The organism is Pseudomonas bohemica (assembly GCF_002934685.1).
Lineage (GTDB): Bacteria > Pseudomonadota > Gammaproteobacteria > Pseudomonadales > Pseudomonadaceae > Aquipseudomonas > Aquipseudomonas bohemica.
In genome coordinates, this window is the sequence record NZ_NKHL01000092.1 from 1 (window position 1) to 57466 (window position 57466).

General features: G+C 60.0%; 51 protein-coding genes (1 of these 51 cut by a window edge). 22 read left to right on the forward strand and 29 right to left on the reverse strand.

Annotation, left to right across the window (positions count from 1 at the left end):
- Window positions 1-31 precede the first annotated feature (31 nt).
- Together CE491_RS06925 and CE491_RS06930 are read right to left on the reverse strand one after the other, a co-directional pair.
- Entirely contained in the window at window positions 32-2122 is a 2091-nt protein-coding gene (locus CE491_RS06925) for an FUSC family protein (RefSeq protein WP_110947659.1), read from the reverse strand.
- 5 nt (window positions 2123-2127) lie between these two features.
- Complete coding sequence (locus CE491_RS06930; RefSeq protein ID WP_110947610.1) at window positions 2128-2580, reverse strand: MarR family winged helix-turn-helix transcriptional regulator; 453 nt, start codon at window positions 2578-2580, stop codon at window positions 2128-2130.
- 558 nt (window positions 2581-3138) lie between these two features.
- Here CE491_RS06930 and CE491_RS06935 point away from each other — a divergent pair.
- Window positions 3139-3807, forward strand: a complete 669-nt coding sequence (locus tag CE491_RS06935) for a polysaccharide lyase family 7 protein (protein ID WP_110947611.1) — start codon at window positions 3139-3141, stop codon at window positions 3805-3807.
- Between the two features lie 75 nt (window positions 3808-3882).
- Here CE491_RS06935 and CE491_RS06940 read toward each other — a convergent pair whose 3' ends face one another.
- Together CE491_RS06940 and CE491_RS06945 are read right to left on the reverse strand one after the other, a co-directional pair.
- On the reverse strand, window positions 3883-5268 hold the full coding sequence (locus CE491_RS06940) for a heavy metal sensor histidine kinase (RefSeq protein WP_110947612.1): 1386 nt from the start codon (window positions 5266-5268) through the stop codon (window positions 3883-3885).
- Window positions 5241-5936, reverse strand: a complete 696-nt coding sequence (locus CE491_RS06945; RefSeq protein ID WP_110947613.1) for a heavy metal response regulator transcription factor — start codon at window positions 5934-5936, stop codon at window positions 5241-5243. Before CE491_RS06945 ends, CE491_RS06940 begins: the two co-directional genes overlap by 28 nt.
- A 299-nt stretch (window positions 5937-6235) precedes the next feature.
- Between CE491_RS06945 and CE491_RS06950 the strand changes: the two genes are divergently transcribed.
- The 3 genes from CE491_RS06950 (at window position 6236) to CE491_RS06960 (ending at window position 8439) form a co-directional block, all read left to right on the forward strand.
- The gene (locus CE491_RS06950) at window positions 6236-6841 is read left to right on the forward strand and encodes a hypothetical protein (RefSeq protein ID WP_110947660.1); all 606 of its coding nucleotides are present in this window, start codon (window positions 6236-6238) and stop codon (window positions 6839-6841) included.
- A 211-nt stretch (window positions 6842-7052) separates the two neighbouring features.
- Window positions 7053-7676 carry a cytochrome b/b6 domain-containing protein gene (locus CE491_RS06955; protein WP_110947614.1) on the forward strand — a complete coding sequence of 208 codons (624 nt, stop codon included), beginning with the start codon at window positions 7053-7055 and terminating at the stop codon, window positions 7674-7676.
- A complete protein-coding gene (locus CE491_RS06960; RefSeq protein WP_110947615.1) occupies window positions 7669-8439 on the forward strand; it encodes a molybdopterin-dependent oxidoreductase in 771 nt (256 codons plus the stop codon). The genes CE491_RS06955 and CE491_RS06960 overlap by 8 nt, the downstream gene beginning before the upstream one ends.
- A 336-nt stretch (window positions 8440-8775) precedes the next feature.
- Here the strand turns inward: CE491_RS06960 and CE491_RS06965 are convergent, their stop codons facing one another.
- Entirely contained in the window at window positions 8776-9720 is a 945-nt protein-coding gene (locus CE491_RS06965) for a hypothetical protein (protein ID WP_110947616.1), read from the reverse strand.
- A 413-nt stretch (window positions 9721-10133) separates the two neighbouring features.
- Here CE491_RS06965 and CE491_RS06970 point away from each other — a divergent pair, with 413 nt between their 5' ends.
- From CE491_RS06970 to CE491_RS06980, 3 genes are all read left to right on the forward strand, one after another.
- Window positions 10134-10610 carry a GNAT family N-acetyltransferase gene (locus tag CE491_RS06970; RefSeq protein WP_110947617.1) on the forward strand — a complete coding sequence of 159 codons (477 nt, stop codon included), beginning with the start codon at window positions 10134-10136 and terminating at the stop codon, window positions 10608-10610.
- Between the two features lie 294 nt (window positions 10611-10904).
- Window positions 10905-11243 (forward strand): DUF1652 domain-containing protein, encoded by a 339-nt coding sequence (locus CE491_RS06975; protein WP_324880243.1) that lies wholly within the window; start codon window positions 10905-10907, stop codon window positions 11241-11243.
- Window positions 11244-11649: 406 nt separating this feature from the next.
- Complete coding sequence (locus CE491_RS06980) at window positions 11650-12072, forward strand: hypothetical protein (protein ID WP_110947619.1); 423 nt, start codon at window positions 11650-11652, stop codon at window positions 12070-12072.
- Window positions 12073-12117: 45 nt separating this feature from the next.
- Here CE491_RS06980 and CE491_RS06985 read toward each other — a convergent pair whose 3' ends face one another.
- On the reverse strand, window positions 12118-12432 hold the full coding sequence (locus CE491_RS06985; RefSeq protein ID WP_110947620.1) for a hypothetical protein: 315 nt from the start codon (window positions 12430-12432) through the stop codon (window positions 12118-12120).
- A gap of 919 nt (window positions 12433-13351) precedes the next feature.
- Here CE491_RS06985 and CE491_RS06990 point away from each other — a divergent pair.
- Complete coding sequence (locus tag CE491_RS06990) at window positions 13352-14782, forward strand: pyridine nucleotide-disulfide oxidoreductase (RefSeq protein ID WP_110947621.1); 1431 nt, start codon at window positions 13352-13354, stop codon at window positions 14780-14782.
- 198 nt (window positions 14783-14980) lie between these two features.
- Window positions 14981-15922 carry a ketopantoate reductase family protein gene (locus CE491_RS06995; protein WP_110947622.1) on the forward strand — a complete coding sequence of 314 codons (942 nt, stop codon included), beginning with the start codon at window positions 14981-14983 and terminating at the stop codon, window positions 15920-15922.
- 166 nt (window positions 15923-16088) lie between these two features.
- Here CE491_RS06995 and CE491_RS07000 read toward each other — a convergent pair whose 3' ends face one another.
- Window positions 16089-17333: a M20/M25/M40 family metallo-hydrolase gene (locus CE491_RS07000; protein WP_110947623.1), complete on the reverse strand. Its 1245-nt coding sequence runs from the start codon at window positions 17331-17333 to the stop codon at window positions 16089-16091.
- Between the two features lie 180 nt (window positions 17334-17513).
- Here CE491_RS07000 and CE491_RS07005 point away from each other — a divergent pair, with 180 nt between their 5' ends.
- Complete coding sequence (locus CE491_RS07005; protein WP_110947624.1) at window positions 17514-17756, forward strand: DUF465 domain-containing protein; 243 nt, start codon at window positions 17514-17516, stop codon at window positions 17754-17756.
- 302 nt (window positions 17757-18058) lie between these two features.
- On the opposite strand, the gene csrA is transcribed toward CE491_RS07005, so the two are convergent.
- The 3 genes from csrA to CE491_RS07020 form a co-directional block, all read right to left on the reverse strand.
- Window positions 18059-18247: a carbon storage regulator CsrA gene (gene csrA / locus CE491_RS07010; RefSeq protein ID WP_062380972.1), complete on the reverse strand. Its 189-nt coding sequence runs from the start codon at window positions 18245-18247 to the stop codon at window positions 18059-18061.
- Window positions 18248-18762: 515 nt separating this feature from the next.
- Window positions 18763-20115, reverse strand: coding sequence for a GntP family permease (locus CE491_RS07015; RefSeq protein WP_110947625.1), 1353 nt, complete (start codon window positions 20113-20115; stop codon window positions 18763-18765).
- Window positions 20116-20230: 115 nt separating this feature from the next.
- Window positions 20231-20746, reverse strand: coding sequence for a gluconokinase (locus CE491_RS07020; protein WP_199885021.1), 516 nt, complete (start codon window positions 20744-20746; stop codon window positions 20231-20233).
- Window positions 20747-21018: 272 nt separating this feature from the next.
- On the opposite strand from CE491_RS07020, the gene gntR reads away from it, so the two are divergent.
- Window positions 21019-22035 carry an HTH-type transcriptional regulator GntR gene (gene gntR, locus CE491_RS07025; protein WP_110947627.1) on the forward strand — a complete coding sequence of 339 codons (1017 nt, stop codon included), beginning with the start codon at window positions 21019-21021 and terminating at the stop codon, window positions 22033-22035.
- A gap of 155 nt (window positions 22036-22190) precedes the next feature.
- Here the strand turns inward: gntR and CE491_RS07030 are convergent, their stop codons facing one another.
- The 5 genes from CE491_RS07030 to glcD all read right to left on the reverse strand — a co-directional run bounded on the left by CE491_RS07030 (window position 22191) and on the right by glcD (window position 28829).
- Complete coding sequence (locus tag CE491_RS07030) at window positions 22191-24368, reverse strand: malate synthase G (protein WP_110947628.1); 2178 nt, start codon at window positions 24366-24368, stop codon at window positions 22191-22193.
- A 186-nt stretch (window positions 24369-24554) separates the two neighbouring features.
- The gene (locus tag CE491_RS07035) at window positions 24555-24962 is read right to left on the reverse strand and encodes a heme-binding protein (protein WP_110947629.1); all 408 of its coding nucleotides are present in this window, start codon (window positions 24960-24962) and stop codon (window positions 24555-24557) included.
- A 43-nt stretch (window positions 24963-25005) separates the two neighbouring features.
- Window positions 25006-26229 (reverse strand): glycolate oxidase subunit GlcF, encoded by a 1224-nt coding sequence (glcF, locus tag CE491_RS07040; RefSeq protein WP_110947630.1) that lies wholly within the window; start codon window positions 26227-26229, stop codon window positions 25006-25008.
- A 3-nt stretch (window positions 26230-26232) separates the two neighbouring features.
- Window positions 26233-27330, reverse strand: a complete 1098-nt coding sequence (gene glcE, locus CE491_RS07045; protein ID WP_110947631.1) for a glycolate oxidase subunit GlcE — start codon at window positions 27328-27330, stop codon at window positions 26233-26235.
- The gene (glcD, locus tag CE491_RS07050; protein WP_110947632.1) at window positions 27330-28829 is read right to left on the reverse strand and encodes a glycolate oxidase subunit GlcD; all 1500 of its coding nucleotides are present in this window, start codon (window positions 28827-28829) and stop codon (window positions 27330-27332) included. The genes glcE and glcD overlap by 1 nt, the downstream gene beginning before the upstream one ends.
- 351 nt (window positions 28830-29180) lie before the next feature.
- Here glcD and glcC point away from each other — a divergent pair, with 351 nt between their 5' ends.
- From glcC to hppD, 3 genes are all read left to right on the forward strand, one after another.
- Window positions 29181-29954, forward strand: coding sequence for a transcriptional regulator GlcC (gene glcC, locus CE491_RS07055; protein ID WP_110947661.1), 774 nt, complete (start codon window positions 29181-29183; stop codon window positions 29952-29954).
- Between the two features lie 81 nt (window positions 29955-30035).
- Entirely contained in the window at window positions 30036-30668 is a 633-nt protein-coding gene (gene maiA, locus CE491_RS07060; RefSeq protein ID WP_110947633.1) for a maleylacetoacetate isomerase, read from the forward strand.
- Between the two features lie 141 nt (window positions 30669-30809).
- Entirely contained in the window at window positions 30810-31886 is a 1077-nt protein-coding gene (gene hppD / locus CE491_RS07065; RefSeq protein WP_110947634.1) for a 4-hydroxyphenylpyruvate dioxygenase, read from the forward strand.
- A 704-nt stretch (window positions 31887-32590) separates the two neighbouring features.
- On the opposite strand, the gene CE491_RS07070 is transcribed toward hppD, so the two are convergent.
- Complete coding sequence (locus CE491_RS07070; RefSeq protein WP_110947635.1) at window positions 32591-33379, reverse strand: IclR family transcriptional regulator; 789 nt, start codon at window positions 33377-33379, stop codon at window positions 32591-32593.
- A gap of 110 nt (window positions 33380-33489) precedes the next feature.
- Here CE491_RS07070 and hmgA point away from each other — a divergent pair, with 110 nt between their 5' ends.
- Window positions 33490-34806, forward strand: a complete 1317-nt coding sequence (gene hmgA / locus CE491_RS07075) for a homogentisate 1,2-dioxygenase (RefSeq protein WP_110947636.1) — start codon at window positions 33490-33492, stop codon at window positions 34804-34806.
- Complete coding sequence (gene fahA / locus CE491_RS07080) at window positions 34803-36101, forward strand: fumarylacetoacetase (protein WP_110947637.1); 1299 nt, start codon at window positions 34803-34805, stop codon at window positions 36099-36101. The genes hmgA and fahA overlap by 4 nt, the downstream gene beginning before the upstream one ends.
- Window positions 36102-36222: 121 nt before the next feature.
- Here the strand turns inward: fahA and CE491_RS07085 are convergent, their stop codons facing one another.
- From CE491_RS07085 to CE491_RS07100, 4 genes are all read right to left on the reverse strand, one after another.
- The gene (locus CE491_RS07085) at window positions 36223-37680 is read right to left on the reverse strand and encodes an N-acyl-D-amino-acid deacylase family protein (protein WP_110947638.1); all 1458 of its coding nucleotides are present in this window, start codon (window positions 37678-37680) and stop codon (window positions 36223-36225) included.
- A 3-nt stretch (window positions 37681-37683) separates the two neighbouring features.
- On the reverse strand, window positions 37684-38544 hold the full coding sequence (locus CE491_RS07090) for a MurR/RpiR family transcriptional regulator (protein WP_110947639.1): 861 nt from the start codon (window positions 38542-38544) through the stop codon (window positions 37684-37686).
- Window positions 38545-39894, reverse strand: a complete 1350-nt coding sequence (locus CE491_RS07095; RefSeq protein WP_110947640.1) for a GntT/GntP/DsdX family permease — start codon at window positions 39892-39894, stop codon at window positions 38545-38547.
- A 482-nt stretch (window positions 39895-40376) separates the two neighbouring features.
- Window positions 40377-41357, reverse strand: coding sequence for a GlxA family transcriptional regulator (locus tag CE491_RS07100; protein ID WP_199885019.1), 981 nt, complete (start codon window positions 41355-41357; stop codon window positions 40377-40379).
- Between the two features lie 127 nt (window positions 41358-41484).
- On the opposite strand from CE491_RS07100, the gene CE491_RS07105 reads away from it, so the two are divergent.
- The gene (locus CE491_RS07105; RefSeq protein WP_110947641.1) at window positions 41485-42162 is read left to right on the forward strand and encodes a DJ-1/PfpI family protein; all 678 of its coding nucleotides are present in this window, start codon (window positions 41485-41487) and stop codon (window positions 42160-42162) included.
- Here CE491_RS07105 and CE491_RS07110 read toward each other — a convergent pair.
- Window positions 42159-42788 (reverse strand): TetR/AcrR family transcriptional regulator, encoded by a 630-nt coding sequence (locus CE491_RS07110; protein ID WP_110947642.1) that lies wholly within the window; start codon window positions 42786-42788, stop codon window positions 42159-42161. The genes CE491_RS07105 and CE491_RS07110 overlap by 4 nt on opposite strands.
- Before the next feature lie 218 nt (window positions 42789-43006).
- Between CE491_RS07110 and CE491_RS07115 the strand changes: the two genes are divergently transcribed.
- Window positions 43007-44104 carry an MBL fold metallo-hydrolase gene (locus tag CE491_RS07115; RefSeq protein ID WP_110947643.1) on the forward strand — a complete coding sequence of 366 codons (1098 nt, stop codon included), beginning with the start codon at window positions 43007-43009 and terminating at the stop codon, window positions 44102-44104.
- A 127-nt stretch (window positions 44105-44231) separates the two neighbouring features.
- On the opposite strand, the gene CE491_RS30200 is transcribed toward CE491_RS07115, so the two are convergent.
- The 3 genes from CE491_RS30200 to CE491_RS07125 all read right to left on the reverse strand — a co-directional run bounded on the left by CE491_RS30200 (window position 44232) and on the right by CE491_RS07125 (window position 46684).
- Window positions 44232-44396 carry a hypothetical protein gene (locus CE491_RS30200; RefSeq protein WP_199885020.1) on the reverse strand — a complete coding sequence of 55 codons (165 nt, stop codon included), beginning with the start codon at window positions 44394-44396 and terminating at the stop codon, window positions 44232-44234.
- Window positions 44397-44433: 37 nt separating this feature from the next.
- The gene (locus tag CE491_RS07120; protein WP_110947644.1) at window positions 44434-45987 is read right to left on the reverse strand and encodes an apoptosis inducing factor family protein; all 1554 of its coding nucleotides are present in this window, start codon (window positions 45985-45987) and stop codon (window positions 44434-44436) included.
- A 208-nt stretch (window positions 45988-46195) separates the two neighbouring features.
- Entirely contained in the window at window positions 46196-46684 is a 489-nt protein-coding gene (locus CE491_RS07125) for a GFA family protein (RefSeq protein ID WP_110947645.1), read from the reverse strand.
- A 246-nt stretch (window positions 46685-46930) separates the two neighbouring features.
- Between CE491_RS07125 and CE491_RS07130 the strand changes: the two genes are divergently transcribed.
- A complete protein-coding gene (locus CE491_RS07130; RefSeq protein WP_110947646.1) occupies window positions 46931-48175 on the forward strand; it encodes a D-mannose isomerase in 1245 nt (414 codons plus the stop codon).
- A gap of 276 nt (window positions 48176-48451) precedes the next feature.
- On the opposite strand, the gene CE491_RS07135 is transcribed toward CE491_RS07130, so the two are convergent.
- Window positions 48452-49549 carry an AbrB family transcriptional regulator gene (locus CE491_RS07135; RefSeq protein WP_110947647.1) on the reverse strand — a complete coding sequence of 366 codons (1098 nt, stop codon included), beginning with the start codon at window positions 49547-49549 and terminating at the stop codon, window positions 48452-48454.
- Between the two features lie 104 nt (window positions 49550-49653).
- Between CE491_RS07135 and CE491_RS07140 the strand changes: the two genes are divergently transcribed.
- Complete coding sequence (locus CE491_RS07140) at window positions 49654-50556, forward strand: LysR family transcriptional regulator (protein WP_110947648.1); 903 nt, start codon at window positions 49654-49656, stop codon at window positions 50554-50556.
- An 82-nt stretch (window positions 50557-50638) separates the two neighbouring features.
- Window positions 50639-50860: a hypothetical protein gene (locus CE491_RS07145; protein WP_110947649.1), complete on the forward strand. Its 222-nt coding sequence runs from the start codon at window positions 50639-50641 to the stop codon at window positions 50858-50860.
- Window positions 50861-50982: 122 nt separating this feature from the next.
- Here the strand turns inward: CE491_RS07145 and CE491_RS07150 are convergent, their stop codons facing one another.
- On the reverse strand, window positions 50983-51489 hold the full coding sequence (locus CE491_RS07150) for a nucleoside 2-deoxyribosyltransferase (RefSeq protein ID WP_110947650.1): 507 nt from the start codon (window positions 51487-51489) through the stop codon (window positions 50983-50985).
- Between the two features lie 151 nt (window positions 51490-51640).
- On the opposite strand from CE491_RS07150, the gene CE491_RS07155 reads away from it, so the two are divergent.
- Complete coding sequence (locus CE491_RS07155) at window positions 51641-53311, forward strand: VRR-NUC domain-containing protein (RefSeq protein ID WP_110947651.1); 1671 nt, start codon at window positions 51641-51643, stop codon at window positions 53309-53311.
- A 134-nt stretch (window positions 53312-53445) separates the two neighbouring features.
- On the opposite strand, the gene CE491_RS07160 is transcribed toward CE491_RS07155, so the two are convergent.
- The 3 genes in view from CE491_RS07160 to mfd are tightly spaced (at most 13 nt apart) and all read right to left on the reverse strand, a layout consistent with a single transcriptional unit that may run on beyond the window.
- Entirely contained in the window at window positions 53446-56148 is a 2703-nt protein-coding gene (locus CE491_RS07160; RefSeq protein ID WP_110947652.1) for a DEAD/DEAH box helicase, read from the reverse strand.
- Window positions 56149-56161: 13 nt separating this feature from the next.
- Window positions 56162-56698 carry a CsiV family protein gene (locus tag CE491_RS07165; RefSeq protein WP_110947653.1) on the reverse strand — a complete coding sequence of 179 codons (537 nt, stop codon included), beginning with the start codon at window positions 56696-56698 and terminating at the stop codon, window positions 56162-56164.
- A 9-nt stretch (window positions 56699-56707) separates the two neighbouring features.
- Window positions 56708-57466, reverse strand: the end of a protein-coding gene (mfd, locus tag CE491_RS07170) for a transcription-repair coupling factor (RefSeq protein WP_110947654.1). The gene runs 2706 nt beyond the window's last position; 759 of the gene's 3465 nt are visible here — the last part of the coding sequence; its start codon lies off the right edge, out of view — the gene reads right to left on this strand; its stop codon occupies window positions 56708-56710.

A 57466-nucleotide genomic window follows, 5' to 3' on the forward strand; every position in this document is an offset into this window, starting at 1 on the left:
AGGAAAACCCCGCCGATATCCAGATCACCGATCACAGTGGCGCTCCATCGATGCCATACGGCGGTTGTTCTTCTTGCTCGGCGAGCACGTCCACGATCTCCACGCCCGGCAGCAGGGCCAGACGCAGGCCACTGAGGGCGTGCAACAGATGCACACGCGATTCGTCATCGCCCATCCAGTCGAAGGTCAGCGAGCGGCGGGCACGGTCCATGGTCATCAACAGACCTTTGGGCGCAGGCAAACGCTCACGGGCTTTTAGGCAGGCGCGGAAATAAGTGCCGACTTCGGTGGCGACCTGGCGCAGCAACTGACGCGGCACTGCTTGTACGCGCCGCATATAGGCCAGCAGGTCGAGCATGTTCAACGCCACACGCACTTCGCGCAAAGCGATGTTGGTGTCCTGGGCGGTGATCGCCAGACGCGGCAGATGCTGCATCAGGCGGTCGAGCATGCGCACACCCATCTGCCGGTGTTCGGCCAGGGTCGCCTCCTCACTCAGCGCAACGATGTCGCGCCAGCTGAAGCGGGTCAGACGTTTGGCCGCCACTTCGGTGCCGAACGGGCGCACGATCAGGGTCCAGACGAAGGCGAACGCCAGGCCCGCCGGGCCTGCGAGATTGGAGTTCACGAAGTTCAGGAAGTCAGCATCGTAGGCGCTCTGGATGCTGATGAATGATGCGGTGTTGACGATGGTCAGCAGGGTTCCCAGGTAAAATTTGGGCTGCACTGTCAGGGTGCCGACGCAGATGAACGGCACGGCGAACGCGAGCACCAGCATCGGGAAGTCATGCAGGTTCGGCAACACCACGAACAGATAGAGGCTGGCGAAGATCACCGACAGCATCGTCCAGAAGAAGAAGCGGTAGATCTGCGGCGCCGGGTCGTCCATCGCCGCGAAAAAGCTGCACGACACCGCTGCCAGCGCGACTGCACTGGCGCCATCCTGCCAGCCCAGCAGAATCCACAGGGTCGAGGCGACGATGATGGCGCTGACCGATGTGGCCACCGAATACAGCATCATGCCTCTGTCGAGGAACGGCGACAGGCGGCCCAGACGCCAGTGGCGATAGACCGCGCGCCAGGGCCGGTGATCGTCGGTTTCAATCGCCAATTGCAGGCTTCGACAGTCCTGCCAGAGGTCGATCCATTCGCGCAGGCGAAACAACGCGTTAGACAGCAACAATTGTCGACGGTCATCCAGTTGCGCCGGGGTCGGCTGCAAGCGGTCGAGTTCGTCGTGCAGGGCCTGCCAGTATTCGACGGGCGCGCCCTGAGTAGCCGTTTCCACCCAGTCGCGGCACTCCAGGATCAGCGGCGCGAGATCGGCCACCAGCTCCGGCGTGCGACGCTCCAGTGCCCACAGGGCATCGTCCAGAGCATCGATCACCGGCAGCAGATGAATCATGCGGCCGCGCAGTTCCTTGGCGTTGCGTATGGTCTGGCGGTGAGTGCCTTCATGAGGCAACTGGCCAATCATCAGCTCCAGGCTATTGAAGGTGCCGACCATCGCCGTGCGCAGGGCGCCGACGGTTTCCGGGTTGGCGTTGCGGGCCAGGAACAGGTCGCTGTAGGTCGAGGCGTCCTTGAACCATTTGCTCATGGAGTCCACCAGCACCGGGGCCAGGCGACGGGGCCAGAACATTGCGCCGATGACGGCGGCGCAGACGATGCCGAGCAGGATTTCCTCGGTTCGCGACACGGCGATGTCGAACACCGCCTGTGGGTTGTCCACCACCGGGAAAGAAATCAACGGCATGGTGTAGCCCGCCAGCATCAGGGCATAACTGTTGGCCGTGCGCAGGTGCAGCGAAAGGAACAATAGGGTGCCGGTCCACAGGGCGATGACCACCGCCAGCAGAAAGGGCGTCTGCACGAACATCGGTACCAGCACCACCGATGCCGCTGCGCCAAGGAAAGTCCCGACCGCGCGATACAGCGCCTTGGAGCTGGTCGGCGCCACGAACGGACTGGAAACGATGTAAACCGTGGCCATTGCCCAGTAGGGGCGCGGCAATTCGAAGATCAGCGCCAGATACAGCGCAAGCATCGACGCCGCAAAGGTGCGCACGCCGTAGAACCAGTCGCGAGAGGGTGGAACGCCCTGAAAGAAGCCTTTGAACATGTCTTTCAAGATGCCAGCTCCGGTCCCATCGGACTGGCCTTGGCAAATGCCTTGAACACGCGCAGGGTGGCTTCCAGATCTGCCGTATCGATGTCGCCGAAGACATCGCGGCGCAGGCGGGTCAGCTCGTCTTCGATGGAATTGGCCAGCGTGCGGCCTTCCTCGGTCAGGCTCAGGGCCTTGGCGCGGCGATCGGTCGGGTCTTCGGTGCGCTGCACCAGATTGGCCTTGCCCAACTGGTCGAGCAGGCGCACCAGTGAGGGACTTTCCAGTCCGCAGGCGTGGGCCACGGTGACTTGGCGCACGCCTTCACCCAGCCGCGCAATCATCAGCAGGGGTCCAGCGCAGGCCTCGGACACGCCGTAGTTCATCAACGTGGTCTGACACACTCGGCGCCATTGGCGGGAGGCCGCGACCACGCCGCCGGTAATGTGCATTTGCAGTGAGTCTAGGGTCATGAGGGGTGCCACTGGTTGACCGACAGATAGGGTTTGGTTAGGTAGTGAATGATTAGTCGATGTACTATTAGGTTGCTAACTATTAATATCCGGTAACAAAGTTATTTCGTCAAATGAAAAGTAGCTGAGCGGCTGAGTGCTTGCCCAAAAGCGGTAACGCCTCTGGAGTCGCCACCGACGACCAGCCGTCCCGCGCCAGATGCGATCGGTATTAATGAGGGCTGTTTAGTTACCGTCTGTCGGTATTTGTCGACTTTTTTGAACCTTTTTTCGGGTTCGCCCACGCGCCGCTCCAAAAAAATGACGGCACCTGAAATACGTGATCTCCGCGATTGGCGTGGCGTTGATCAAAAATTGCGCAATCAGCTGTTTGAATTTGGTGATGTTGAAATGCTGGCCATGGTCACATTCTGATCGATTTCGGCGGTTTCTTGACTGGTGAGTGCGGTTAAAGAACAAACGATTCAGCCGATAGCAAAGGTGACAGGGAATTGGGCGCAAACACCCGTTCCAGACACCTCCCTTTGCTGGTGCGCGCTGCGCACCCATGAGCGCAATATGATCGATCTCGCCACTTGGAATCTCTCCATCCCCGTGGGTACGCCCGCAGCCACCATTGACACGCCGACGCTGATCGGCGGCTATCAGGATGGTTACTTCCGTTCAGGAGACACGCTGTTCTTTTGGGCCCCTGTGACCGGCTCACGGACCGACAACGCCATTTATCCACGCACGGAATTGCGTGAAACCTACGCCAACGGTGCCGTGCACAACTGGGCCTACAGCCAGGCGGACAATATGCTGCGTGCGGCGCTGACCGTGGACCAGGTGCCTTCGACCGGCAAGATTGTCATCGGTCAGATCCACTGCTATGGCAGCACCGAGCCGCTGATCAAGCTCGAATATCAGTACAAGGAAAAGACCCAGGACGGCAACATCGTCGCCAAGTACCGCGCGACGCCGACCTCCGAGCCAGCAGTGATTCAGGTCGCAACGGGCGTTCTGCTCAAGGAGCGCTTCACCTACACCATTCATTTGACGCCAAGCGGCATGCTGACGGTCAACGCCCACGACATGCAATGGAGCGCGAAACTGGATGGGACGTGGAGCGGCAAACAGCTGTATTTCAAAGCGGGCGTGTACACACAGGACAACACCGGGTACGCGACGGAGGGTGGGGCGGCGACGTTCTATAAGTTACAGATATCCCACGACAAGAAGGCCTGAAGGCAATGGTGAGTTTCGAGCTGCAAGCTGTAAGCAAATCGCGGTCAGTTTGCGGCTTGACGCTTAAAACCGCTTTCAGAACACCAGCGCGAAACGGATTCGACCCGGGGCCGGCTGCTCCACCGTCACCTCACCGCCATGCAATTGCATGATCGCTGCGACGATCGCCAGGCCCAGCCCGTTGGAATCGGAGCTCTGATGGCGTGAGGCGTCGGCGCGGTAGAAGCGATCGAACAGTTTGCCGAGGGCCGAATCGCGCAGGACCGGCCCCTGGTTTTCTACTTCGATGCGGCACTGCACGCTGTCCGCGACCACCCGTATCTGAATTTCGCTTGCTTCATCGGCATACCGAATCGCGTTGGCCACCAGATTGCTCAAGGCCCGGCGAAGCAGCAACGGGTCGGCTTCCAGCTCACCCTCCCCTGAGGTGCGCAAGGTCATCTGCCGCTCTTCGGCCAGCCCTTCGAAATACCCCGTCACCCGCTGCAATTCGTCAGCCAGGTCCAGCGACTGACGATTCAGCGCAGCCTGGGCGTCATCGGCGCGGGCGAGAAACAGGATGCTTTCAACCATCCGCGAGATGCGCTCAAGCTCCTCCAGATTGGAAGCCAGCAGCACTTGGTATTCATCGGCGCTGCGCGGTTGGCGAAGCGCGACCTGACAATGCCCCATCAATGAACCCACAGGCGTACGGATCTCGTGGGCGAGGTCGGCGGAGAACTGCGTCAAACGCTGATAACCATCGGCCAGCCGGTCGAGCATGCCGTTGTAGGCGTCGCTCAACTGCTGCAATTCAACCGGCGTATCACGGCTGTCCATGCGGCTGTCCAGGCGCGCCGGCGTAATGGCCGTGGCGTGCTCGGCCATCCGCCGCAGGGGTCGCAGGCCCCGGCGCAACAGCAGGTAGCCGAGCCCGGCGGTGAGGGCGAACGCCAGGGCGATGGAGAATAGAATCCGATTGCGGAAGTTTGCCAGCGTGGCCATTTCCTTGACTGCCAGGTGGGCGGCGGTCAGGTGCACGATCCTGCCGCCGGAAATCGCCTCGACCGTGGCGGCGCGCATCGGCACGTCCGGGTTGACCGTGCCACTGCGCAGATCGGCGGCGCTCAACGGCCGATTGGCCTTGACCACCGGCATCTGCGGCAGCGGCGCGTGCAGCGGATTGACCATGATCACCGGCGCCTTGCCCGGCTCTGCGATGATGAAAATATCGTCCTCGCTGTCCAGCATGTTTTCGAACAGCTGAGGGCTACTTTGCAGCGTGTCAAGGGTCAGGTCGTATTGCAGCAGTTTGCGAAAGTGATCGAGTCGCGCCAGCACCGCATGATCGCTGCGGGTCATGACCGAGGTTTTCATGGTTTCGTACAGGTACATGCCTGCGCTGGCCACGGCAAGCATTGCGACGACCGCGAAGGCCAGGGTCGAGCGCAGGGTCAGAGAGGGTCGGCGCCGGGCTCGCATGGCCGCACCTCGCAGACGTAACCGATGCCGCGCACGGTGTGAATCAGTTTGACCGGATAGGGCACGTCAATCTTGCTGCGCAGGCGCTTGACCGCCACATCAACCACGTTGGTGTCGCTGTCGAAATTCATGTCCCAGACTTCCGAGGCGATCTGCGCCCTGGACAGCACGTCGCCTTCACGCCGCAGCAACAGGTGCAGCAGGGCGAACTCCTTGTTGGTCAGGGTGATCACTTGCTGTTGGCGGGTCACACGACGGCGCAGCAGGTCCAGCTCGAGGTCGGCCAGATGAAAGTGATCGGCCTCCCGGACCACGCCGCGCCGCAGGATGGTGCGGATTCGCAGCAGCAATTCGGTGAAGGAAAACGGCTTGACCAGGTAATCGTCCGCGCCCAGTTCCAGCCCGCGAATCCGGTCCTGCAACTGGTCGCGAGCGGTGAGAAACAGCACTGGCACGTCCTGCCTGGCGCGCAGGACCTCTATGATTTGCCAGCCATCGATCCCCGGCAGCATGACATCCAGCACCAGCAGGTCGTAGCGGTGCTCTAGCGCCATGTGCAGGCCGTCGGCGCCGTGCTGGGTCCAGTCGACCTTGTAGCCGGACTCGCTGAGACCCTTTTTCAGGTACTCGCCGGTCTTGGTGTCGTCTTCGATCAGCAGGATGTGCATCGTGCAAGAGGCTCGCTTCGCGTCTTGGGCGGCATCGCCAGGCGCGGTATCGGATGATGGCTGCTGCAAAGGCTGGCAGGAAACGGCTGGATACCGCGTCGTGTGCGGAGTGTAACCAACTGGCGGTGCGCGGACGGTTACATTTTTGTCATCGATTGCCGCGCTGACCGACACGCCACGAATGACAAAAATGTAATCGCCCGGTCATTGTTCGGTGCCGGTTTGGGGAGGAGGATGGCCCTCATTCAAAGCGCAACTGCAACTCCTCAATCTGCCATTCAAGGAACGTCACAATGAAAATGAAGACTGCACTGTCCGCCACCTTTGGCCTGCTTGCGTTGAGCGCCGCCGTGATGGCATCGGCCGCCGACATGCCAGTGGTCAAGCCCCTGCGTGGCACGGTCGACAGCGTCGAAAACAACACCCTGAACTTCACCACCCGCAGCGGCGCCCATCAAAGCATTGGTCTGACCGACAAAACCGGCGTGCGTCTGGTGTCGAAGACCAACGTCGAATCGATCAAATCCGACAGCTTCATTGGCTCTGCCGCTACCCCGCAGGCCGACGGCACGCTAAAGGCGCTGGAGGTGACCGTGTTCGAGGCGAGCTTGAAGGGCAGCGGCGAAGGGCACTACGGCTGGCAGAATGCCGACGGCAGCACCGGCACCATGACCAACGGCACCGTGGGCAAACTGACCCAGGCCAACGGCCGTACCTTGAGCGTGAATGACAAGGGTGGCGAGAAGCAGCTGGTGGTGCCGGATGATGTGCCTATCGCGTACGTGGAAGCGGGCAAGGTCGATGAGCTGGTCAAGGGCGCCAAGGTCGTGGTATTCCCGGCCGAAGACGGCAAGACGGCGCGCGGCGTAGCGGTGGGCAAGGACGGCTTCCAGCCGCCGATGTAAAAGCGGTTTTGCCGAGCGCATAGTGCACTCTGATATTGCACATACCTGTAGGGGCTTGCGCAGGTTACGACAGTGGCGAAGGCGCTGTGCCAGGCGGAGCGCATTTGCCACTGTCGTAATTGTCGCAAGCTCCCCACAGGTTCTGCGGCGATTTCAAAGATCAGGCCGCAGGCGTTTCAAGGTTTCATAGCCCCGTGATGAGCCTCCCACCATGAAAAAAACCAGAATTCACCCCTGGCCCATTCGCCTCACGCACTGGATCAACGCCTTCGGCATGGTCTGCATGTTCATGAGCGGCTGGGGCATCTACAACGCATCGCCGCTGTTCCGCTTTTCCTTTCCCAGGGATTTCACCCTGGGCGGCTGGCTCGGCGGGGCGCTGGCTTGGCATTTCGCCGTCATGTGGCTATTGGTGGTCAATGGCCTGATCTACGTGCTCTATGGAGTGTTCAGCAGGCATTTCAAGCGCGACTTCCTTCCCGTCAGCCCCACAGCGGTCAAACGCGACCTGTTCGACGCTCTGCGCTTTCGCCTCAGGCACGAAAAGGGTGTGTACAACGCCGTGCAACGGCTGATGTATTGGCTGGTGCTGGCAGCCGGGGCATTGATCGTGGTCTCGGGCCTGGCGATCTGGAAGCCGATTCAGTTGCAGGAACTCACGGCGCTTTTCGGCGGTTATGACTTCGCTCGTTTCGTGCACTTTGGCGCGATGGCCGCCATCGGCGCATTCACCGTAGTGCACCTTGCGCTGGTGCTGCTGGTGCCCAAGACACTGCTGCCGATGATCACCGGCGGCGTCAAACCCGTAGAAAGCGGGAAGGTCGAGCATGATTGAACCGAAAAAACGCGCCATCCAGCGCATCAAACTGGAGCCTGCGCAGCAGACTCAGCTGGAAAACCTGCAGCGTCGTCACTTTCTCAAGGGCGGCCTGACAGTGGGCGCCATGACCATGCTCAGTGGCTGCAACCTGCAGGACGGCGATCAGGTGGACAAGGTGTTGTGGACCATGTCGCGCTGGAACGATCGGGTTCAGGCCTGGCTGTTCAGCGGTCAGAAACTGGCGCCCACGTTTAGCAAGGCGCAGATCCGCAATCCGTTTCCGTTCAACGCGTTCTACAGCGAGGACGACATTCCGGACCTGGACGTGGCCGACTGGGAACTCGGGGTTTCGGGTCTGGTACGTGACAAGGCCCCGTGGACCCTGGACGGACTGCGCAAATTACCGCAACGCAGCGACATCACCCGGTTGATCTGCGTCGAAGGTTGGAGCGCCATCGGACAGTGGGGCGGTGTGCCGCTGAGGACCTTCCTGCAGCATGTCGGCGCCGACACCACGGCCAGGTTCGTCGGCTTCAAGTGCGCCGACCGTTACTACTCGAGCCTGGACATGCCCACCGCGCTGCATCCGCAGACCTTGCTGGCGCTGGACTTCGGCGAAGTCGCCCTGCCGCCGGATTACGGTTATCCCCTGCGGGTCCGGGTGCCGACCAAGCTGGGCTTCAAGAATCCCAAGCATATCGTCGAGATCTTCGTGACCAACGATTATCCGGGTGGGTACTGGGAGGATCAGGGCTACAACTGGTTCAGTGGGATCTGAGCCAGAAGCGGGCTCGAACGCCCGGGCGGTGGCCGCGAAACACGCCTTGTGCTTACTTGGTCGTGCCCACGGCCTTTATTCCTCAGCGGGAATCGTCTGCTGCCCGGAATGAAGCACACGCTGGTGGACCCTCTGCAGGGGAGCCGGACGTCGGATTGAGCATTCATCAGGCAAAAAAAAATCCGCGCAGGCCGGATTTCATGGGCGCTGCGCGGATCGTCTACGACGCTGTCAGTGCATGATCTATCAGTGCATGAACAGGGCGATCAGGATGATCACTGGAATGGGTACACCCAGGAACCACAGAAGTAATGAGCGCATGATGTTTCTCCTTGATCAGCGAATGTTGGAAGTGGTGTTGGCAGTTGTGGAGTACGCACGGGTTTCAATGTAGGTCACCGCATCACGACGACGGCCACCCCAGATTGCAGCGAGGCTCGCAACGAAGGCACCGCACAGCAGGGCAACGAAGGTCCACAGCGCGCTCATCGCGGCAACTTTGGCAGCGGTATCGGCAGCTTGCTGGGCCTTGAGCTTGGCGTCGGCAACAGCCTGTTTGGCCTGACCGTAGACTTGGTCCACACGCGCCTGGGCATCGGCCTGGCTCAAATTGGTACGTTGAGCGACCAACTGTGCAAGGTAGGTGCGGTCTTCAGCGGCCAATTGGCCGTCGTTCGCCAGCGTTTTGGTGAAGATGCGCACCACTACACCGCGGGCGGCGTCGTCGCTGACAGCCGCAGGACGGTCATCGCGGAACAGGGTGTCGACGAAGTAGCCGTATTGATCGCTACTGGTATTGCCCGCCGCGGAACCCGCAGCAACGGCAGCTGTACCGGCCACGCCGGCGACAGCGCTGGCGCCGGCCTTCACGCCGCTACCGACCAGACCGCTCACGGAGCCTACGATCAGCACTGCCGCGACGAGGGTGGCAATGGCCCAGGACAGGAAGCCGTGCGCGGTGTCTCTGAAATACACTTCATCGCCGTGCATGTTCGACCATTTGACGCGCAGCCGGCCGGCGATGTAGCCGCCCAGACCCGAAGCGATGATCTGCGTCAGCGCCAACCACACGACGGTGGAGATGCCGATGGTTTTGGCGCTGGCGCCTTCGTTGGCCCACGGCGACATCGCCGAGAAGCCAAGGCCTGAGCCCAGCAACACGAGAATCAAGGACAAAGCAGCGGCGCCCGCGGCACCGGCCAGGATTGCGCCCCAGGACACGCCCGAGACATTGGAGTGTTCTTCAACTGCGGCAGGATAAGAATCAGGCGTGACATTCATTGTTGTGTTGCTCCGTGCGAATAGTGTTATGACTTCGCTGGAGAGTAGTGCAGCAGCTGTGCCAGCTTGTTGAATATGAAAAATCGTTATTTATCAAAAGGTTGATAATGTTTAACCGTCCGACGTTCATGCAAATTGCATGAACCGGTTCTCGGGCGCGGGCGTTCTGCCCGGTCGTGGGAAGTTCAATCTCATCAGAGGGTTGCGGTGAGTTTTTCGCGTTACGCAGAACATTGCTGAAACACGCGGGCACATTTATCCGAAAATCCGGTCTTAAAAGGGGCAGCGCGACGCGTTCCTGATCGACGCGACGACATATATATAGGCTGCGAATCGATCCAAGTGATGTTTTAGGTTCGGCGTTTGACCTATAGTTTGCGCTCAGCTCCCGTTTCTTCGAGAGGTAAATCGCCATGTTTCTGCATCGTCCCCTGGAAGAAAAAGACATCCCGGCCATCTGCGATATGCCACAGAGCGTCGACGAGCTTTTCTACATGTTTCCCAAGGCAGTGTTCCCACTGACGCCCGCGCAGTTACGCGACTCCATTGAGCAGCGCTCGGATAACACGGTAATCGAGCTGAACGGTGAGGTCGTGGGCTTCGCCAATTTCTCTCGTTATGATTTTCGAGGCCGCTGCTCCATGGGCAACGTCATCATCGCGCCACATGCCCGTTCAAAAGGGGTCGGGCGCTACATGATCGGCTGCATGATGGAGCTGGCCTTCGGCAAACATGAGGCCAAGGAACTGACAGCGTCATGTTTTAACCATAACGTTCCGGGCCTGTTGTTCTACCCCAAGCTTGGATTCAAACCGTTCGCCATTGAAGAGCGGCTGGACAAGCGCGGGAACCGCGTCGCGCTGATCCACCTGCGCCTCCCCCACGCCTGAGCCCTCTGTCGCGTTCGTCGGCCGGTGCTACAACGGCCGACGAATGGACGCCCCATAAAGAGGCTTGCTTCTCTCCCTGGCAAATCATTGTTGTTTCAAAACAGCGCATGAATGCGGCTTGTTATCGGTCTTTTACGGCCAGTGAAACGTTTTTTCTATACCCCGATTATTATTGTTCTCTAAGTGGGGCGCGGTCGTGGCAGAGTTGCCTCAACTTGGAGCGAGGCGTATAACTTGGTTATTCGTCAAAAACCTCGACGGTGAATTAACGAATCCGGATGAACTATTAAATTCATGGAAGCCATTGATAATAAAGCAGGCGACATACTGTGCAGTGTTAACAGGGGCCGCTTGAGGAGGTTACTGCTAATGATCGCATGCACACTTTCAAATCTTGAGCTGCGCAGCATCATAGAAGGTGCATTTCTGCCCAGTCGCTGCAATTGCACGGTCATCGACGACACCATGACGGTCGAGGTCATCGACCCTCGTACCGAGCGCGTAGAACTGCTGGCAAGCGGCATCAAGCTCGACTCGCTGGATACAAGCCGCGCTCTGTGTGATCTGATTCTAAAACTGCGCGCCGACCTGCAAACAACGCAAAGCATGCAGCAGCATGCATTGGCCAGTTAATCGCTATAAACCCTTGTCTGCGTTACACCGACCACGCCCATGATGCCTCAATTGTCATGGGCGTTTGCTATTCGCCTGATTTCTTCGATAGGCATTTATTGCAGCCCACGTGGCCGCTACTTCATATATAGGCTGCGGCCTCCTGTGTGCAGTACTCGGCGCAAACAAAGAGCGTGGCATCGCCCGCAACGAAAAACTCTATTGAGACAGAATATCGACCATCCTTACTCGTGCGACACTGCGGGCGCTCGAAGTCAAGTGGGGCAGGCGAGCGGCGACTGTCGGACACTTCGCTCGGCGCCATGATTGCCCTGCGCAGTAAAAGCCTGTGGCAAAGCGTTCATTTACCTTTTATCTTAGGTCCGCGAGCAGCGGCAGAACGCCGATTTCATTTCAAGGGGAATGCATGGCTGAGAGTCAGCCCGAGGGCGCCCGGGGATTGCCACAGGGTGCAAATTTCAAGCGGATGCTGCGCCAGCGCAAGGTCATGCTGGGTGTGGGCTTGCTGTTGTGCATTGTGGTGGTCTGCGTGACGGCCATTCTGACCATGCTGCAGCGCCTGGAAGCCCGGAACGCCTCTTTCCAGCCGCCAATGACTGCGTTGGAGCGTGAGCGTCTGTTGCCGCCTGATCCGGTGCTCGACGCCGCTCCCAAACTCGACGGCCTACGCTATCGCCAGCAGGTTGAACTCAAGGTCGAGGGCGGTTCGCCAGCCGAGGGCGAGAATCAGCACGGGCAGGGGCCACTCAGCCATGCGTTGATTCTTCAGCATGAAGATTTGCACGCCGATGCTCATTCCGGTTTGCGCCCTGCCGCCCAGACGCAATGAGCTTGCCCGCCAGGGCCTACCCGAGGCGGGTGACACTGGCGACAATCAATGTACCCGCCGCCGATGCTCGTTTTCGAACAGCAGTGTGAACTGTTCCTCACCACTGTCCTGAGTCGCGTAATGATCGCGGATTGGGCCCGCCTCGATTCTGCCATCCAGGGCAATGCGAATGATCGATGACTTGGACAGGTAGTCGGGCACATCGCCTATGATCGTCAACTCCCGCAGCGTATGACCATCCTGCTCGATGGTAGCAAGCCGCACCCGGCAAGTTGCCTGCATGGGGATCGGACCGAAGAGCGTGTCCCGGGAATAGTCGATTTCGGCAATGCTGGACCGACGGTTTTTCTCAGCATTCATGGCAGCAACCTCTATATCCATTCAAAGTGAGCCTACGCCTGATAATGGAGGCGGATCCTCTTGAAATAGTTCTGTTTTGTTTTGCGGCTGGGACTGCCGTTCATCGGTTGCAAAAACCCGGCGTCAGAAAACCGCTCCCGAATCTTCGAAAAAAACTCGGCGCCAGTAATACGTTCAAACTGGTTACCGGTCATTTGAAAAGAAGAATGTTTCGCATTGCGTGAAATTCGAAGCCGGAAAGTGTCAGATTTACGGCTCTATCCACCGAATAAGCGGATCGCCTTTAATGACGAGTTATTTGTTTGATAGATAAAAAACGGTTTTTTTGATTTTAAAAACACATAATCGCCTGACGGCACAACGTAAAACAGGCGTCAAAAAAATAATTCCAGTAAAATCATATGGTTATGTCGAAAAAACAAATTTATAGAGATTTTCTCGAAAATTTGACACTTCCCCGCTTTTTTGAAACTATCGCTTTACAGTTTTAGGTTGTAACCGTTTGTGGCAAGTCTGGTTCTTTTCGATATTTGTACCTCGTAATCATGATCCAGGGCGCGCAGCGAAATGGCGGTAGCGTCCAGGTCGAATGAATGCGTAGTCGTTCAAGTCATTGATTGGCATGACATTCAAGGACGAGCCAGTCGATCGCATTCGGGTTCGGGGCCCGCACACCAGAAAGGCGGGCCCATGCGCTGAGTGCACTTGAGTTGATCAGGTTGTTCCCGCTTTGTTATTCCTGCCCACACGATCGCTCGCGACGGTAGTCATGCCACGGGTTTTTATCAACTTTGGTTTTAAGTATCCAGTTCGACATAAAAGGAAGTCACGTCAGGACGGGCGGTTAGTTGTGCCTGTTATTCAGGGTCCAGTCGTTTGGGCTGCACTCAACGCATCGACTAAGTTCGGAGTCAAGATTATGTATGGAGATCATCTGGAAACCGTTTGCGGTTGCGTAGTAGGGGGAGCCGGACCAGCAGGTATGGGGTTGCTTTTCAACGCTTTGAAAAGTGGCGCGATGCCCGAACTGGCCAAGGAGGGGCTGATCATCGTGGACGCGAGCCCCGAACCCGGTACGGGCCGACTGGGGCAGTACCGGATCACGGCCAACTCGGTGGGTGATGTATTCCTCGACTGTCTGCGCGATCCGGCGTTGCGTGACGTGTTCGAGCCGCTTGAGCATTCACCCGCTTATTGGCGCATCCGCCGTCAGGCGCAGAGCGCGCCGCAGCTGGCGGACGTCGCCGAACTACTGGCTGAAGCCTCGACCCTGGTGCTGAACTTCATCGTTGAGCATTACGGCGTGAAACTCTGGACCAGCACCACCATCACCGAAGTCGTGAGCCATGACGACGAGTACCAGGTCTGGGTCGAGTCCGAAGGGCGCTCCCGGCGGATTCGCTGCCGGGCCGTGGTTCTGAATCTGGGCGGGCGGCAGGATCCGCAGCACCTGCTCAACAGCCTTGCCGATCAGGGGTTGGCTGTGCCGCCTTCGGCCAAGGTGTTGAGTGCCGACTCCCTGTTGCGCATGAACGGCGTGGAATTGCGTGACTTTTTCGCGCCAATGCTTGCGGGCAAGGGCAGGTTGAGCGTCGTGGGTGGCTCTCACAGCGCGTTTTCGGTTCTTGAAAACCTTGCCGATGCGCTGGAGTTCGCCGGCCTGCGTGAAGTGACGCTGGTGCACCGTTCGCCGATCCGACTGTTCTATGAAACAGCAGAGGCTGCCACCGCTGCCGGTTATGTCTTCGACCCACTCAAGGACGTCTGCCCGGTATCCGGTCGAGTCAATCGCTCTGGCGGCCTGCGTTATCGCGCCCTGGATGTGGGCCGCGAAGCCTTGGCGAACGGACATATCGGCAAGACCGGGGTGCGGGTGCAGATGCTGCAGACCCAGAATGGCCCTGAAGGGCAATTCGAAAGCGCTCGCCAGGCCCTGGCCGAGTCAGAAGTGGTGGTGCAGTGCACCGGCTATCAGCCTTTGTTGCCGGCCCTGAATTACGCTGGCAGTGAAGCCATCAGGCTGATGGAGGTCAAGGGCGGGCTGGACTCAGATCCGTCAGGCTGCCCGCTCGACAGTAACGGGCAGCGTCTCTACGGCTTGCATCTGTTCGGGTTGGGCGCAGGTCTTGGCGTCGATCCGCGCCTGGGCAGTGAAGCGTCATTCGACGGGCGCATCTATGGCGTCTGGCAGTTCCACCACGACGCCAGCGGCGCCGTGATCGATGCCGTACTGACGCGACTGCAACAACCGGTTGTCCAGCCGATCAGTCACAGCCGTAGACTGGTGGCGAACCGAGAAGAGCAGCGCCAGCCATTCCTCTGGCCGGTGCTGGTCAACGCGCAATCCTGACTCTCCTTGCAAGTACTGCGTCCCGGACCACCCCTGCGTGGCCCGGGATTTTTTTTGCCTGCGAGGCGGCAAGACGTCAGCGAATGCTGTGGAAAATTTATATGTCGGTCATCATGATATGTTGGATGGAGTCAGAACTTTCATCTATTCTGGGGTGTTCGGGCACCTCTGACCGACTCGATAAGGAACCAACACAAAATGCGTATTTTGATTGTGGGTGCGGGCGCCATAGGTGGTTATTTCGGTGGCCGACTGTTGGAAGCAGGGCGCGACGTGACTTTTCTGGTCCGCTCCGGACGGGCCGAAGAACTCGATCGCAATGGCCTGATCGTGCGCAGCCCGTTGGGCAATATTCTGTATCCGTCACCGCCCCACGTCATGGCGCCGATGCTTGATCGAACTTTCGATCTGATCCTGCTCAGCTGCAAGGCCTACGACCTGGACGCGGCCATGGATTCCTTCGCCGCAGCCGTCGGCCCCGAGACGCTGATCTTGCCCCTGCTCAACGGTATGGCGCATCTGGACCGACTGAGCGAGCGTTTCAGTCCGGACAATGTGCTGGGCGGGCAGTGCCTGATCTCTCTGGATCGTGATGCCTCGGGCGCGATCCTGCACTTGAACGATACCAATCAGTTGTCGTTCGGTGAACTGAGCGGTGCCTTGACGCCGCGAATTCTGAAAGTGGCAGAAGCTCTTACCGGCGCAGGATTTGACGCCAACCTGAGTCAGCAGATCGTTCAGGAGATGTGGGAAAAATGGTGTTTCATCGCTACTGCGGCAGGCATCACCGGCTCCATGCGCGCCAGCATTGGCGACGTGATCGCCAGCAATGGCGAGGCGCTGGTGCTCGATTTGCTGGCCGAATGTGCCCGTGTCGCCGAAGGCGCGGGCCATGCTCTGCGCAACGAGGTGCGCCAGCGTTTCCAGAGCATGCTGACCAGCAAAGGCTCGAAGATGACGGCGTCCATGCTGCGCGACATCGAGCGCGGGGCGCCCGTCGAGGTGGAGCACGTGATCGGCGACATGATCGGCCGGCGCTCGGGCGCTCATGAGCCTGCAAACGGACGGCTATCAGCGTTGGATTTCGTCTATCTGAACCTTAAATCCTACGAGACTCGGCGGTTGCGCGAGCAGGGTTGACGGCGAAACGTGAATCCATGAGCCAATGAGGACCTGTGGGAGTGGGCTTGCTCACGAAGGCGGACTGTCAGACGCTACATGTTAGACACGACATGTAATGTGAATGTCCTGGCTCTTCGCGAGCAAGCTCGCTCCCACAGGTGATCAGCGTTGACTCACCGGCTCATTACTTCGCCTTCGCCAGCTCCATGATCATCCGCGTCAGCAGGTAAATCCTCGGCGAGACACTGTCCACCTCGGCATACTCCTCGGGTGTGTGGATGTTGCCGCCGACGATGCCAAAGCCATCGAGCGTCGGCACGCCGACACCGGCCGACAGGCTGGCATCCGCCGCGCCGCCGCTGCCTTCGATGGTCAGCTTGCGACCGATCTCGCCGTAGATGCCTTGGGCAATGTCGACCAGCTTGTCCGATTCCGCGGTTTGCGGCATGGGGGGCAGACCACGGTCCAGGTGGGTGGTGACTTCGGTTTCCGGAATCAGCTTGTTGGCCGATACTCGCGCCAGGTCCTTCTCGATCCGGTCGAACTCTTCCGGCACCGCCGCGCGTACGTCAGCCTTCGCGGTGGCCTGGTCCGGAATCACATTGACCCGATCCCCGGCATTGAGCACCGTGAAGTTGATCGTGGTCTTCTTCTCGGGATCACCCAGTTTGCCCAGTTGTAATATCTGATGCGCAGCCTCCATCGCCGCATTGCGTCCAAGCTCAGGTGCCACGCCTGCGTGGGACGCTTTGCCCTTGACCTCGACCACCGCAGTGGCGCTGCCTTTACGCCACACCACCAGGCCATCGGCGGGACGACCGGGTTCCAGGTTCAGCGTCACGTCATGTTGCCTGGCGACTTTTTGAATCAACTCGGTGGCGCCGCTGGAGCCGGTTTCCTCACTGGCATCGAGCAGGAAGCTGATCTGCGCGTAGTCCTTGAAGTCCAGGTTCTTCAGAATTTTCAGCGCGTACAGACCGGCAACGATCCCGCCCTTGTCATCCATCACCCCAGGGCCGTAAGCGCGACCGTCCTTGATGATGAAGGGACGGGCGGCGGCGGACCCTTCCTTGAACACCGTATCCATATGCGCCATCAGCAGGATTTTCGCCTTGCCGCTGCCTTTGAAAGTGGCGACGACATGGCTGCTTTTATCCGGCGCGGTGTTGGGGATGGTTTCGATGGTCGCGCCGAGCTTTTTCAACTCGTCGACAACGATTACGCGCACCTGAGTCAGGCCCGGCTCATAACCCGAGCCAGTGTCGATGTTGACCAGTCGCTCCAGCAGTTTGAGCGCTTCGGCCTGGTACTGCTCGGCGTCCGCCTGCACCTGCTTGTTTGGCTCGGCGAACGCGGGGGCGGCGCAACCGAAAGCCAGGCCCAGCGTCAGGGCACTGGCGAGAACGGAACGGGCGAAGGGTGAAGTCATGGGTCGATCCTTGATTTTGTTTTCAAATGTGTCGGGTCACACCCTAGCGCTTTGAACAGGTTTGTGCATGTCGAAATGCGACGGTATCAGCAATCGGGCAGCTGCCTGGCAGAAACGTCGAACCTTCTCGGTGAACTACCCTCAATAACTCAATATCAGTCATCAGAGGAGCAGCGCACTATGCCGGTCAAGCACGATTTGTACGCGGATTTGGGTATCACCAAAGATGATCTGGGCAAGCATCGCAGCAAGGATGCCAAGCTCAATCAATTGGTGGATGACTACGAAGCGGTCGATGCCGATATTGTCAAGGCGGAGGCGGGATCAGCGGGCGACGTCTCGGATGATCAACTGAAGAAACTCAAGGAGAAGCGGCTGCTGGCCAAAGATAAAATCGTGCGGCAGCTGAGCGCCGCCAGCTGATTCTTTGTAGAAGCTGTAGGTCTCAACGGCGGATATTCCTCACGGGATACCCGCCGTTTTTTGTTTCTGCCACCAACGCCCGGGCGCCGCGACTCAACGTCTCGACGTGCGCAATAGAACGATAACGATAGTGGGTTTGGAGTTAACAAGACGCTGATGCGTTAGTTGGAATGCATGGAAACGGGGAGGGTTGATGGATCCAAATTCAATACAAAAAAAACGGCGTCGGGGTCTACGCCGTTGATTCCTGTCTGCCACCGGGAAGTAGCAGACCGACTTGCTAAGAAGATGAACCGGTTGGCTCACTGCGGCTCTTGATTCGGCGCAATCTCGGCTTGAATACGTTTGTAGATTTCTTCACGGTGTACTGAAACGTTTTTCGGCGCGTTGATGCCGAGCCTGACTTGAAGGCCCTGTACGCCCAGAATGGTGACGGTGATTTCATCACCAATGTTTATGCTTTCGCCGACTTTGCGGGTGAGTATCAACATAATCTTTTCCTTGATGGCCTCTTGAAGCGCCTCTACCAGGAGGCTGGCGTTAGCCTTTGGGTGATGGTGATTGCCGAGTGCATCCAAATGCGTTCATCAATATGACGCCGTTGGCACGATTTTAATTCCCCAGGTTCATCTTCTTGTCATTGGCATGGGTGCTCCTGAGGCCAAACGGCACGCGAATTTTGCCTGCTTTTGGCGGTAAGTCCTCGAAAGGATTGGCTATGACCCTGATAGCCAGATTCGGGGCGGCGCCTATTGCACACTCCTTTCGCATTTAATGCAAAGAACTCGTGCCGGGCGGTGATGAAATTTTCATTAGTCGGCCTGTACGTGATCTCCTGGAACATTGTAGGAGACATCCGAATTGTGTGACGGCAAAGTTCTAAAGCTGGGGAGAAATAGCGACAGGCTAATCGTTTGCGGGTATCGGGGGGGTACTCGGCGGCTGCGCCAACCTCAGAAACGACATGCCCACCGCGAGGGTGGGCATGGGTGCAGCGCTCAACGAATCAGACCACCAGCGACAACAGCATGATCAGGATGATACCGACCACGGACAGGATGGTTTCCATCACGGTCCAGGTTTTCAGGGTTTCGGCCACAGTCATGTTGAAATACTGTTTGACCAGCCAGAATCCGGCGTCGTTCACGTGGGACAGGATCAACGATCCTGCGCCGGTGGCCAGCACCAGCAGCTCGCGGTTGACGCCCGGCACCAGCGCCACGACTGGCGCGACGATACCGGCACCGGTGATGGTTGCTACGGTCGCGGAACCGGTGGCGACACGAATCACCCCGGCTACCAGCCAGGCTAGAAGGATAGGCGAGATCTGCGCCTGCACGGCCATGTGACCGATCAGGTTGCCGACACCGCTGTCCACCAGCATTTGTTTGAAGCCGCCGCCAGCACCGACGATCAGTATGATGGCGGCTACCGGCGCCAGGCTCTGGTCGAGCAGCTTGATGATCTGCTCACGACCGAAGCCGCGGGCCGAACCGAAGGTGTAGAACGCCAGCAGCAAGGCAAAGAGCAGGGCAGCGATTGGGTGCCCGATGAAGTCCATCCATATGCGGAAGATATGGCCGGTCGGCAGCGCCACGTCGGCGAACGTCTTGAGCAGCATGAGGAAGACCGGCAGCAGGATAGTGACCAGCGTGATACCGAAGCTTGGCAGGTTCTCGTTGGTCGATTCCTTGGCAATCTGGTCCATTAGCTCTTTGGACGGATTACCGGGGATACGCTTGGAGATCCAGTTGCCGTAGATGGGGCCGGCGATGATCGCGGTAGGAAGGGCAACGATCAGACCGTAGAAAATGGTCTTGCCGATATCAGCGTTGAAGATGCCGATGGCCAGCAATGGGCCCGGGTGCGGCGGAACAAGGCCGTGCACCGCCGACAGTCCAGCCAGCAGCGGGATACCGATCTTGACGATGGACACACCGCTGCGTCGGGCAACGATGAATACCAGCGGGATCAGCAGCACGAAGCCGATTTCGAAGAACAGCGGGATGCCGACCAGGAATGCGGAAAACATCATCGCCCAGTGCACGCGATCCTTGCCAAAGCGGCGGATGAGTGTCTGGGCGATCTGGTCGGCGCCACCGGAGTCGGCCATCAGCTTGCCGAGCATGGTGCCAAGGCCAAGGATGATACCGACGAAGCCCAGTACGCCGCCGAAACCGTCCTGGAACGATTTCATAACCTTGTCGACCGGCATGCCGGAGGTCAACCCGAGAAAACCCGAAGCAATGGTCAGTGCAATAAAAGGATGGACTTTGAACTTGGTGATCAGCAGCACAAGGCCAATGATCGTTACCAACGCATCGACGATTAGATACGTGTCTTGAGTCATACCGAACATGGGGTGTCTCTCCGTTGTATTTTGTTTTTTTGGAGCTACTGCTCAGCGCCGTGGTTCACTGCCGTGTGTACAAAAGAAGACAGCGCTATCTTTGTTGCTCACGCCGAATCTTCAATCAGGAGCCGGTGAGAGCGGTGGCAGATGGGGTTTGCGATGCGATCCACCAGTTGGCCGCTTCGGCACCAATGGTCTCGATCGACTTGGCGGCGTCGACCACTAACGTACGGTCTTCACCATACGGCGGTTCGAGGGTCGCGAACTGGCTGTCGACCAGACTGGCCGGCATGAAATGCCCTGGACGGTGTGCGCAACGTTCGCTCGCCAACTCCTTGGTCAATTCCAGAAACACGAAGCCCAGGCCCGGAACGGCTGCGCGCAGACGATCGCGGTAGATGCGCTTGAGGGCAGAGCAGGTCAGAACCGGTTTTTCGCCGTTGCTCACGGCTTTGGCAACTTCTTCACCCAGGCGGGTCAGCCAGCCGGCACGGTCTTCGTCATTGAGGGGATGGCCAGCGCTCATCTTTTCGATGTTGGCTTGCGGGTGAAAGGCGTCGCCTTCGATCAGACGTCCACCGCTGTTCTTGGCAATTTCAGCGCCGACAGCGCTTTTGCCGCAGCCGGAAACACCCATCACCACGAGGGCGGATATAGCATTTGGAGCAGTAGTCATAAAAACCTCGTCCCGAAGACAGCGCTGTCTTTGCCAGATGGTGTGCAAGTCCGGCAAGACTGTTTCCGGGTGTAGTCATTGTTATGGGTATCTCGCTGATCCATGAGATGCATAGTCTTCACTCGTCGATACGATCGAAGAAAGTTGCGGGCCTCCGTGAGATAGCGCTACCTTAGAGCCCATCCGACACAATCGCAACCCCTTCGGCTTTACTTCCAATCAGTTGGCAACGCATGACACGCATTGGTTCCCGCTCCACCGGTCGTCCCACTCTCAACGAAGTCGCAAAACTGGCTGCCGTTTCGCCCATAACTGCGTCACGGGCCCTGCGCGGTGTCGCTACAGTGGCGCCGGAACTGGTCGCGAAAGTGCGCGCTGCTGCGCAGAGTCTAGGCTATGTCGCCAACCCTGCCGCACGGGCGCTGGCGTCCTCGCAAAGTCAGTCGGTGGTGGTGCTGGTGCCGTCGTTGTCCAACCAACTGTTCATCGAAACACTTGAGGCGATTCAGACCGTCTTGCGCCCTCGTGGCCTGGAAGTGGTGATCGGCAACTACCACTATTCGCCTGTGGAGGAAGAGAACCTGCTGCGCAGTCATCTGGCGAACCGTCCCCGAGGCATCATGCTGACTGGCTTCGATCGCAGTCAGGCGGCGCAACAGTTGTTGGCCGCCAGCGGCGTACCTTGCGTGCACATGATGGAGCTTGATCCTGCCCGTGCAGAGCCGTGCGTGGGGTTTTCCCAGCAGCAGGCCGGTGCAGAGGCGGCCCGGCATCTGTTGGGTCGAGGGCGTCGGCGTCTGGCCTATGTATCGGCGCAACTGGACCCGCGGGTGATCCAGCGCGGCACCGGTTTTCGCAGTGCGCTCGAAGAGCAAGGGCTGTACGACGAAACCTTGCAGATGGCCTCGCCACTGCCTTCATCGATCGGCCTGGGAGGGGAGTTGTTCGCTCGTCTTCTGGCTGAGCATCCGGACGTGGATGGAGTGTTTTTCTGCAACGACGATCTGGCTCAAGGCGCAGCTCTGGAAGCGCTGCGTCGCGGGATCAAGATCCCGGAGCAAGTGTCGCTGATCGGCTTCAATGACCTGCCGGGCTCGGCGCACATGGTCCCGCGCCTGACCTCGATCCGCACCCCCAGGGAACAGGTCGGCCAGCGCGCCGCGCAATTATTGCTCGGGCTGCTGGATGGCAATGTCCAGGAGGCTCAAGTCGATCTGGGGTTTGAGTTGGTGGTGCGGGAAAGTACCTGAAGCGTTGGACGAATCTCTGCAGGATGCTGAGCACTCTGTGGGAGCTTGTGGAGTTACGGCAGTGGCGAAGGCGGCCTGTCTGACACACCGCTTTCACCACTGTCGTAACCTCAAGAAGTTTTCACAGGTCTTGCAACGTTCCGCAGATAGCCTTATCAGCTCTCTTTCTTGAACGCCAACCGGAACTGATGCAACAACGGCTCGGTATACCCGCTCGGCTGTTCGCGCCCTTTGAATACCAGTGCGCATGCCGCCTGGAACGCCATCGACTTGTCGAAGTTCTCCGCCATCAGTCTGTAGGCGGAATCACCGGCATTCTGCTTGTCCACCACCTTGGCCATGCGCTTAAGGGTCTCCAACGCGTAGTGATCGTCGATCACTTTGTGGCGCAACCAGTTGGCAATATGCTGGCTGGATATGCGCAGGGTAGCGCGGTCTTCCATCAGGCCGACGTTGTGAAAGTCCGGTACTTTCGAACAGCCCACGCCTTGCTCGACCCAACGCACCACATAGCCCAGCAGGCCTTGAGCGTTGTTTTCGACTTCCTCGCGGATTTGGTCCTGAGTCCATTTCGGGTCGGTGGCCACAGGAATGCTCAGCAGATCCAGCAGGATTTCCTCGCTCACGCTGTCCAGATCGACCTTCTCCAGATCCTGCTGCACCGCCTTCACATCCACCTTGTGGTAGTGCAGCGCGTGCAACGTGGCGGCGGTCGGCGAGGGCACCCAGGCCGTGGTTGCGCCGGCTTTCGGGTGGGCGATTTTCTGCTCCAGCATGTCGGCCATCTGATCGGGCATCGCCCACATGCCCTTGCCGATCTGCGCCCGACCGCGCAGGCCGCACGCCAACCCTACCAGCACGTTGCTGCGCTCGTAGGCCTTGATCCACGGCGTGGCTTTCATGTCTCCCTTGCGCAGCATCGGGCCCGCCTCCATCGAGGTGTGCATCTCGTCGCCGGTGCGATCCAAAAAGCCGGTGTTGATGAATGCCACCCGTGCCGACGCCGCATTGATGCATGCCTTCAGATTGACACTGGTGCGCCGCTCTTCGTCCATGATCCCCATTTTCAGGGTATTGCGCGGGATCTTCAGAACGTCTTCGATGCGGCTGAACAACTGATCGGCGAACTTCACTTCCTCGGGGCCGTGCATCTTCGGTTTGACGATGTACACGCTGCCAGCCCGCGAGTTGGTGCGATTGTGCAGGTCATGCAGGGCGATCAGGCTGGTGATCACGCCGTCGAGGATACCCTCGGGAATTTCCTTGTTGCCGTCATAAAGAATCGCCGGGTTGGTCATCAGGTGACCGACGTTGCGGATGAACAGTAACGAGCGACCGTGCAGCGTGATGCGGCTGCCGTCGGCGCCGGTGTATTCGCGGTCGGGATTGAGGCGGCGAGTCAGGGTCTTGCCGCCCTTGACCAGCTCTTCGGTCAGGTCGCCTTTCATCAGGCCCAGCCAGTTGCGGTAGATCACCAGCTTGTCGTCGGCGTCGACGGCAGCCACCGAGTCTTCGCAGTCGATGATGGTCGACAGCGCGGCTTCCAGCAGCAGGTCTTTGATACCCGCGGGGTCGGTACTGCCGATCGGGCTGGTGGGATCGATCTGGATTTCGATGTGCAGGCCGTGGTTCTTCAGCAGAATCGCCTTAGGTTGCAGCGCCTGGCCCTGATAACCGACATATTTTTCAGGTTGTGCCAGACGCGACTGGCTGCCGTCGGCGAGGGTCACCAGCAGTTCGCCGCTGTCCACGGCGTAGGCCTTGGCATCGACGTGGGAGCCGCTCGCCAGCGGCGCGGCTTCATCCAGCAGGGCGCGAGCGAACGCGATGACTTTGGCACCACGCAACGGGTTGTAACCGGCCTTGATCTCCGCGCCATTGGCGCTGGAAATCACGTCCGTACCGTACAGCGCGTCATACAGCGAACCCCAGCGGGCGTTGGCGGCATTCAATGCATAGCGAGCGTTGGCGGCAGGGACGACCAATTGCGGACCAGCCTGCTCGCTGACTTCGATATCGACCTTGCTGGTGGTTGCCTGAACCTCGCCTGGCACCTGTTGCAGGTAGCCGATGGAGTCCAGGAAAGCGATGTAGGCGGGCATGTCGGTGACCGGCCCAGGGTTGGATCTGTGCCACTTGTCGAGCTGAGTCTGCAGACGCTCGCGCTCGACCAGCAGATCAGCGTTGATCGGCGCCAGGTCGTGGACCAGCGAGTCGAAGTCAGCCCAGAAAACCTCCGGGCTCAGCCCTGTTCCGGGAAGCACGTCCTCGTCGACAAAGCGTTTCAGATTGGCTGCCACCTTGAGGTTATGGCAGGTGACGAATTCGGTCATCTCGGCTCTCCATCATGAAATTTTATATGCAGCCCTGGGTGCTGGCGGGACGGGTATTTTTTGCATCTCGCTTACCGTGCAGGAATGCGCTTGCCCGCGATGGCGATATCCCCGTGACATCTATGCTCACTGGCACGACGTCATGGCGGGCAAGCGTGCTCCTACAGAAGGTGGCGGCGTATACGCTTACCCCGCATTCACCGCTGCAAGCCCGGCCTTGGCCACCTGCGCGTCCTGGTCGGCCTTGACGCCGGACACGCCGACGGCGCCGATGGTCTCGCCATCCACGATCAGCGGCACGCCACCTTCCAGAGAGGTCAGCAAGGGTGCCGTGACGAATGCGGTGCGCCCGCCGTTGACCATTTCTTCGTAACCTTTGGATTCACGACGGCCCAGTGCCGAGGTACGGGCCTTTTCGATGGCGATATAGCCGCCAATCGGCGCGCAACCGTCCAGACGCTCGAAACCCAGCAGATGGCCGCCGTCATCGGTCACGGCAATGGACACCGCCCAGCCATTGGCCTGGGCCTCTTTACGGGCGGCGGCGAGGATCTGGGTCACTTCGGTCTGGGTCAGTACGGATTTGGTTTTCATGCAGCTCTCCTGAGGATTGTCGTAAATGATCAAGACGCCCCACTCAATTTGGATGCAAGGCGTCTTCAATGAGTTCGATCCAATGCTTGACGGGGGTACGTCCGGCGCTGGCAAGGTGGGTCTGACAACCGATGTTGGCGGTAGCGATGACTTCCGGTCTGCCGCTTTCCAGCGCGTTCATCTTGTTGTCGCGCAGCTGCCTGGACAGCTCCGGCTGGGTGATCGAGTACGTGCCGGCCGAGCCACAGCATAGGTGACTGTCGGGCACCGTGGTGAGATTGAAGCCCAATCGGGTCAACACCGACTCTACCGCGCCACCGAGTTTCTGCGCATGTTGCAGGGTGCAAGGGCAGTGAAAGGCGAGTTTGGCGCCGGTACAGGCGCCGAGTTTTTCCAACGGTTCGGCACGCAGGATCTCCACCAGATCCTTGGTCAATGCGCTGACCTTCGCGGCTTTTTCAGCGTAGGCCGGGTCATCGCGCAACATATGGCCGTAATCCTTGACGAAGGCCCCGCAACCGCTGGCGGTCTGCACGATCGCTTCGGCACCGGCCTGAATACCGGGCCACCAGGCGTCGATGTTACGCCGGGCGCGTTCCAGGCCCTGTTCCTGAGCATTGAGGTGGTAGTCCACCGCGCCGCAGCAACCGGCCTGAGCGATGGATTTGACGCTGATGCCCAGCCGGTCCAGCACCCGCGCCGTCGCAGCATTGGTATTCGGCGACAGCCCGGGCTGCACGCAACCTTCCAGAATCAGCACCTGACGCACATGTTGCTGGGTCGGACGTGGCTTGGGCGGGCGAATGTTGTCGGGCAGCTTGGATTTGAGACTGCCAGGCAGCAGTGGACGGAACGAATTGCCCATCTGCGTCAGCGTCTTGAACAGCCCGGCGTTGGGCACCACGGCGCGCAGGCTCTCGCGCAACAGGCGCTGACTCATCGGCCGTGGCACAGCGGCATCGACCACGGCGCGGCCGATGTCCAGCAGGTTGTGATAGTTGACGCCCGAAGGGCAGGTGGTCTCGCAGTTGCGACAAGACAGGCAACGGTCCAGATGCAGCTGGGTTTTCTCGGTGACTTCCTTGCCTTCGAGCACTTGCTTGATCAGATAGATGCGTCCGCGCGGGCCGTCCAGCTCGTCGCCCAGCAGTTGATAGGTCGGGCAGGTGGCGTTGCAGAAACCGCAGTGCACGCAGCTGCGCAGAATGCTTTCGGCTTCTTCGCCACGGGGCAGGCTTTTCGCATGTTCGCTCAGGGTGGTCTGCATGATTCAAATCTCTGCGTACATTCGGCCCGGATTGAAAACTCCGTGCGGATCGAGTTGCGCCTTGAGCTGGCGGTGATAGCGCAACAGCGGCGTGGCCAGGGGCTGGAACGGGGTGTCGTCGAGGCCGTGGCTGTAACAGGTAGCGTGACCGCCGACCGCGCTGACGATGGCGCGAATCTCGTTGCCGCAGGCGGAGGTTTTCAGCCAGCGTTGGGCGCCGCCCCAATCGATCAGTTGATCCCCCGGCAGGTCCAGCACTGCGGTGTTGGTCGGCAGCGACAAGCGCCACAGTGGCCGGCCATCAGTGAAAAAATCCAGCTGATGTTCGTTCAGCGCGCGCCAGTAAACCGGATCGATGGACTCTCCACCCAGGCGATCGTGGGCCGCCGCCACTGATCCTTCACCGCCTTCAAAGCGCAGGCGCAGCACCCGACCGTCGTGGCTGGCGGCGCTGATCGGCAACGGCTGCTGACCCCATTGCGCGAGGCGGGCGAGGGCACGAGCACTGTCCATTTCCAGGGCGATGCTGGTGCACAGCCGAGGCTTGGGCAAAACCTTCAACGACACTTCGGTAATCACGCCCAGGCAGCCAAAACTGCCGGCCATCAGGCGCGACAGGTCGTAGCCGGCGACATTTTTCATCACCTCGCCGCCGAATTTCAGATGCTTGCCCAGGCCTGTGATGACTCGGGTGCCGAGCACGAAATCGCGCACCGAGCCAGACCATGGCCGACGTGGTCCGGACAACCCGGCAGCGATCATCCCGCCAACCGTGGCATCGCCGACGCCGCCGTCGCTGAAGGTCGGCGGTTCGCACGGTAGCATCTGCCCGGCGCGTGCCAGCGCCGCGTTCAGTTCACTGAGCGGCGTACCGGCGCGAGCGGTGATCACCAGTTCGGTCGGATCATAGGTGACGATGCCGCGATGGATACGCGTATCGAGAACTTCACCGGCCACTTCGCGACCGAGAAATGCCTTGCTGTTGGCGCCCTGAATCCGCAGTGGCAAACCGTCCTGAATGGCCTGGTTGACCTGCTCGAGCAGCACGTCGCTGGCGTCGCGATCCTGAGCACTGGTATGCAATTGACGTTCGGCAGCCATCAGAAACGCTCCAGTTCAGGGAAGGGCAGTTTGCCCATGTGCACGTGCATCGCGCCGAATTCCGCGCAGCGGTGCAGGGTCGGAATATTCTTGCCGGGGTTGAGCATGCCGCTGGGGTCGAACGCCGCTTTCACCGCGTGGAACAGTGTCAGTTCGTCGCTGTTGAACTGCGCGCACATCTGATTGATCTTCTCGCGGCCCACACCGTGTTCGCCGGTGATGCTGCCTCCGACCTTCACGCACAGTTCGAGAATCTTGCCACCCAGGGCTTCGGCCCGGTCGAGTTCGCCCGGCTGATTGGCATCGAACAGGATCAACGGGTGCATGTTGCCGTCACCGGCATGGAATACGTTGGCGACCCGCAGACCATATTCCTCGGACAGCGCGCAAATGCCCTTCAATACACCGGGCAATTCCCGACGCGGGATGGTGCCGTCCATGCAGTAGTAATCCGGCGACAGCCGACCGACCGCAGGGAAGGCATTCTTGCGCCCGGCCCAGAAGCGCACACGTTCGGCTTCGTCTCTGGCCTGACGCACTTCGGTGGCGCCGGCCTTTTCCAGCACCGCGCGAACCCGGTCGCAGTCCTGATGAACGTCGGCTTCGACGCCGTCCAGCTCGCACAGTAGAATCGCCTCTGCATCCACCGGGTAACCGGCATGAATGAAGTCCTCGGCGGCGCGAATTGCCAGGTTGTCCATCATCTCCAGCCCACCGGGAATGATGCCTTCGGCAATGATGTCGCCCACAGCGCGACCGGCTTTTTCCACCGAATCGAATGCAGCCAGCAGCACCCGTGCCACTTGCGGTTTGGGCAGCAGTTTCACCGTGACTTCGGTGATGACGCCGAGCATGCCTTCGGAGCCGGTGAACAGCGCCAACAGGTCGAAACCGGGTGTATCCAAAGCATCGGAACCCAATACCATGCGCTCGCCCTCGACAGTAAGGATGTCGACCTTGAGCAGGTTGTGCACGGTCAGGCCGTATTTGAGGCAATGCACGCCGCCGGCGTTCTCCGCGACGTTGCCGCCGATGGAGCAGGCGATCTGCGAGGAAGGGTCGGGGGCGTAATATAGGTCATAAGGCGCGGCAGCCTGGGAGATCGCCAGATTGCGCACACCGGGTTGTACGCGAGCGAAGCGCCCGGCTGGGTCGATGTGCAGGATCCTGTTGAAGCGCGCCATCACCAGCAGCACGCCTTTTTCCAGCGGCAGGGCGCCGCCGGACAATCCAGTGCCAGCGCCACGTGCCACCACCGGCACGCCGCGCTCGTGGCAGACCTTGAGCAGCGTCTGCACTTGCTCGACCCGCTCCGGCAGCACCACCAGCATCGGCGTGGTGCGATACGCGGAGAGGCCGTCGCATTCGTAAGGGCGCAGTTCTTCCTCGCGGTGGAGGATGTCCAGATCAGGCAGTCGCGCTTGCAGGGCGTGCAGTAACTGGGCCTTGTCGATGGCAGGCAACGGGCCATCGACGCGTTCGTCGTACAGAATATTCATGATGGGTTCGCAATCCCTCTCTTGTTCTTATAAAGGGCATTTTTATATGAGGCCCGTCCCGGATCGGAACGTTCTACGGCTGACTTGCATCATTGGCCGTGCGGCCTTTACTGTCCATGTCTGAAAGCACTGGTCGAACCAGTTTTTTTTGACATTTGCACAATCGTTTTCGAGAAAGTTTTTATTAATCAAAGGATTGGTAGCAAAGATTCTTCTTATCGGTCGCCGATTTGTACCTGGTCATACCAGTTCTGTCGTCATTCTGGACGAGCGTCGCACAGCTGAGGAACCGGCTTGCTGGTTTCTGCAGGCGGCGGTGCTGTCGACTACCTGCCCTCGGAGCCCAATTGCATGGAATACCCCGCAAACAAACGCCCGCAACAAGTGGCCGACGTAGTCAGCGAACGCATCGAGCGTCTTATCGTCGATGGCGTGCTCAAGGTCGGGCAGTTGCTGCCCTCCGAACGGCGTCTGACCGAAAAACTCGGTGTATCGCGCACGGCGCTGCGTGAGGGCCTCAAGCTGTTGCGCGCCCGGGGCATCATCGAAACCCGGCACGGCCAAGGCTCATTCGTCGCGCAGATGGGTGGGTTGGGGATAACCGGTGCGTCGCCACTCATGCACCTGTTCGCTTCACAACCGCGCACCCTGTATGACCTGTTCGAAGTCCGCAGCCTGCTGGAAGGGGAGTCCGCACGGCTGGCGGCGCTGCGTGGCACCGACGCCGATTTCGTATTGATTACCCGCGCTTACGATGCCCTGGTCGCTGCCCACGATCATGAGCTGGCGGCTTCCGAGCATGCGCGCCTGGACCATGCCTTCCATCTGGCGATCAGCGAGGCCTCGCACAATCCAGTGCTGGTGCAGACGCTGCGCTCGTTGACCGACCTGCTGCTCAATACTGTGTTCGCCTCGGTCAACAACCTCTACCACCGCGAAGCGCAAAAACGTCAGATCGATCGGCATCATGCCCGGCTCTATAACGCCGTCACCGGACGCCTTCCAGAACAGGCACGCAAGGCCGCCGTGGCCCATATCCAGAGCATCTGCGAAAACCTGCGGGAAATCGAGAACGAAGAGCAACGGTTGGTCCGCGCGACCTTGCGGCTGGAGGGTTGGGCCTGACCTTGACAGTCGCACGCCAATCCCGCAATTTACGCATTGCGTAAGTCGTTTACGACAATAACAACAATGACAGGCCATACCGTGGATCTCTATACCTATTACCGCTCGACCTCCAGCTACCGGGTGCGTATCGCCCTGGCGCTGAAGGGCCTTGAAGTCAACGCGATTGCGGTCAACCTGGTTCGTGACGGCGGCGAGCATCGCAAGCCCGACTATCTGGCCATCAATCCCCAGGGACGGGTTCCGGCGTTGAGAGTCGACGGGGGCGAGGTGATCATTCAATCGATGGCGATCATCGAGTACCTGGAGGAGCATTCACCCACGCCCGCATTGCTGCCTGCCGATCTGCTCCAGCGTGCCCGGCATCGTGAAGTGGCGGCGCTGATCGGCTGCGATATTCACCCGCTGCACAACGTCGCCGTGCTCAACCGCCTGCGCGGTCTGGGCCAGGACGAGGGCGATGTAACGGCATGGATCGGCCACTGGATCACCCAAGGTTTCGCCGCGGTTGAAGTGCTGATCGGCGACGAAGGTTTCTGCTTCGGCGCAGTCGGGATGGCCGATGTCTATCTGCTGCCACAACTGTATGCAGCGCGTCGTTTCAATGTCGATCTGAGTGCTTTCCCGCGCATCTGTCGGGTCGAGGCGCTGGCGTTGCGGCACCCGGCTTTCCAGAAAGCGCACCCTGATGCGCAAGCCGATAAGCCGGAGTAACCTTTCCCCATGAAAATTCTCGGTCTGCAATTGATCTTCGGCGATTTTCTCGCCCGCAGCGTACGGGGCATTCCCTGCGCGCCACCCGCTGAACAGTGACCTTCGCCGCCGTGCCTTTCACTTTTTAGCAGGAGCAAGACCGTGACTGATCTCTACGAAAATCCCATGGGCCTGATGGGCTTCGAATTCATCGAGTTCGCATCGCCAACGCCCAATACCCTCGAGCCCGTGTTCCAGATGATGGGCTTCACCAAGGTCGCCAATCACCGTTCCAAGAACGTGGCGCTGTATCGCCAGGGCGCGATCAACATCATCCTCAACAATGAGCCTCACAGCGAAGCGTCCTACTTCGCCACCGAGCACGGTCCTTCCGTGTGCGGCATGGCATTCCGGGTCAAGGATTCGCAAAAGGCCTACAAGCGCGCGCTGGAACTGGGCGCACAGCCGATCGAAATCGCCACCGGCCCGATGGAGCTGCGTCTGCCGGCAATCAAGGGAATCGGTGGCGCGCCGCTGTATCTGATCGACCGTTTTGGCGAAGGTACCTCGATCTATGACATTGACTTCGTGTTCATCGAAGGCGTCGAGCGTCACCCTGAAGGCGCGGGCCTGCGGTTCATCGATCACCTGACCCACAACGTCTATCGCGGGCGGATGGCGTACTGGGCGAACTTCTATGAAAAACTGTTCAACTTCCGCGAGATTCGCTACTTCGACATCAAAGGCGAATACACCGGCCTGACGTCCAAGGCGATGACCGCCCCCGACGGCATGATCCGCATCCCGCTGAACGAAGAGTCTTCGAAGGGCGCCGGGCAGATTGAAGAATTCCTGATGCAGTTCAACGGTGAAGGCATCCAGCACGTCGCGTTTTTCACCGAAGACCTGATCGATACCTGGGATCGCCTCAAAGCCCTGGGCATGCGCTTCATGACTGCGCCGCCGGACACCTATTACGAAATGCTCGAAGGCCGCCTGCCCAACCACGGCGAACCGGAACACGAGCTCAAAGCCCGCGGCCTCTTGCTGGACGGCACCTCCGAGGGCGGCAGCAAGCGCCTGCTGCTGCAGATTTTCTCGGAAACCCTGATGGGGCCGGTGTTCTTCGAATTCATTCAACGCAAAGGCGATGATGGTTTCGGCGAAGGCAACTTCAAGGCGCTGTTCGAGTCGATCGAGCGTGACCAACTGCGGCGTGGAGTCCTGACAGCAGATTGAAGTCTTATGGCTGACGCCGTTTGACCTGTGGGAGTTGAGGTCTTACGGCTTTAGGCTGTTTAACCTGTGGGAGTGAGCTTGCTCACGAATGCTGGCTTTCAGGCGCTGAAGATGAGGCGGATGGACCTGCCTCTTCGTGAGCAAGCTCACTCCCACAGTGTTTGCGTCCGACAGGAGGTCCGAGGACGCTCAGACCGGATTGACGCCTTATGGCTGACGCTGTCTGACCTGTGAAGATTGATGTCTTACGGCTGACGCTGTTTGACCTGTGAAGATTGATGTCTTATGGCTGACGCTGTTTGACCTATGGGGATTGAGGTCTTACGGCTTACGCTGTTCAACCTGTGGGAGTGAGCTTGCTCACGAATGCTGGCTTTCAGGCGCTGAAGATGAGGCGGATGTACCTGCCTCTTCGTGAGCAAGCTCACTCCCACAGTGTTTGCGCTCGACAGGAGGTGCGAGGACGCTCAGACCGGATTGATGTCTTATGGCTGACTCTGTTTGACCTGTGAAGATTGATGTCTTACGGCTGACGCTGTTTGACCTATGGGAGTTGAGGTCTTACGGCTTACGCTGTTCAACCTGTGGGAGTGAGCTTGCTCACGAATGCTGGCTTTCAAGCGCTGAAGATGAGGCGGGTGTACCTGCCTCTTCGTGAGCAAGCTCACTCCCACAGGGTTTGCGTCCGACCCAACCCCCGAGGCTCAGGCCGGCATTTCCCCACCCATCCGCGCGCTGATCGCCCCGGCTGTATCCCGCAGCCTCTGCGCAGCCGCAGCCTGGCGCTCGTCGGTGAACACCGATGCCGACCCCACGATCGTCACCACACCCACCAATTTGTTGCCCATGGCGAACACCGGAGACGACACGGCGTTGACCCCGGCCATCAGCAAACCATGAATCTGATGAACGCCGGTGCTGCGGATTTCCTTGATGTGGCGGTCGATCTCTTTCAGCTGTTTGCCGCTGAGGCCCGCAGACTCGGCCTCACGCAATGCCGCTGTCTCGGCACCCGACAAAAACGCATCGAACACCAGTCCTGTGGACGAACTGAGCAGCGGCAACACCGAACCGATTTGCGTGACTAACGTCACCGCGCCCAGTGATTGCTCGACATACACCACGGTCGGCCCCTTGTTGCCCCATACCGCCAGGAAACAGCTTTCATTGATCTCGTCGCGCAGCGTGATCAGCTGCGGCGCGCTGACTTTCAGCACATCCAACTGGCTCAACGCGGCCAGACCAACCTGCAAGGCCGAGCGTCCCAGGCGGTAATGGTTGTTGGCCGGGTTCTGCTCGGCGAAGCCGCTGTCCACCAGGGCTTGCAGATAGCGATGGACCTTGCTGGCAGGCATATCGACGTATTCGGCGAGTTTTGACAGCGAGGTGGACGGCGCGAGTTCGGCCAACGCCTTGAGGATGCCCACGCCGACTTCGGCGGATTGCACCTTCTGCTGGCGCGGGGCGGCGGGATTTGCGGTGTCTTCGGTCATGAGCGGGGAGCGCGCCAATTGGGGAGGCTGCTTTATAGCTTGACCATTGGCTAAACTCAAATTACGTTATGCGTAATACGGTTACGTAAAAACAAGAACAAGAGGTCCCGATGTTCACGACACCTGCATCCGAGGCTTTGCGCTATCAATCAGGCTTCGGCAATCAGTTCAGCAGCGAAGCGGTGCCCGGTGGCTTGCCGGTGGGCCAGAACTCGCCACAGCGTCATTCCCTTGGGTTGTATGCCGAGCAGTTCTCGGGCACGGCCTTCACTGTCCCTCGCGCCGAAGCCCGGCGCACCTGGTTGTATCGGATCAAACCGTCGGCAGCGCACCCGCAGTTCCAGCGGCTGGAGCGGCAGATCACCGGCACTCAGCAAGGGCCGATCAACCCCAACCGCCTGCGCTGGAATGCTTTTGACATCCCCACCGAACCTACAGATTTCATCGATGGCCTGACCGCCCTCGCCAGCACCTCGGCTGCGGATCAGGCCGAGGGGGTCAGCGTTTACGTCTACGCAGCCAACCGCTCCATGGAGCGCGCGTTCTTCAATGCCGATGGCGAATGGCTGATCGTTCCGCAGCTGGGTCGCTTGCGGCTGATCACGGAACTGGGCCTGCTGGACATCGAGCCGCAAGAAATCGCAGTGATCCCGCGCGGGCTGAAATTCAGCGTGCAGCTGCTCGATGGGCAGGCCCGTGGCTACATTTGCGAAAACCACGGTTGCGCGCTGCGTCTGCCAGACCTCGGGCCGATCGGCAGCAACGGGCTGGCCAATCCTCGGGATTTTCAGGCGCCGGTGGCTCACTTTGAAAACAGCGAACAGCCGACTGTGCTGGTGCAGAAATTTCTCGGCGAACTCTGGGCCGCGCGGCTTGAGCACACGCCATTCGACGTGGTTGCGTGGCACGGCAATAACGTTCCCTACAAATACGACCTGCGCCTGTTCAATACCATCGGCACCGTCAGTTACGACCATCCGGACCCGTCGATTTTCACCGTGTTGACTTCACCGAGCGCGATCCACGGTCAGGCTAATGTCGATTTCGTGATCTTCCCGCCGCGTTGGATGGTGGCGGAAAACACCTTCCGTCCGCCGTGGTTCCATCGCAACCTGATGAACGAGTTCATGGGCCTGATCGACGGCGCCTACGATGCCAAGGCCGAGGGCTTCATGCCCGGCGGTGCATCGCTGCACAACTGCATGAGCGCCCACGGTCCAGACAACGCCACGGCCGAAAAAGCCATGGCGGCGGAGCTCGAGCCGCACAAGATCGAGCAGACTATGGCCTTCATGTTCGAGACCGGCAAAGTCCTGCGCCCTGGTCGCCACGCGCTGGAATGCCCACAGTTGCAAAGCGACTACGACGACTGCTGGAACGGCATCTCCAGAACCTTCAAGCCCCTCGATACGGACAGTCAACGATGAGCACTTCCAAACACCCGCGCAGTTGGGTGATTTCCGCCAACGATCACCCGGATTTCCCGCTGCAGAACCTGCCATTTGGCGTATTCACCCGCCCAGGCTTCAGCAGGCGTGGTGGCGTGGCGGTCGGTAATTACATCTTCGATTTGCAGGTGGCAGTTGAGGCGGACCTGTTCGACGGCGCCGCACGCGTGGCTGCCGAGTCGGCCAGCCGTGGTCAGCTCAATGATTTCTTTGCCTTGGGCGCCTCGCCACGTCGGGCGTTGCGCAGCCAATTGTTGAGTCTGCTGGACGAAAACAGCCCGCAGCGCGAGCGCCTGCAAGCGCTGGGCGAAACGCTGCTGGTGCCGATGAGCGACTGCCAGATGCACTTGCCCGCGCAAGTGGGCGACTACACCGACTTCTACGTTGGCATTCACCACGCGATGAACGTCGGCAAGCTGTTTCGCCCGGACAACCCCTTGCTGCCGAACTACAAATATGTGCCGATCGCCTACCACGGTCGGGCATCGACGCTGTGCGTGTCGGGCACTCCGGTCAAGCGTCCCAATGGTCAGACCCTGGCCCCCGGCGCCGAGGTTCCTGCGTTCGGGCCGAGCAAGCGCCTGGATTATGAGCTGGAAGTCGGTGTGTGGATGGGCCAGGGCAACGAGGCCGGGGAGCCGATCAACATCGTCGATGCGGGCGAGCATATTGCCGGTTTCTGCCTGCTCAACGACTGGTCGGCCCGCGATCTGCAGGCCTGGGAATATCAGCCGTTGGGGCCGTTTCTTTCAAAGAGTTTCGCCACCAGCATTTCACCCTGGGTAGTGACCGCCGAAGCACTGGCACCCTTCCGTAGTGCGCAACCGGAGCGGCCCGTTGGGGATCCCAAGCCACTGGATTATCTGTTCGACGAACAGGATCAGAGCCGGGGTGCGCTGGATATCGAGCTTGAAGTGTTGCTGCTGACCGTGCAGATGAGAGAACAGGGCCTCGCGCCGCAGCGTCTGGCCCTGAGCAATGCGCTGAACATGTACTGGACCGTTGCGCAGATGGTCACCCATCACAGCGTCAACGGCTGCAAGTTGCAGGCGGGCGACCTGTTCGGCACCGGCACGTTATCCGGCCCGCAGCCGGGTCAGTTCGGCAGCCTGCTGGAGATGACCGAGGGCGGTAAGCATGCGGTCGAGTTGCCCACAGGAGAAACGCGCAAGTTTCTCGAAGCGGGAGATGAGGTGATCCTCAAGGCGCGCTGCCGCCGGGAGGGCGAGGTGAGTATCGGGTTTGGGGAATGTCGTGGGCGGGTGGTCGGGTAGCCGTTAGCGCTGATCAGCTCGTAGGAGCGCGCTTGCCCGCGATTGCGATTCGTCTGTGACGACCCTGTCGACTGACAGTCTGCAATCGCAGGCAAGCGCGCTCCTACAAGGTCTTGCGTCGTTAGATGAATCCCTTCACCAACGACCCGCTTCGGGGCAAAAAGCGCCCCTGCCGCTCACCTTGCGGCTTTCCTTCGGCATAACTCAAATGCCCGTTCACCCACACCCCGTCGATGCCCTCGGCGGCGCGCTTGGGGTCCCTGAAGTCAGCGACGTCGCGCACGGTTGCGGCGTCGAACAGCACCAGATCCGCCCAATACCCCTCACGAATGAATCCACGCTCATGCAGGCCAAAGCGCGTGGCAGTAAGGCCGGTCATTTTGTGGATGGCCGTGTGCAGCGGGAACAGCCCGAGATCGCGACTGAAATGCCCCAATACCCTGGGGAACGCGCCCCATAGACGCGGATGCGGAAACGGATCCTCGGGCAGACCGTCCGAGCCGATCATCGACAGCGGGTGCTTCATGATGCGCTGCACATCGTTTTCGTCCATGCCGTAATACACCGCGCCAGCCGGTTGCAGCCTGCGCGCGGCGTCCGGCAGCGACAGGCCCCAGTTGGCGGCAATCTCTTTCAGATCGCGTCCACCCTGGTCCGGATGGGGCGTCGACCAGGTGATGGTGATGCGAAAGGCGTCAGTGACCTGTTTCAAATCCAGCGTCGAAGAGCTGGCAGCATAGGGGTAACAATCACAGCCCACCGGATGAGTCAGCGCGGCTTTTTCCAGCGCCGCCAGCAGCTGTGGACTACGCCCCCAGTTGCCTGCGCCCGCGCATTTCAAATGGGAAATCACCACCGGTGATCGCGCATGTCGGCCGATATCGAAGGCTTCGTCCATCGCTTCCAATACCGGCTCGAATTCGCTGCGCAGGTGCGTGGTGTACACCGCGCCAAACGTCGTCAATTCCTCAGCCAGTTGCTTGACCTCTTCGGTTTCCGCCGAATAGGCCGAAGCATAGGCCAGCCCCGTCGACAGCCCCAGCGCGCCATCCCGCAGGCTCTCGCGTAACTGCTCGCGCATGGCGCTGATTTCTGCAGGTGTCGCGGTCCGGAACAGGTCGTCCAGATGATTGCTGCGCAGTGCCGTGTGGCCGATCAAGGCCGCGACGTTGACGGCTGGGCGTGCCTGATCCACGGCCTTGCGATAGTCGCTGAAACGCGGGTAAGCGAAGGCCTTGGCCGGCCCCAGCAGGTTCATCGGATCCGGCGGATCGCCCGCCAGCGTCACCGGCGAGGCGCTGATGCCGCAATTGCCGACGATTACGGTGGTCACGCCCTGGGTGATCTTCGGCAGCATCTCGGGTTGGCGAATCACCACCGTGTCATCGTGGGTATGGACGTCGATGAAGCCCGGCGCCAGCACCCGGCCCGCGGCGTTGATTTCTTCGCTCGCCGAAGCATCGCTCAGATCGCCGATGCGCTGGATGCGCCCGTCGCCAATCGCCACGTCGGCGCGATAGCCGGGGCTGTCGCTGCCGTCGATCACCAGCGCATCGCGAATGATCAGTTCGTAAAGCATGGTTCAGTCTCCAAGCGGCAGGCCGTCTTCGCCGCCGCGGTAGTCATCGAGGGCCAGCTTGATGCGGCGCAGACGTTCCTGATTGTCGTCAGGGGCGATCAGCGCCAGTTCCGTAGCCAGCACGTCGATGGTCAGCAACATGCCGTAGCGCGCCGCCGTGGGTTTGTAGATGAAATTGGTTTCGGCGATCTGCAGCGGCAGCAGCACATCGGCGAGGTCCGCCAACGGAGAGCCAGGCAGGGTGATCGCCAGAATCTTCGCGCCGTAGCTGCGAGCCAGGCCCACGGCGTTCAGCAATTCCGGGGTGCGTCCGCTCAGCGAACAGACGATCAGGCTGTTGTCCGGGCCGAGAGTCGCGGCGATCAAGCGCATCATCACCGGGTCGCGGCAGGCGGCGATGGGGTAGCCCAGGCGCACGAGGCGGGTCTGCAATTCTTCGCTGCACAGGCTGGAACAGCCGCCCATGCCGAAGCTATGCAGCATGCGCGCCGGGGTCAACAGGGCGACGGCTTCCTTGAAGCGAGCGTCGTCGAAGCCCGCCAGATGCTGACGCAGGGTTGATTCGATATCGCCGACGATCCGGGTGAAAAAAGCCGACTGCTCCGGTGCCTGCTCAGGCTTGAGAAAGCGGCTGCCGACGCCGCTGGCCTGGGCCAGCTGCAGGCGCAGGTCACGCAGATCCTTGCAGCTGACGGTGCGGGCAAAGCGCGACAGCGTGGCGCTGCTGACTTCGGCGCGGGCGGCCAGCTCGTCGAGGCTGGCGCTGGCGGTGAAGGCGACATCGCTGAGGATCAGTCTGGCGATGCGGCCTTCGCCTGCGCTGAAGGAGTCCTGGCGAGCGCGGATCTGATAAAGAATGTCCACTCAGAGCACCTGCGCCAGACCGAGGGTGAGGACGAAGGCGATCACGGAGATCAGCGTCTCCAGCACCGTCCAGGTCTTGAAGGTTTGCGCTACAGTCATGTTGAAGTACTCCTTGATGAGCCAGAAGCCGCCGTCGTTGACGTGGGAAAAGATCACCGAGCCCGCGCCAGTCGCCAGCACCAGCAACTCCGGATGCGGATAACCCAACCCCATCGCGACCGGCGCGACAATGCCGGACGCGGTGGTCATGGCCACGGTCGCCGAACCGGTGGCCACCCGCATCAACGCTGCGAACAGCCAACCCATGAGCAGCGGCGAGAGGTGGAAGTCCTGCGCCAAGCTGACGATTTCATTGGTCACACCGCTGTCGACGAGTATCCGGTTCAGACCGCCACCGGCCCCCACCAGCAGCGTGATGCTCGCGGTGGGGGCCAGGCATTCCTGGGTGAATTTGAGGATCGAGTCACGGTTGAAGCCCTGCGCGATGCCCAGGGTCCAGAAGCTTAGCAAGGTCGCCAGCAACAGGGCGATCACCGAGTTGCCGATAAACAGCAGGAAACTGTTGAAGGCGCTGCCCGGCGTGGCAAGCAAGTTGGCCCAGCCGCCCAGGAGCATCAGCAGAACCGGCAGCAGGATGGTGGTCATGGTGATGGCGAATCCTGGCAACTGCTTGCGTGGCTCGCGCTCCAGAAACTGTTTGGCCAGGGGGTTTTCGTCCGGGAGATGAATGCGCGGCGCAATGAACCTGGCGTAGACCGGGCCCGCGATGATCGCCGTGGGAATGCCGATCAGGATCGCATAGAACAGCGTCTGGCCGACCGAGGCCTGATACGCCTGCACGGCGAGCATCGCTGCCGGGTGAGGAGGAACCAGCGCGTGCACCACCGAAAGCCCGGCGACCATCGGCAGCCCGACCATCAGAATCGAAACCCCCACCCGACGCGCCACGGTGAACGCGATCGGCACCAGCAACACGAAGCCGACTTCGAAGAACAGTGGCAAGCCAACAAGGAAGGCGATGCATACCATCGCCCAGTGCGCATTACGCTCGCCAAAGCGGTCGATCAAGGTGCGCGCCACCTGCTCGGCGCCGCCGGACTCGGCCATCATCTTGCCAAGCATGGTGCCCAGGGCAACCACCAGGGCGATATGACCGAGCGTCTTGCCCACCCCGCCTTCATAGGAGGCGACTACCGAGGTCGCGGGCATGCCGGCAACCAGCGCCAGACCGACCGAGACGAGCGTGATGACAACGAACGGGTTGAGACGAAAGCGGGCGATCAGCACGATCAGGGCGATGATCGCGATGGCGGCATAGACCAACAAGGACAGGCCGGTAGAGGGAGGCATGCAACGGTTCCTTGCAGAGAAAGTGGAAAGTCAGGACTTGGCGCGGCGGTCAGTCCCGACGCAGACAAGCAGTGAAAACAGTCTCGGCAGTAGGTGTTGCTAAAGGCACACGGGAAACGGACGGGGTCCATAGAGGACGATCACAGGCAGGCATTATTTTTATCTCTGATTTCGTGATGAAAATAAGCTACACGAAAATCGTAAAAAATATCAATTTATGAAAGTTAATTTCTCTTGGTGCGATGGGTGATCGTGCGCCTTGATCAGGCACAGTCTGTGGGAATGAGCTTGCTCACAAGAGGCCAGTACACCCCAATGAGATGTAGATTCTGACAGGCAGTCCTGGCTGGCGAGACGTGTGGGAGTGAGCTTGCTCACGAAGAGGGCAGCACACCCAATGAGATGCAGGTTCTGAAAGTCAGTTTTCGTGAGCAAGCTCACTCCCACAAGGGGCTGATGTTGCTCTCACGATTTGTCGACCTTCACCCCGCGCTGAACCGCTCCCGATACGCTTGCGGCGTGACAGACACCGCCCGCATGAAGCTGCGGCGCAGAGTTTCTTCGGTACCGAATCCGCACCGATCGGCGATCCGCTTTATCGGCAGCGCGCTGTCCCCCAGCAATCGGCGCGCAGCCTCGACGCGCAGTTGTTCTATCGCCCGCGCCGGGGTGTTGCCGGTGTGGGCGCGGTAGTGGCGCACGAAGCTGCGTTCGCTCATCCCGACTTGGGCCGCGAGGGTGGCGACCGACAAATCGCTGGCCAGGTTGTCGAGAATCCACGCATGCAGATCAGCGAATCGACTGTCCTGGCAGCGCGTGGCGTGTTGCATCGACAGCGCGGTGCTGAACTGTGACTGACCGCCTGGCCGCTTGAGGAACACCACCAGATCTCGCGCCACGGCCAGTGCCACCTTGCGCCCGAGGTCGACTTCCACCATTGCCAATGCCAGGTCGATCCCTGCCGTGACCCCGGCCGACGTCCACAAGGCGTCCTCGTTGATGAAAATAGGCTCGGGATCGACCTGCAAATTCGGGTAGCGCCGGGCCAGTTCATCACAGCTGTCCCAGTGAGTGACCACCCGATGCCCGTCCAGCACGCCAGCCTCGGCCAGCAGAAAGGCGCCGGTACACACCGATGCTACCCGGCGCGCACTCCGCGCCCGATCGCGCACCCAATGCAGTAGATCCTGATCCAGCAGCGCGGTGTGCACGCCGCGGCCGCCTGCGACGATCAACGTGTCTGAAGGCGTTTGCGGCAGCGGATGGGTGTGCAGCCCAAGCCCGGCGGAAGACACCACGCTGCCTTGCTGTTTGGCGATGACGATGGGCGAGTAGGGCGTCGCCAGCCCGTGTTCCGCCGCGTGAACATTGGCCGAGGCGAAGACCTGCAGCGGGCCGGTGACATCGAGCAACTGCACGTCAGGGAAGGCCAGAATGTGTATCGTCTTGGGCACGTGGGTCATGGCGAACTCAGCGATAAAGGTTGGCGGAAATTGTGGGTGTAATGGCGTATCCGCCAGAGCGTATCTGGCTACAGTGAAGGCGTCCACTCACTCAGGCACGACAATCCATCCTTATAGGAGCGACCCCATGACCCTGCACATTGGCCTGCTGGTGTTTCCCGAGGTTCAACAGTTGGACCTGACCGGTCCTTACGACGTTTTTGCCAGCACGCCCGGCGTAGCCGTGCATCTGCTCTGGAAGAACCTCGATCCATTGCTGTCCAGTACCGGCCTGAGCCTGCTACCGACCAAAACCTTCGCCGATTGCCCGGACCTGGGCGTGATCTGTGTGCCGGGCGGTGTGGGCATCGACGCCTTGCTGGAAGACGCCGAGACCCTGGCCTTCATCAAGCAACAAGCCGCGAATGCGCAATACATCACCTCGGTGTGCACCGGCGCGCTGGTGTTGGGCGCGGCGGGTTTGCTGGAAGGCAAGCGCGCGACCACCCACTGGGCTTCTCATGGCCTGCTGGGGAAATTCGGCGCGATCCCGGTCCACGAGCGTGTGGTACGTGACGGCAACCTGATGACCGGCGGCGGGGTGACGGCGGGCATCGATTTCGCTCTGACGTTAATCAGCGAAATCTTCGACGCCGACAAAGCCCAGGCCATCCAGCTGCAAATCGAATACGCTCCGTCGCCACCGTTTAACGCCGGTCGTCCGGAAACGGCGCCCGCTCATGTGCTGGCGATCGCCCAGCAACGTGCGGCCCCAGGGCTTGAGGCGCGTCGGCAGATCGTCGAGCGGGTGGCAGAGAATCGTTAAACGCTTGAGGACTTGGCCGGGATTTCGTACCAGCAGAGGAACAGGTCCAGCGCCGATTCCATCACTGACGCCTGTTTTTCGGGTGTCAGCAATGGCTCGTTCAGCGTGACCTGGGGCCAGAACGCGAAGGCTTTAAGCAAGGCGTGGATTTGCGAAGCGGCAAAACCCGGTTCGACGGCCTTGAGGCGACCGTCCTGTTGCGCGCCGCGCACCCAGACGGTGAAGGTCTCTTCACGCTCGTTGAGGCGGTTGACCCAGACCTGCGCGCGTTCGGGGGAGTGGATGGTGGCGCCGATGGCGACCCGCGCCAGATCGATGAAATTGCTGTCGCCGAGGGTCTTCATCTTTGCGCTGAGCAATTCGCGCAATTGATCACGCAGAGGGATGCCCGCACGATACGAGGCGTCAGGTTGCGCGGCGGCGCGGGCCCACAGACGCTGGAGCATTTCCGAAAACAACTCTTCCTTGCTGGGGAAATGGTTGTACACCGTGCGTTTGGACACCTGCGCCCGGGCCGCGATGCGATCCATGCTGGTGACTTCGAAACCGTTGTCGCGGAATTCGGCAACGGCTGCCTGAACAATGGATTCACGTTTTCGGTCGGTCAGGCGCAGCGCAAGAGTCATGGCATCGCTTCTAAGAGGTGGGCGGGGTAGGTCAGGCTGTGGAAGAAAATTACACCGAGCAGTTTACTTCCCTTTTGGGTTCGTGCAAGCTTGAAACTACACTGTGTAGTGTAAGAGCCCGTTACAATTTCACGCTTACCTCTCTCCGCCGTATGCAACATTCTGCAATGCGTCCGCCGTTGCAGAAACCTTCACCCGTTTCATGGAGTCAGCCCGTCATGGCCTCGATCGAAAAAAACCTCGATAACGCTGCTTCGTTGCCCATCCTTTCCCGGGAGGATGGCCGCTATCGGAACCACAAGCCGATGAAGCGCTCCGGGTTTTTAAAGACGATGCGCATTTTCTGGAACGCCATGGTCAACAAGCCGCGTCACACCCGCCCGATGGGTGAGATCCCGGTTCAGCCGCTGTCTCGTCAACAGCTGCTGGCCGCACCAAACAACACGGTGTATCGCCTGGGCCACTCGACGGTGCTGCTGAAGTTGCGCGACCAATATTTCCTTACCGACCCAGTCTTTGCCGAGCGTGCCTCGCCTATTCAATGGGCCGGCCCGCAGCGCTTTCACCAGCCGCCGATCAGCCTGGCAGACCTGCCGCCGCTCAAGGCCGTAATCCTCTCGCACAACCACTACGACCACCTCGACCACATGAGCATTCAGGTGCTCAAGGACAAGACCGAGCATTTCGTCACGCCGTTGGGCGTTGGCGATACGCTGATCGAGTGGGGTGTACCTGCAGCAAAAGTGCAGCAGTTGAACTGGTGGCAGGCCACGGAAATTCACGGCATTCGTTTCGTCGCGACGCCAGCCCAGCATTTTTCCGGACGCAGCCTGCGCGACGGTAACCAGACGCTCTGGGCTTCATGGGTGATGATCGATGGTGAGCAGCGGATCTTCTTCAGCGGAGACACCGGTTTTCACGACGGCTTCAAGCTGATCGGCGAGCAATACGGGCCGTTCGACCTGACTCTCATGGAGACCGGTGCCTACAACGTCAATTGGCCGGACGTGCACATGCAGCCGGAAGAAACCCTGAGGGCGCATATCGACCTACGAGGCAAGTGGCTGCTGCCGATCCACAACGGCACCTTCGATCTGGCAATGCACGCCTGGCACGAGCCGTTCGACCGGATTCCGAGCCTGGCCTGGGATCGCAGCATCCCTATCACCACACCGGAAATGGGGCAGCCTTTCTATATCGACTATCCGAGTCGTGGTGAGGCGTGGTGGATGAAGGTGGAGACAGCCGTCGAAACCACGACCCCGCGATGCTATGGCCGTCGCTGCAATCGGCAGCCGGCTGCCAGTCGCGGATAATCCGCTCGATCAATGGCAGCACGCCTTGCCGGCGACAACGTCGTCGAGATCGCTATCGTCGACAACCCGTGCTGCTGCAGACTTCGACCTCAAACCATTGTTCTGTCAGTTGCCGACTGTACGCCGGTCAAGGCTTGTTGCGATTGCGGTCCTTGTCCTGATCCTGACCTTCTGGCGGCTCGGGATGCCGGGGCTGTTCACCTTGCTGGTTGGCCTGTTTGTGCTGGTCGCCGACTTTACCGGCATTCTCCGGCTTATGGTTCAGGTCTTCACGGCTGGATTCTTTGGGCATTGCTCATTCTCCTCTGAGGGTGATGTGGTCAGCGCTGTCAGGCGCATTCACTCATCTGCTTGATCAACATAAGGGCCTCGCCTTTGAGCAGGGGCTGCTTCATACGTTCGGCGAGCAAAGCCACTTCGCGTTCGCGCTCGCAACCTACAACGGCGGCCACTGCGCCTTGCTTGCAAATCAGCGCGAGGAACTCGAAGGTTTCCGGCTCACCCAGATAGACAATGTCGTCCCAGTCGTCGGCATGGCCCAGATAGTCCAACCGCTTGCCAAAATGAAAGGTCCAGAAATAGGGCACGTCGGTGTAGCGGCTCTCCCCGCCGAGCATGTTGCTCGCAGCGATTCGCGCGTGTTGCTGGGCCAGGCGCCAGTGCTCGATACGTTGGGGCTGGCCGTCGATGGGGAAGGTCGCGATGTCGCCCGCCGCCCAGAGATCCTTGCCTGCCTTCATGCCGGAGTCCACCGCCAGCGATCCGTCGTCCTCGAGCTGAAGGCCATCGATGAACTGCGTGGATGGCGTGACTCCGATGCCGATCAGCGCCAGATCCACCGACAGTCGCTCACCATTGCTGAGTACGACGGTCTCCAGGCACTTCCTGCCCGCATGGCCATCGCCTTCGAATCGGCTAACGTCGACGTGGGTCCGAAACAGCACGCCGTTCTGCTCATGCAACGAGCGGATCGCCTTACCGATTCGGTCACCCAGTTGGGCGGCGAACGGCACCTCGTGATGGGCGAGAATGGTCACATTGACCCCGTGTTTACGCAGCGCGGATGCAGCCTCCAGCCCAATGAAACTGTCGCCGACGATCAATGCATGTTTGCCCGGCGTGGCGGCAGCGAGGATTTTCTTCGCGTCGTCTCGGGAGCGCAGCGTCAGCACTTGCGGCAGATCGGCGCCCACCAGGGGCAGGGCGCGAGGCTCGCCGCCGGTGGTGATCAACGCAGCGTCATAGGCAAATCGGCGACCGTCGGCCAGGGTCAGGCGCTTGTTGATGACGTCCAGCTTCATCGCCTCACCCTGAATGCGCTCGATGCGGTTGTTTTCATAAAAGCCATCTTCACGTAATAACGGGATTTCGTCGGGGTGCATGTCCGCCGCCAGCACGAATTTGCTCAGGGCGGTTCGGTCATAGCCCGGTGTGGTCTCCCGATCGATCAGCAGCAAGCGCCCGTTGAAGCCCTTTTCGCGTAGGGCACAGGCAGCGGCGGTACCCGCCGCACCAGCGCCGATGACCACAAAACAGCGTTCGTCGTCGGGCAGAGTGTCCTGGTGGGCTTCCATGGCTTGATCGTCGACATGAATCTGATCCTCGACCACCTGCAGCGGATAGCGGGTGAGGGCGTTGAGCGCGGGCGGTTCGCACAGGCTACCGTCAGAGACCGCAAACTGCGCCTTATGCCACGGACAGATCAGATGACCGTTGCACACCGCGCCATCAGCCAACGGTGCGCCGGAGTGGGGGCATTGGGCCTGATAGGCGCGGACCTCGTCGCCATGGCGCACCAGAACGACCTTTTTCTCGCCAACTTCAACCTGAATCCCGCGATCTTGACGAAGATCGGCCAGGCTAGCGACTCGATGCATTGGCATATTTGGTTTCTCCCAGGCTTTCTTTTGGGAGTTGGCGGCAGATCAAGAGGTTCAGAGTATTTGATAGAGCGGTGCAACAGGTGGTTTGCAGGCTCTCGAACTCATGACGATCCTGTAGCAGTGGAGCTTGTTGACGACGGCGATTTCAAGGGCCTCACCGTCGGCAAGCCGGACTGCTACAGAGAGATTCGCTCAGGTATTGACGTCTTCAGCGAACCAGCCCCAATCGCTCATGCCACTCGGCAATCGATTCCTGCGGATACTGCTCGAACTGCTGATCTTTTTTCCCAGCCTGAACCTCCACCCACGATGCCTTGGAATCGAGCAACAGATGCGTATGCTCCGGCGGAGTCGGCAGAGGCGTATCGATTGCGGAGGCGAACGGGTGGATCAGATCCGGCCATTCCGGGCTGAACAACCACAGCGCACTGCCACATTTTTTGCAGAAATGCCGCTCGGCGCTGCTGGTGTGGACGTGCTTGTGCTCGCCGTCGCGCATCTTTGCGTGATAGATGGCGATGCTGTTCTTGCCCTTGACCTTCAGGCTTTTGGCATCGCCGCCGAGATTGATCGAATAGCCACCGCCGCCCTGGGTCTTGCGGCAGATCGAGCAGTAGCAGCGTTGATACGGGTAGGGATGAGCGCTCGTCAGGCTGAACTCCACCTCGCCACAATGGCAGGAACCTTCCAGATGCATGATTCGCCTCCTTTTCCGAAATATGGACTCTTAGCTCTAGACCGCATGCCGCCGCGAGGTTCGATGTTTTCTCGAACGGATGTTTGATTCTTCTTGACCGTAGCTGCTTGAACATGGCTGCTTGAACGTAGGCGCTTAAAGGTTTCACCTCATTCACTTGCCTGCACCCGGTCCTGGCTTGCATGATTCTCCCCGACTAACAATTCCTGGCGGGCTGAACCTGCCGAGCAGATAGGTGACAAGGCAATGGATGATGTGAATCGCGATTTCAGCAGCTGGTTGCGCTCCCCTGGACACAAGGCCTGGCTGGCGCAGGAGGGCAATCGCCTGCTGGCGTTCGCCAAGGCGTCGAAGCTGCCTGAGGGTTTCGGCAATCTGGACGATCACGGGCGGCTGCCGGCAGATGCGGTCGCCGAGACCATGAATACCGCGCGCATGACCCACAGCTTCGCCCTGGCCCATATCAACGGCATCCCCGGTTACGCCGAACTGGTCGATCATGGCGTCGCCGCGCTGGCCGGGCCGCTGCGTGATCCCGAGCACGGCGGCTGGTTCGCCAAACCTGCGGAAGCGGGTGGCGATACCGGCAAGGCCGCTTATCTGCACGCCTTCGTCGCGCTGGCCGCCAGTTCCGCCGTTGTCGCTCAGCGACCCGGCGCCAAGGCTCTAATGGACCAGGCGATTCAGGTCATCAGCCAGCATTTCTGGAGCGAAGATGAAGGGGCCATGCGCGAATCTTTCTCCCGCGACTGGCGCGATGAAGAGAGCTATCGTGGCGCCAACAGCAACATGCACAGCACCGAAGCCTTCCTCGCGCTGGCCGATGTCACCGGCGATGCACGCTGGCTGGATCGTGCGCTGAGCATCGTCGAGCGGGTAATTCATGAACATGCCGCCGCCAACAATCATCAGGTGATCGAGCACTTTACCCTGCAGTGGCAACCGATCCCTGAATACAACGCCGACAAGCCTGACGACGGTTTCCGACCTTATGGCACTACCCCCGGCCACGCCTTCGAGTGGGCGCGGCTGGTGCTGCATCTGGAAGCGGCGCGGCAGAAAGCCCAGCTGCAAACGCCGGCGTGGCTGGTGGAAGACGCACGGCTGCTGTTCGAAAACGCCTGTCATTACGGATGGGACGTCGATGGCGCGCCAGGCATCGTCTACACACTGGACTGGCAGAATCGCCCGGTGGTTCGCCATCGCCTGCACTGGACCCATGCCGAAGCGGCGGCAGCCTCGGCAGCCTTGTTGCAACGTACCGGTGAGCAGCAGTATGAAATCTGGTATCGCACGTTCTGGGAATTCAACGAGACCCTGTTCATCGACCGCGAACACGGCAGCTGGCGGCATGAGTTGAACCCACAGAATCAGCCCAGCGCTGACATCTGGCCGGGCAAGCCGGATCTGTATCACGCCTACCAGGCTACGCTGCTGCCGGTGCTGCCCCTGGCGCAAAGCCTGGCGACCGCACTGGCGCGTCTGCAGTGAAGGGCGCATACGCATCGACGGCCGCTTGCGTGCCATCGGCTGTGAGAAGCTTAGCGCGTTGATCGGCGACCGGCCCCGCATCGGCACCAATGCTGTGCTCGCGCCGCGGGCATTGCTGGGTAAGGCATCGCCGACCATGTGCGGCTGATGCCGAACCTGTGGGAGCTTCTGGAGCTACGCGACGGTGGCGAATGCGTTGGATCAGGCGCAGATATATATGGAAGGCCTTTTGAATCCGCTGCCTTCTTAACCTCCGGCTTCACCTGCAGCAATTGATCACGCCAATCGCTCTGTCACCCGAATCACCTGCCGGGCGATGTAGGCGCCTGTGAGGATCACGCCGAACAGGCGCAGGGTCTGCATCGCCAGCACGAAGCCGACATCCGAGTGGGTGTCGATGGCAATGATCGCCATGGCGTCGAGACCGCCGGGGCTGGTGGCCAGGTACACCGAAAGGAAATCCTTGCCCATCATTTCGGCAATCACCCAGGCGGAAATCGCACACAGCAGAATCAGCAGCAGTGAGCCGGCAATCATTGCGGGAAGGCGTCGCCACACGTAGCTGATGGTGACCCTGTCAAAGCGCAGGCCGATATAACTGCCGATGGCGCCATAGGCGATCGCCAGCAGCCAGGTCGGCATGGTGATTTGCAGCACGCCGCTCAGTTGCAGGGCGCCACCGAGCAGCAACGGCACCAGCAAGGCCCCGGCAGGCAAACGCGCGCCGAGGGTGACGCCGACGACGATCACCAGCAGGCTCAGACCCAGATTGAGCAGATTGACCCCTTGCAGCAGCGCGTCGGTGCTATGCGCGTCGGTACCGCCAGCATCCGCGCCAATCAAGCGGCTGACCAGCGCGCCAACCATCACTACGCAGACCACGCGCACATATTGCATGGTCGCCACGACGCGCGAGTCGGCGCCGTAATCCTCGGACATCGCCACCATCGCCGAAGCCGCACCGGGCGAAGTGCCCCAGGCGGCGGTACTGCCCTGAATACCGCCCCAGCGCGCCAGCCCCACACCCACCACCGCGCTCAGTGCGACGGTGAGCAGGGTGGCGAATACCATCACATGCCATAAATGAAGCGCGGTGATCAGCACCCCCATGGTCATCGAATGGGCGACCAGCACCCCGACCATGCCTTGACCTAGCTGGAAGGCATTCTTGGGCATGCGGATCGATGCGCCGGATACGCCAAAAACAATGGCAACCAACATGGGGCCGAGAAACAGCGCGGCGGGAACGTTGAAATAGCGGAACAGTTGACCGGCGCTACCGGCGAGCAAAATCAGCAACAGCCATTGCACCAACGGGTGCAGGGTTTCAAGGGAAAACGAGGCGGGGCGCAACAACGAGGATCTCCAGAGCATGGGCTTTTTCCTGATGGAATTTCGTCCAATGGCAGGAATTATCGACAGCCGAATCGATCAAGTCTATTTTCTAATAATCATGAATCGATAACTTTGGTTGATATATGGACCTGCGTGACCTCACCTATTTCGAAACCATCGCCGAACTCGGTCACTTGGGTCGTGCGGCGGAAAAACTCAACCGCAGCCAACCAGCACTGACCAAGAGCATTCAACGGCTGGAAGAGTCGTTCGGCACCAAGCTGTTTCAACGCGACGGACGCCGGATCAAGCTGACTCCCGTGGGCGAACTGTTACAGGCCAGGGGCAAGATGTTGCAACAGAGCATCGCCCAGACTCAGCGTGAAGTGCGCGATTTTGCCAGTGGTGCAGTGGGCGAGATCCGCCTGGGATGCGCGGCGACCATGGCCGAATACCTGCTGCCGGAGCTGACCAACGCCCTGCTTAAACGCTCGCCGGATATCGTCCTGAAACTGGTGATCGGTCAGGACGACATGTTGCGCGAGCAGTTGCGTTCTGGGCATCTGGATATGATCATTTGTTCCCAGCGCAGCGTTGAGGATGAGTTCACCGCGCACCCTATTCTGACTGATGAGGCGGTGGTCATCGCCAGTCGCAACCACCCGATCTTCAAAGCGCCGTTTCAGATGAGCGATCTGTGCACCTACCGCTGGGTATTGCCGCCGCCGGGAGTGTCATCGCGGATCTGGGTCGACGAAGCCTTCGCCCGTCATAACCTGCCGTTGCCGGAGGTGCAGATCGAAGCCAACTCCATTTCCCTGCTGCCCCGGCTGATCGCCCAGACCAGCCTGTTGAGCTTCATCGCCCGCGAAACCCTGGAATATGGCAAGAACATGCAATATCTGCGTGAGGTGCCCCTGGAAAATACCACCATGGCGCGGACCATCTGCGTCATCCTGCGCCGCGAGGGTTACCTTTCACCGGCTGCCCACGCCATGGCGCAGATGCTGCGCGACGACGGCGGATCGTTTTTCAGCTGGGTGTGATCCCGCCGCGATCAGGAGTAGCCTTGCTCTTCAGTGACAGAAGGAATGGACACAACCGAGTAAACAGTTGGAGAAACCAGTTATGCATGCACAGCGGCAAGATGGCGCCTCGCGCAACCTGATCCCGTACCTCGTCAGCGACAGCGACGAAGACCCGCATTTCGGCGGCGACCAGTCGCCCCTCAACGATGCCGACGCCGACGAAGACAGCGACCCGGAGGCTGACCTCGATCTGGGAGAGCTGCGGCTGGACGAGTTTGAGGATTCGGACAAGCTGGATATCGGGTCGTCGACGTTGGGCTGAAGTATTCACACCGATGGTCCTGTGGGAGTGAGCTTGCTCACGAATGCCGATGTACACCCGCTGAAGACATTCGGCCTATTCGTGAACAAGCTCACTCCCACAGTGTTTGGCAAACGCCTCCCTTACAGGCAAGCCAGATACCGCGCCAACGCCTCAACTCCACCCTCGGCCGTCTCGCTGCTCCCGGCCCAAGTGCAGGCCAGCATCAGATTGCGCGGCAACTGGAAATCCTCAACCTCAAACCCCTGCGCATCAAACCCTTGCGCGTCGTGCCCGATCTGCTCGCGCAACGTTCCGCCACTCTCGAAATACGCCCACACCGGCTTGCCCAGCGCGACCGCCATGCCCACTTCAAAGGCTGTCCCGGAGTCAGGTTCCAAGCCGCGAAACGGGTTCAGGTTGGCGAGCACGGCATCGCAGCACTTGATCATCGCGATATTGGCATTGCAGATCAGCGCAGCGGTTTTGGCTGGGGGCAGGCCCTGGGCAACCTCGTTATCGAATGGATACAAGCCCTCCAATCCATGGACTTTGCACAGTGCTTTCAGATAGCGCCCATGCTCGACAGCATCGGCGCGAAATACATCGAAGCCGGCCAGATAGACGCGCGGTTTGCAGGAAGAAGGCATCACGAGCCCCATGAACCAAGTGTGAGGCGATTGTAGCGCCCACGACGCGCGCCGTTGATCAGCCCGTTCGCGTTTGTTGGCAAAAAGGGGCTGGAATCTGTACGGATAAACAGTATCCTGACGCCTTTCCGTCAGCCGTAACGTGACCGCCGTGAGCACTTCCCCCCTCCACAATCCGTTCTATTACCTGGAGAACTTTCGTCAGGTACTGAGCTGGATCGGCCAGCGTTACGACGATCTGCTCGACGACGAAGAACGCTGCTTCATTGAGCAATTCGCCCTGTTGCCACAGGCCGCGCAGGCCTTGCTGGTGCGGATGGTCATGCGCAAGGGCGTGCTGTTCCGGGCCAGCAAACTGGCTTATGCCGAAATCGGCGATGTCCGACAGGCCGCTCTGCCGTTGCTCGAGCGTGGCTGGGTCGACGGCCAGCCGCATCTGGACCTTCAGGCACTGTTTACCCTCTTGCGCAAGGACGAACTGAGCCTGTGCTTCAAGGCCCACGGGGTGAAAAGCGCAGAGAAGAAAGCCGATCTGCTGGAACGCCTGCTGCCACTTCATGAACACATCCAGCCGCTGGATCGGTGGTTTGCCGGTTTCGATGAGGTGGTCTTCGCGCTACAGGTCATGCCCTTGTGTGATCGATTACGATTGTTGTACTTCGGCAATCTGTATCAGGAATGGTCGGAGTTCGTTCTGGCGGATCTGGGCATCTATCGCTACGAAAAGGTCGAGTTTTCCGTCGAGTCCCGAGGCATCAGTCAGCGTGAAGACATCGACATTTGCCTGCATCTGCACAGTTGTCGTCAGGCGTTGGATGAGGGTCCGAGTGAGAGCGAACAACTGAGCGAACTGGTGACACAGGCGTTGGCTATTCAGACGACCAACCCGTGGTTGTCCATGCGCCGCGCCAAGCTACTGTTCCAGATCGGCCAGCAGGCTGAACGCCAGCAAGCGTGGCCGTTGGCGCTAAGTGTTTACGCGCAGTCCAGCTACCCCGGCGCGCGAGTGCGCAGGATCCGTGTGTTGGAACGCAGCGAGCGATACCTTGAGGCAATGACGCTTTTGCAGCAAGCCCAGACCTCGCCGGAAAACGATGAGGAAACCCAGCACCTGCTGCGAATCGGGCCACGACTGCAGCGAAAATTGGGGCAGGGGGCTGTTCGCAAGAGAACGACGCGGGCGGTGACAAGACTGGATCTGAGGGTGATTCCGCTACCGGACTACAGCGTCGAGCAATTGATTCAGCTGCACCTGTCCGAGGAGGGCAGCGAGGTGCATTACGTCGAGAACGCGCTGATCAATTCGTTGTTCGGTCTGCTCTGCTGGCCAGCGGTGTTCGCGCCGCTGCCGGGGGCGTTTTTCCATCCGTTCCACAGCGCGCCCAGCGATCTCTACAGCCCCGATTTCTATCAGCGGCGGGCGGCGTTGTTCGATGAGTGTCTGGCGCAACTGGACGACGAGCGCTATCTGGCGGTCATTCGCAACAACTATCTGAACAAGTTCGGTCTGCAATCGCCGTTCGTATTCTGGGGCGCCCTCACGCCGCAGTTGCTGGAACAGGCGCTGCACTGCTTGCCTGCGCAACACCTGAAACGCTGGTTCCGCCGCCTGCTGCAAGACATAAAAGCCAACCGCACTGGCATGCCCGACCTGATCCAGTTCTACCCCGAGCAGCGCAGCTACCGGATGATCGAAGTGAAAGGTCCCGGAGACCGTCTACAGGACAACCAGTTGCGATGGCTGGATTTCTGCGCCGAGCATGAGATGCCAGTGGTGGTGTGTTATGTGCAGTGGGCTGAGAATGCGGTGTTGGAGGGCTGAACCGGAAGTAGCATCAAGTCTGATTCTGTGGAAGCGAGCTTGCTCGCGAAGCCTTTGGTACCTGCGACCCACTTCACAGCCCATACCTTCGCATTCGCGAGCATGCTCGCTCCTACAATGGATCTACCTGGTCGCTAGCGCTTCACCTTTTTCGGCGGCAACGGCAGTGGGGCGAACAGGGCTTCGATGTCGTCATCCTGCAGCCTCCAGTCCCCAGCCGTGCGGCCATCCAGCACACCGGACGCCAACGCCGACTTCTCCTGCTGCAGGTGCTGGATTTTCTCCTCCACCGTGCCCCGGGCGATCATCTTGTAGACGAACACCGGCTTCTCCTGGCCGATGCGATAAGCGCGGTCGGTGGCCTGGTTTTCCGCCGCCGGGTTCCACCACGGATCGTAATGAATCACCGTATCAGCGGCGGTCAGGTTCAACCCCGTACCTCCGGCCTTGAGACTGATCAGGAAGATCGAGCGCTTGCCGCTCTGGAAATCCTGCACCGGCGTGCGGCGGTCCTTGGTGCGGCCGGTCAGCAAGGCGTATTCGATGCCGCGCTGGGCCAGTTCGATCTCGATCAGTTCGAGCATCGAGGTGAACTGCGAGAACAGCAGAATCTTGCGATTTTCCGCCAGCAGTTCTTCGAGCATGTCCATCAGGCTTTGCAGCTTGGCCGAACTCGACTGACGGGTGCCGCTCGGCGCACCGTTGACCAGGCGCAAGTCGCAACAGACCTGACGCAACTTGAGCAAGGCTTCGAGAATGATGATCTGGCTGCGCGCCACGCCTTTGCGGGTGATCTCGTCGCGGACTTTCTTGTCCATCGCCAGGCGCATGGTCTCGTAGACATCCCGCTGGGCATCGTTGAGTTCGACCCAATGCACGATCTCGGTCTTGGGTGGCAGCTCGGTGGCGACCTGCTCCTTGGTGCGGCGCAGCAGAAACGGCTTGATCCGCGCATTCAGATGCTGCAAACGCGCCTCGTCACCGAGCTTCTCGATGGGCGTGCGGTAGTTGCTGCTGAACTGCTTGGCATCGCCCAGCCAGCCTGGCATCAGGAAATGAAACAGCGACCACAGCTCGCCCAGGTGGTTTTCCAGCGGAGTGCCACTCAGGCACAGGCGCTGACGGGCATTGAGCTGGCGCGCCGCCTGAGCCGCCTTGCTATTGGGGTTCTTGATGTACTGCGCTTCATCGAGCACCAGTACATGCAGCAGTTGTTTGCTCAGCAGTTCGACGTCACGGGGCAGAAGCGCGTAGGTCGTCAGGATCACGTCGTAATCCTGCAGGCTTTCGTATTCCTGATGCCGATTGGCGCCGTACAGCGCCAGCACATTGAGCTGCGGCGTGAAATGTTTGGCCTCGTCCATCCAGTTAGGGATCAGGCTGGTGGGCATCACCACCAACGCCGGATGATCGAGACGTCCGGCCTGTTTTTCCATCAACAGATGGGCAAGGGTCTGCAGGGTCTTGCCCAGGCCCATGTCATCGGCCAGCACGCCGCCGACTTCCAGTTCACGCAGGGCCTGCATCCAGCTCAGACCGTCAAGTTGATACGGCCGCAGTTTGGCGTTCAGGCCCTTGGGCACCTTGACCCTGGCGTTCTTGATATTCACCAGTCGCTCGGAGAACTGCCTAAGCCGGTCGCCGCCTTGCCACACCAGCGGCATGTCGTCGAGCTGCTTGAGGCGCGCGGCATCGGCGGTGTTAAGACGAATGGCATCGTTGCCGTCTTCGCGCCAGTAAAAATCGCCGAGGGTCGCCAACACGGTTTTCAGTCGGCCATACGGAAGCGCTACCTGAATCGGCCCGCCGCCGCGCTGGGTGAAATGATTGAGCTGCACCAGCAACTGTTCGTCATCGCGGCGTTTGGCAATGCCGGCCAGGGTCATCAATTCCGGGTGGGTGCGCAGCAGGTTGATCAGGATCGGCAACAGGCTCAGGCGCTCGCCGTTGACGATGATGCCCAGTTCCAGATCGAACCAGTCACGCTCAGGTTCTTCCTCGACTACCGCATACCAGTCGTCCACCGGTGTCACGTCGAAGCCGAAATCGTCGTTCATCTCGACCTGCCAGCCCTGTTCACGCAGCTTGGGCAGTTCGTCGAGCATGAAACTCAGCCAGGCCTTGTCGGTGGGCAGTTCGAACATTTCCCCGGCGCTGTCAGGCAAAGCCTTGCTCTGACGGGTGGCGATGCGAAAACCGATTTCCTGCAACTGTTTGCGATATTGCCCTTCGCGGTCGAGATGACGGCGCAGGCGCAGGGTTTCATCGCTCAGGTGACGCACGATGTCGCTGGACCGGCCGGGGCTGGGCATGCCCGAGGCATAGAACTCGTCGTAGCGAAACGCCAATGCGGCACGATGCTGAATATGCCGCTGCATCTTGCCGTTGCGCGGCTCATAGGCGCTGAATTCGAAGCTGGCCAGGATCAGGCGAGGTTGAGGCTCGACGTCGGCAATGACCCGTTCGGGCAATGCCGGTTTTTCGGCCTTGGGCATTCGAGTAATGGTTTGCTGATCCACCGACGCCAGAATGCCGGATATGTTCTCCGGGTCGTGCAGGAAGAACAGCGCCGCCGCACAGTGCTTGCAATTGTTTCTGACCGGGCAGGTACAGGTGCCGACGACGAAATGGCGGGTGCGGTCGGAGTCTTTGAATTGCAGGGTCTGGGTGTAGATTTCCAGGCCCGATCCACGGCAGACAGTACGAACCAGATCGGGGCTTACGTGCTGGAGCATGACGCGTTTCTGCCGGGCGTAGTCGAGCCCGCGCTCCACACTCTGCGCCTTGAACAACGGTTCCCATGGCAGGGCCAGGGCTTTTTCCAATAGGGATGACACGTCTTGCCCTACGTCAACGCGGTGCTTGAAGAGGAGAAACCTTGATCAACAAGGCCAGGCTGCCATTGTCCATGTAGGTCAATTCGCCGTTCCTGACCCGGGTCGCCTGACGCATGCGTTCACTGGTAACCAGCACACCATGATCGTCGAGCTGATTGACCCAGAAATTGGCGTCGATGTCCGTGAAGCGCGCCAGGCCCAGGCTCACCGTGCCCTCGATGGGGTAGTGACCGAATTGCTCCTGGCCGCTGCTGATGGCCACCTTGCTCGGCGTGGCGCTCAAATCCTGTTGCCAGGCACGATGCAGCAACACCTTGTAGCCATCGCTTGCTTCGAGTTTGCCCACCAGATTATCCAGCGCCGTCGGGGTCTGATTGTCGGCCCCCAACTTCTGCGCGCCAGCGTCCCAGTCTTCCGGCGACGCCTGATTGGTGGCTGCCGGCTCACCGTTCTGACGGAACAGAATCAGCTCCACCTGATAGGTGCCATCGGCGAAGGCTAAAGGGGCGATCAGCACCAGCAGCAGGGTGAGCGAGCGAAGCACACGCATGGACAATCCTTAAGCCGATTTTGTGGAGGGCAGCGGGGTCAGGCGCTCGAACAGCGCTTCGATCGTAGTGAAACGCTCCTCGGGACGCTCCATCGGCACCATGAATTTGAACTGCGTGGCGCCTTCGAATTTGTAACGCTTGGGCTGCCCCTGAATCAGCTTGATCAGCGTCAACGGGTCTACCGGCGTATCGGCAGCGAATTCGATTCGCCCACCCTGTGGCCCGGCATCCACCTTCTTGATGCCCAATTGCTCGGCCTTGAGCTTGAGCGAGGTCATGCGCACCAGGTTCTTGGTGGGTTCCGGCAGCAGGCCGAAGCGGTCGATCATCTCTACTTGCAGGTCCTTGAGACCTTCCTCGTCGGCGGCGTTGGCGATGCGTTTATACAGAATCAGCCGCGCGTGCACGTCCGGCAGGTAGTCTTCCGGGATCAGCCCCGGCACCCGCAGGTTGACCTCTGGTCCGCCGCCCAGCGGCTGATCCAGATTCGGCTGCTCGCCCTTACGGATCGACTTCACCGCGCGTTCGAGCATTTCCATATACAGGGTGAAACCCACGGCCTGTATCTGCCCGCTCTGGCCTTCGCCCAGCAGCTCGCCGGCACCACGGATTTCCAGGTCGTTGGTCGCCAGCACGAAGCCAGCACCCAAATCCTGGGTGTTGGCGATGGCTTCCAGCCGTTTTTCGGCATCCGGCGTGATCTGCTTGCGTGGCGGCGTCAACAGGTAGGCATAGGCCTGGTGGTGACTGCGCCCGACCCGACCGCG

Bases quoted from the DNA above. Each gene is read 5' to 3' on its own strand.
- CE491_RS07115 (WP_110947643.1), top strand. From the start codon at position 43,007: ATGGCCTCGATCGAAAAAAACCTCGATAACGCTGCTTCGTTGCCCATC.
- CE491_RS07030 (WP_110947628.1), bottom strand. From the start codon at position 24,368: ATGACCGAATTCGTCACCTGCCATAACCTCAAGGTGGCAGCCAATCTG.
- CE491_RS07165 (WP_110947653.1), bottom strand. From the start codon at position 56,698: ATGCGTGTGCTTCGCTCGCTCACCCTGCTGCTGGTGCTGATCGCCCCT.
- CE491_RS07100 (WP_199885019.1), bottom strand. From the start codon at position 41,357: ATGACCCACGTGCCCAAGACGATACACATTCTGGCCTTCCCTGACGTG.
- CE491_RS06985 (WP_110947620.1), bottom strand. From the start codon at position 12,432: ATGAATGCTGAGAAAAACCGTCGGTCCAGCATTGCCGAAATCGACTAT.
- CE491_RS06975 (WP_324880243.1), top strand. From the start codon at position 10,905: ATGGAAGCCATTGATAATAAAGCAGGCGACATACTGTGCAGTGTTAAC.
- CE491_RS06965 (WP_110947616.1), bottom strand. From the start codon at position 9,720: ATGAATGTCACGCCTGATTCTTATCCTGCCGCAGTTGAAGAACACTCC.
- CE491_RS06940 (WP_110947612.1), bottom strand. From the start codon at position 5,268: ATGCGAGCCCGGCGCCGACCCTCTCTGACCCTGCGCTCGACCCTGGCC.
- CE491_RS07035 (WP_110947629.1), bottom strand. From the start codon at position 24,962: ATGAAAACCAAATCCGTACTGACCCAGACCGAAGTGACCCAGATCCTC.
- CE491_RS06945 (WP_110947613.1), bottom strand. From the start codon at position 5,936: ATGCACATCCTGCTGATCGAAGACGACACCAAGACCGGCGAGTACCTG.
- CE491_RS06995 (WP_110947622.1), top strand. From the start codon at position 14,981: ATGCGTATTTTGATTGTGGGTGCGGGCGCCATAGGTGGTTATTTCGGT.
- CE491_RS07140 (WP_110947648.1), top strand. From the start codon at position 49,654: ATGGACCTGCGTGACCTCACCTATTTCGAAACCATCGCCGAACTCGGT.
- CE491_RS07095 (WP_110947640.1), bottom strand. From the start codon at position 39,894: ATGCCTCCCTCTACCGGCCTGTCCTTGTTGGTCTATGCCGCCATCGCG.
- glcD (WP_110947632.1), bottom strand. From the start codon at position 28,829: ATGAATATTCTGTACGACGAACGCGTCGATGGCCCGTTGCCTGCCATC.
- CE491_RS06980 (WP_110947619.1), top strand. From the start codon at position 11,650: ATGGCTGAGAGTCAGCCCGAGGGCGCCCGGGGATTGCCACAGGGTGCA.
- CE491_RS07110 (WP_110947642.1), bottom strand. From the start codon at position 42,788: ATGACTCTTGCGCTGCGCCTGACCGACCGAAAACGTGAATCCATTGTT.
- CE491_RS07135 (WP_110947647.1), bottom strand. From the start codon at position 49,549: ATGCTCTGGAGATCCTCGTTGTTGCGCCCCGCCTCGTTTTCCCTTGAA.
- CE491_RS07150 (WP_110947650.1), bottom strand. From the start codon at position 51,489: ATGCCTTCTTCCTGCAAACCGCGCGTCTATCTGGCCGGCTTCGATGTA.
- glcC (WP_110947661.1), top strand. From the start codon at position 29,181: ATGGAATACCCCGCAAACAAACGCCCGCAACAAGTGGCCGACGTAGTC.
- glcE (WP_110947631.1), bottom strand. From the start codon at position 27,330: ATGGCTGCCGAACGTCAATTGCATACCAGTGCTCAGGATCGCGACGCC.
- CE491_RS06925 (WP_110947659.1), bottom strand. From the start codon at position 2,122: ATGTTCAAAGGCTTCTTTCAGGGCGTTCCACCCTCTCGCGACTGGTTC.
- gntR (WP_110947627.1), top strand. From the start codon at position 21,019: ATGACACGCATTGGTTCCCGCTCCACCGGTCGTCCCACTCTCAACGAA.
- CE491_RS06955 (WP_110947614.1), top strand. From the start codon at position 7,053: ATGAAAAAAACCAGAATTCACCCCTGGCCCATTCGCCTCACGCACTGG.
- CE491_RS07145 (WP_110947649.1), top strand. From the start codon at position 50,639: ATGCATGCACAGCGGCAAGATGGCGCCTCGCGCAACCTGATCCCGTAC.
- CE491_RS07000 (WP_110947623.1), bottom strand. From the start codon at position 17,333: ATGACTTCACCCTTCGCCCGTTCCGTTCTCGCCAGTGCCCTGACGCTG.
- CE491_RS06960 (WP_110947615.1), top strand. From the start codon at position 7,669: ATGATTGAACCGAAAAAACGCGCCATCCAGCGCATCAAACTGGAGCCT.
- CE491_RS07020 (WP_199885021.1), bottom strand. From the start codon at position 20,746: ATGGGTGTTTCCGGCTGCGGCAAAAGCGCTGTCGGCGCTGAAATTGCC.
- CE491_RS30200 (WP_199885020.1), bottom strand. From the start codon at position 44,396: ATGCCCAAAGAATCCAGCCGTGAAGACCTGAACCATAAGCCGGAGAAT.
- CE491_RS07130 (WP_110947646.1), top strand. From the start codon at position 46,931: ATGGATGATGTGAATCGCGATTTCAGCAGCTGGTTGCGCTCCCCTGGA.
- CE491_RS06935 (WP_110947611.1), top strand. From the start codon at position 3,139: ATGATCGATCTCGCCACTTGGAATCTCTCCATCCCCGTGGGTACGCCC.
- CE491_RS07015 (WP_110947625.1), bottom strand. From the start codon at position 20,115: ATGTTCGGTATGACTCAAGACACGTATCTAATCGTCGATGCGTTGGTA.
- CE491_RS07070 (WP_110947635.1), bottom strand. From the start codon at position 33,379: ATGACCGAAGACACCGCAAATCCCGCCGCCCCGCGCCAGCAGAAGGTG.
- CE491_RS06930 (WP_110947610.1), bottom strand. From the start codon at position 2,580: ATGACCCTAGACTCACTGCAAATGCACATTACCGGCGGCGTGGTCGCG.
- CE491_RS07005 (WP_110947624.1), top strand. From the start codon at position 17,514: ATGCCGGTCAAGCACGATTTGTACGCGGATTTGGGTATCACCAAAGAT.
- CE491_RS06970 (WP_110947617.1), top strand. From the start codon at position 10,134: ATGTTTCTGCATCGTCCCCTGGAAGAAAAAGACATCCCGGCCATCTGC.
- CE491_RS06950 (WP_110947660.1), top strand. From the start codon at position 6,236: ATGAAGACTGCACTGTCCGCCACCTTTGGCCTGCTTGCGTTGAGCGCC.
- csrA (WP_062380972.1), bottom strand. From the start codon at position 18,247: ATGTTGATACTCACCCGCAAAGTCGGCGAAAGCATAAACATTGGTGAT.
- glcF (WP_110947630.1), bottom strand. From the start codon at position 26,229: ATGCAGACCACCCTGAGCGAACATGCGAAAAGCCTGCCCCGTGGCGAA.
- hmgA (WP_110947636.1), top strand. From the start codon at position 33,490: ATGTTCACGACACCTGCATCCGAGGCTTTGCGCTATCAATCAGGCTTC.
- CE491_RS06990 (WP_110947621.1), top strand. From the start codon at position 13,352: ATGTATGGAGATCATCTGGAAACCGTTTGCGGTTGCGTAGTAGGGGGA.
- fahA (WP_110947637.1), top strand. From the start codon at position 34,803: ATGAGCACTTCCAAACACCCGCGCAGTTGGGTGATTTCCGCCAACGAT.
- CE491_RS07085 (WP_110947638.1), bottom strand. From the start codon at position 37,680: ATGCTTTACGAACTGATCATTCGCGATGCGCTGGTGATCGACGGCAGC.
- CE491_RS07125 (WP_110947645.1), bottom strand. From the start codon at position 46,684: ATGCATCTGGAAGGTTCCTGCCATTGTGGCGAGGTGGAGTTCAGCCTG.
- CE491_RS07120 (WP_110947644.1), bottom strand. From the start codon at position 45,987: ATGCCAATGCATCGAGTCGCTAGCCTGGCCGATCTTCGTCAAGATCGC.
- CE491_RS07105 (WP_110947641.1), top strand. From the start codon at position 41,485: ATGACCCTGCACATTGGCCTGCTGGTGTTTCCCGAGGTTCAACAGTTG.